Source organism: Mesorhizobium loti, assembly GCF_013170705.1.
In the GTDB taxonomy this organism is placed as follows: domain Bacteria; phylum Pseudomonadota; class Alphaproteobacteria; order Rhizobiales; family Rhizobiaceae; genus Mesorhizobium; species Mesorhizobium loti_D.
This window is the reverse complement of sequence record NZ_CP033334.1, coordinates 1,697,949-1,752,617: the sequence shown is the minus strand read 5'-3', so window position 1 is coordinate 1,752,617 and position 54,669 is coordinate 1,697,949. Positions and strand designations below refer to the sequence as shown.

The window sequence follows — 54,669 nt, the reverse complement described above, 5'->3', positions numbered from 1 at the left end:
CAGACGTTCAGGGCGACATGCTGGACGATCTCGATGATCTCTCCATCGTCGTAGCCTGCCAGCCTGACGGCGGAGAGATCCTCGTCGCCGATATGGCCGCGACTATGCGCAACCCTGGCGGCAAAACGCACCGCCGCGCCCGCCTTGGGGTCCGTGGAGCCACCGTGGCGGTTGGCGAGCATCTCGGCATCGTCGAGCCGGGCGAGGTTCTTGCCAAGGTAGGTGTGTGCGGACAGGCAGTAGCTGCAGCCATTGATCTCGGCGACCGCCAGCGCGATGCGCTCGCGTGTCGACGCAGGCAACCGGCCCTTGGCCAGCGCCCCCGACATGCCGAGATAGCCTTCGAGCGCGGCTGGACTGTTGGCAACCATTCGAAACAGGTTCGGCACGACGCCGAGTTGCTTCTCGACAGCCTGCAACATGGGTTGCGTTGCCGTGGGAGCGGCGGCGATGGACGATGGCGTGGTGATGCGCGGCATTGCGATATCCCTGTTGGTCACACCGCCTATTTGCGCTCTTCCACTTGCCGGATGTAGATGGCATATTTGCAATCAATCCTTCCAATTTCTGGTAGAAACGATGGATCGCCTCGAGGCCATGTCCCTTTTCGTCGCGACGGTGGAGGCCGGCAGCCTTTCGGCCGCCGCACGCCGTTCGGGCATTCCGCTTGCGACCGTCAGCCGCAAGGTCTCAGATCTGGAACGGCATCTCCAGACACGTCTGCTGAACCGCTCGACACGCCGGCTGACGCTGACCGACGCAGGCGACGCCTATCTTGCCGCCTGCCGCCGCATCCTCGACGAGGTCGGCGAGGCCGAACGCGTTGCCGGCGGCGAATACAGCGCCCCGACCGGCGAATTGATCATCACCGCGCCGATCGTCTTCGGCCGACTGCACGTGCTGCCGATCGTCACCGCGTTTCTCGCCGCGTACCCGCAAGTGGATATCCGCCTGACGCTTGGCGACAGGATAGTCCAGTTGGCCGAGGATCATATCGACCTCGCCATCCGCATCGGCCGGCTGCCGGACTCGCGCATGGTTGCCATCGGTGTCGGCTCGATCCGTCATGTTGTCTGTGCAAGTCCCGCCTATCTGTCCGAGCATGGCACGCCGAAGACTCCAGGAGATCTCGAGACGCACAGCTGCGTCACCTTCGAAGGCCTTGGCTCACTCGCCACCTGGACCTTCGCAGTGGAAAAGGCCGACGTTCCTGTCCTGGTCCGCTCAAGGCTGCGGGTCAATACAGCGGAGGCGGCGATCGATGCCGCTATTGCCGGTGTCGGGATGACGCGCGTGCTTTCCTACCAGATCGTCGCCGCTGTACGCTCAGGAACGTTGCGGCCCGTGCTCAGGGATTTCGAGCCCGAGCCGTGGCCGGTAAACCTGGTGCACGCCGGCCAGGGCCGGCTACCGGTGAAACTGCGCGCATTCCTCGACTTTGCCGCCCCACGCCTGAGGGAATGTCTGGCGCAGGCGACCTGGTAGTATGAGCCGCATCGCCCTGTTTCCTTTTTGCCGCTGCTTGGTGTAACCAACGCACACTTCCTCACCGGACCTCCCCCATGCTCTATGTCAGATCGCTGGCGTTCAACTTCGTCTTCTACGTCAATCTGATCGTCCAGATGATCCTCTGGACCCCATACTATTTCCTGTCGCCCCGCCACCGCGCCTGGTTCGTGCCGAAATTCTGGTCGCGCAGCTGCATGTGGCTCTATGACAAGATCGCCGGCACCAGAAACGACATCACCGGGCAGGAAAACCTGCCCGAAGGCTCCTTCATCCTGGCGCCGAAGCACCAGTCGTTCTGGGATGCCATCGCCTTCTTTCCTTTCCTCGAGGACCCGCTCTACATCCTCAAGCGCGAGTTGACCTGGATCCCGTTCTTCGGCTGGTACATCATGAAGATGCGCATGATCCCGGTCGATCGCGGCAGCCGCTCCAAGGCGCTGAAGGCGGTGGTCGCGGCGACCAAGGAAGAGATGGCGCGCAACCCACGCCAGCTGATCATCTATCCCGAGGGCACGCGCCGGGCGCCGGGCGACGAGCCCGCCTACAAATACGGCATCGTCGAAATCTACGCGCAGCTTGGTGTTCCGGTGGTGCCGGTCGCCCATGTCGCCGGCCTCTATTGGCCGCGCCGCAAGTTCCTGCGCTATCCCGGCACCATCAAGGCGCGGTTCCTGCCGCCGATTCCGCCGGGCCTCGGCAAGGACGAGTTCATGGCGCGGCTAATCGGCGAGACGGAAGCCGCCTGCGATCAGATTCTCATCGAGGCATCGCGCGCACCCAACCCGCCGGCCCTGCCGCCAGCGGCGGTGAAGCGGCTGCGGGAACTCGGCGCGAAGCCATGAAGGCCCTCCAGCCGGGCAATCAGCCGTAAACAGCCAGCACCGTGGTCAGCACCAGTGTCGCGGCAAAAACCAGGTTGATGATCCGGGAAGTGACAGGCCTGCGCAGGAAGCGCGCGAACGCCGCACCGGCGAGAAGCCACACTGCGTGGATGACAACGATCATCCCTGCCAGAACCGCCAGCTTCAGCCATGGGCCAAGCTCTGCCGCACCCTGCTTCGACGAGGCGCCGGCAAACACAGCGGCGATCGCCACATAGGCTTTCGGGTTGGCGACCGCCAGCAGAAACCCGGCCAGCCAGGTCGGTCGCGCGGCCTCGGCCGTGCGCGCCGCCAAGGGCGGTGCCGTAGCGATCTTGAAGGCGAGATAGAGGATGTAGGCGGCGGACGCGACAACCAGCACCGGCGCCAGCCTCGGCATCGACCCGAGCACCGCCACGATCCCTGTCGCCACAACGAGCAAGACGGCGGCCGTGCCAAGAACGATCCCGCAGGTGTAGCGTAGCGAATCGCGCAGGCCGAAGGCCGCGCCAACAGCCGTAACGCTTATCGTTGCCGGACCCGGACTGCCCATGACCACCGTGGCGGCCAAGACCAGAGCGAGCAGCGGACGCCAGAGTTGCGGTTGCGAGAGAAGCGGTTCAGTCATTGCGCCCCCTGTCTTGCCACGAGCGCAGGACGCTATGGCAAGACAGGGGCATGGTCTTGGACGTTCGTGCGTACAGCGACGACCGAAACCTCAGCCGCTCGCTCTGTCGAGTTCGGCCATGTCGTCGGCGGTCAATTTCAACGACGCCGCCTTGATCAGGCTGTCCATCTGACTGGGCTTGGTGGCGCTGGCAATCGGCGCGGTGACGCCTGGCCGCGCGATAACCCAGGCAAGGGCGACTTCCGCCTGCTTCGCCGAATGCTTGGCGGATATGGCATCGAGAGCGGCCAGAATGCGCATGCCGCGCGCATTGAGGTAGTCCTTGACCCCGCCGCCGCGCTCGCTTTGGCCAAGATCGGCCTCGCTGCGGTATTTGCCGCTCAGAAAACCCTTGGCCAGGCTGAAATAAGTGATGACGCCGATATCCTCGGCCACGCACAGATCGCGCAACGGCCCGTCGAAGGAGGAACGATCGTAGAGATTGTATTCCGGCTGCAGCACCTCGTAGCGCGGCAGGCTGCGCAGGCTCGCCACATCGAGTGCGGCGCGCAACTGGCCGGCGTCGAGGTTCGAGCAGCCGATATGGCGGACCTTACCCTTGGCAAGCAGCTTCTCGTAGGCGCCGAGGGTTTCCTCATAGGGCGTGGCCGGATCCGGCCAATGGGACAGATAGAGGTCGATGAAATCGGTTTGCAGCCGCTTCAGCGACGCTTCGACGGCCTTCTCGATATAGGCGGCGGACAGATCCTTGTGGCCCTGCCCCATATCCGAGCCGACCTTGGTGATCACCACGACCTTGTCGCGGTTGCCACGGTCCTTCATCCATTTGCCGATGATGGTTTCCGATTCACCCCCCTCGTTGCCCGGCACCCAGCGCGAATAGGCGTCCGCAGTATCGATCGCGTTGAGTCCGCCGCCGACGAAGCGATCAAGCAGGTCGAACGAGGTCTTCTCGTCGGCGGTCCAGCCGAAGACGTTGCCGCCCAGAACCAGCGGCGCGATGGAAAGGTCGGTGCGACCGAGACGGCGTTTCTGCAAGACGAATCTCCGTGATGATTGAGACCGGGCGGATGCCGCCCGCTGGCTGGGTTCGGACCCTAAGCTAGGTCGTGCCCCGTCGAGATCAAAGGCCTGGCCGCCTTTTTCCGCAGAGCCAGCGCTTCACAAAGGCGCTATCCCCCGCGCCACCTCCTCCAGCCAATGGTCGCGAATGCCGAGCGCTTCCAGATGCTTCAGCGTGCTGAGAACATAATCCTCATTGTTGCCGGACTGGCCGACCGCGCCGCGCACGACCGCCGCCGCCTCCGCCGCGTCCAGCGCGCCGGCATATTGCTCATGTTTGCGGTCGACGATGTAGGCCACGGCTTCGACCGTACCGCCGCCGTCGAGCCGGACCTTGAGGGTGCGCTCGAGATAGACCGATGTGACGAGTTCACGCTCGCGCAGATAGGCGATGACCTCGTCGCGCAATTCCCCGGGCACACGGAAAGCCAGGCCGACGCAGGAGCCGCCACGGTCGAGGCCGAGCACCAATCCGGGCCGCTGGCGCGTGCCGCGATGCACGAAGGAATAGACGCAGAGCGAGCGGCGGTAGCCGTGCAGCTGGGCGCGTCGTGTCTCGATATGCGCGAAACCCGGCCGCCAGATCAGCGAACCGTAGCCAAACACCCAAAAATCGCCCATATCGCCGCGCCTGATTGCAAAAAGAATGGCACCACCGCACCGGAAACCGGTGTTTTTTCCAACCGTCCCCGGCTACCTATTCGTCTCTGTCTGCCAAGTGTTGTCGGAATCGAAGGTCCGTCCGCCAATACCCATGCGTTAATGAGAGCCAAAGCATGACGTCAAGTGACGAACGCCAACCAAAGTCCCGTCGCGGCCTGTTCTGGCTTGTGACGTTCGTCGTCGTGCTGTTTGCCATCTACAGCGGCGGCTGGTTCTACCTGGCCGGCAGGGTGCGGGCTGAAGCCGACAAGGCGGTTGCCACGCTCAACAAGAGCGGCATCGAAGCCGGCTGCGCCAATCTCCAGGTCAGCGGCTATCCCCTGAGCTTTGCCGTCTCTTGCGACAATTTGGCGTATGAGGACGATGCCAAGAACATCGCGGCCTCGGCCGGCTCCTTCAATGCCGTCGCCCAGATCATCCAGCCTTTGTCGCCGGTCGCCGATCTGCGCGGCCCGCTCAGGACCTCCGTCCCCGGCATGGTGCCGCTGTGGATCGACTGGGACAATCTGCAGGCCAACGTGAAACTGTCATGGCCGCTGCCGCGGCGCATCGCGCTGCAGGCGGAGGGGCTGTCCGGCCAGACCGATCCGGCCGACGACACCGATCCGGTGGAATTGTTCAGCGCCGGCAGGGCGGCCGGCCAGTTGCAGCCGAACGGCGTGGATCTCGACTATGTCGGCAGCTTCACCGATCTGGAGATCGACCCGGATGCGATCGGCGGGCGCGTGCTGCCGGCGCTCGATGCCAGCGGCGATGCCACGCTGAAGAACGGCGTCGCATTGATCGGAACGCAGGTGAAGAGCCTGCGCGGCCAGAGGGTCGATATTCGCAACCTCGATTTGTCGTCGGGCACGGCGAAGGTTACCGTTTCCGGGCCGTTGTCGGTCGATGCCGAAGGCCTTGTCGACGCCGACCTGATGATCAGGATCAAGGATCCGAAGGCTGTCGCCTCCATCCTTGCCGGCGCCATGCCCGAGCAGAAGAACGCGATCGAACAGGGTTTTGCCGCTCTGGCGCTGCTCGGCAGCGAACCATCGATGCCGCTGAAGGTGGTCAAGGGCAAGGCCTCGCTCGGCTTCATCCCGCTCGGCAAGATCAAGCCGGTTCAATAGCGCTGCCATGGCAAGACCAGCGAGGCTCCTGAGTGTCGGCGCGCTGACGCTGGACACCATTCTGCGTGTCGAGACGCTGCCCGCGCATCAGGGAAAATTCATCGCCTCCGACGGCGTCCAGATCGCCTCTGGCATGGCCACCAGCGCGGCCTGCGCCGCGCATCGCCTGGGCGCCGACGTGTCGCTGTGGGCGAGTGCCGGCGATGATCCGGTCGGCGATCAACTGATTGCCGGGATCGAGGCCGAAGGCGTCGACTGCAGCTATGTGCGCCGCGTCAGCGGCGCCCGCTCGGCGCTGGCATCGATCCTGGTCGACGCCCATGGCGAACGCATCATCGTGCCTTTCTATGACAGTTTGGCCCAGACCGATCCCGATTCTTTGCCTTTCGCCGACATCGCGGCATTCGATGCCGTGCTGGCCGACGTGCGCTGGCCGGGTGCCGCGGCCCTTGCCCTGAAGGCGGCACGCGCCGCCGGCCGGCCGGCGATTCTCGACGCCGATACCGCGCCGCTGGCGGTGCTGGAGCAGCTGTTGCCGCTGGCTTCGCACATTGTCGCCTCGGAGCCGGCGGTCCGCATCATATGCGGCCAGGCGCTGGATCTGGAGACCGCCTGCACCGACATGGCCTCCCGCACCGATGCCCTTGTCGCGGTCACCGGCGGCGCGGCGGGCACCTGGTGGTTCGATCGCGCGGCGGGATCATCCCGCCATGTCGCGGCGCCAAGGATCAGGGCGGTCGACACGCTCGCCGCCGGCGACGTCTTTCACGGCGCCTTTGCCGTCGGGCTGGCGGAAGCCATGCCGGTCGAGCAGGCCATGCGCTTTGCCAGTGCCGCCGCCGCGCTCAAGTGCCTGCGCTTCGGCGGCAGGCTCGGCGCGCCGGACCGGGCCGAGACACTGGCGATGGTCGCGGCGACCTGGCCTGAAACAGCCTAAGCAATTCCAGGAAAAGTGTGAAACGGTTTTCCCGGGCAAAGCCCATAGCGCTTTGCCCTTCGGAATTGTGTTAAAACAAAAAGTTAGAGCGGTTCGCCGTTTCCGTGAAGCGGTGAACAGATCTAATTCTTCGACGGGTGCTCCACCGCCTGGCGGCCGAAATCGGGCACGTCGATGTCCTGGCCCGCCTCGATGATCGAACGACGCACGGCCCGGGTGCGGGTGAACAGGTCGAACAGCTTGTCGCCGTCGCCCCAGCGGATCGCCCGCTGCAGGAACGCCAGGTCTTCCGAGAACCGCGCCAGCATTTCGAGGATGGCATCCTTGTTGTGCAGACACACGTCCCGCCACATGGTCGGGTCGGAGGCGGCCAGGCGCGTGAAGTCGCGAAAGCCGGAGGCGGAATATTTGATCACTTCCGTCTTGGTCACCGATTCCAGATCGTCGGCGGTGCCGACGATGTTGTAGGCGATAATGTGCGGCAAATGCGAAACGATGGCGAGCGTCATGTCGTGATGCTGTGGGTCCATCGTGTCGATGTTGGCGCCGCAGCGGCGCCAGAATTCCGACAGCTTCTCCAGCGCGTCCGGATCGGTGCCCGGCAGCGGCGTGAAGATGCACCAGCGATTGTCGAACAGGTCGGCGAAACCGGCATCCGGTCCGGATTTCTCGGTACCCGCCAGCGGATGGCCGGGAATGAAATGGACGCCATCGGGCACGTGCGGCTGCATCTGCGCGATGACGGAGGCCTTGGTCGAGCCGACATCGGTGAGGATCGCGCCCTTCTTCAGCGCCGGCGCGATCTCCTGCGCTACCGCGCCGGACGAGCCGACCGGCACCGAGACGATGATCAGATCGGCGTCGCGGACCGCTTCCCTCGCATCGGTCGTATAGGAATCACCCAGCCCAAGCTCCCGCGCCCGCGCCAGCGTCGCCGCGCTGCGGGTCGAGATGGCAACGTGGCCGGCAAGGCCCTCGCGGCGGATGACGCGGGCCAGCGACGAGCCGATCAGGCCGATGCCGACCAGCGCGATCTTTTCAAACATCGGTGATGTCATGGCGTTAGAGCTTTCGGGCGTTCTAGCTTTTCAGGAATGTCGTGAGCGCGGCAACGACGCCGCGATTGGCCTCTTCGGTGCCAACGGTCATGCGCAGCGCGTTGGGGAAGCCGTAGCCGGAAACGCGCCGCAGTATGTAACCGCGCGCGGTCAGGTAATCGTCCGCCGCCGCCGCCGAATGCTTCTGGTCGTCGGGAAAATGAATGAGGAGGAAATTGCCGACGCTGGGCGTCACCCGCAACCCAAGCCCGGTCATCTCTGCGCCCAGCCAGGTGAGCCAGGTCTCGTTATGCGCCACGCTGCGCTCGACATGGGCGCGGTCGCGGATCGCGGCGATGCCGGCCTCGATCGCAGTCGCATTGACATTGAAGGGACCGCGCACGCGGTTGATGGCGTCGACGATGTGCATCGGCCCGTACATCCAGCCGATCCGCGCTCCGCCAAGGCCGATCTTGGAGAAGGTGCGCGTCATCACCACGTTCTCGGCGCTGCCGACCAGTTCGATGCCGGCTTCGTAGTCGTTGCGGCGGACATATTCGGCATAGGCCGCGTCGAGCACCAGCAGCACATGTTTGGGCAGGCCGGCATGCAGGCGGCGCACCTCCTGGAACGGCACATAGGTGCCGGTCGGATTGTTGGGATTGGCGAGGAACACGATCTTGGTTCTCGGCGTGACGGCGGCCAGCATTGCATCGATGTCGGCGCGCTCGTCGGTCTCCTTGACCGCGATCGGCGCGGCGCCGGCCGACTGGATGTAGATCTTGTAGACCATGAAGGCGTGTTCGGTGAATATGGCCTCATCGCCTGGCGCCAGATAGGTCTGTGCCAACAGGCCGAGGATCTCGTCGGAGCCGTTCGAGCAGATAATGTTCTGCGCGTTGAGGCCATGCACCTCGGCGATCGCCTCGCGCAGCCGCCTGGCGGTGCCGTCGGGATAGACGTCGAGCCTGGCGGCGACGTCGCGCGCGGCCTCGATCGCCTTCGGTGACGGACCGAGCGGGTTCTCGTTCGACGACAGCTTGTAGACCTTGGCGACACCGGCCGGCGCCGCGCTCTTGCCGGGCACATAGGCGTCTATGTCCATGATGCCCGCGCGCGGGGTTGGACGTGCCTGATCCGGTGTCTGGTTCATTTTTTGCAAAATCCGTCGAAAATGCCTCCATCCGGAGGCCGCAGCGGAAATACAAGTCATGGCCGGCAATGTCGAGAGGCGGCGGTGGGGCCAGCAGCCGGCCCGGTTTCCGGCCCGGGCTCCGGCATTGACGGCGAGGCGGGCGAGTTCTAGAAGGACAGTGACAGTTCCGTGGTGATTTGGCCGGTCGGCTTGCAGCCACGTTAAACAATTCGCTAAAGGGCCGTTTGCGTGACGTAACCGGCTTTGCGAAGGCAATGCCGGTTTTTTATTGTCCGCGGCCGGCCGGACAAAACGCATCGGCGGCGATTTTTCGTCGGCCATGATGCAGCAAGTGAGTACGTGAATGGCCGCTCCGCGTGCAGGAAAGACCAACAACGAGGCCGACCAACCGTCGAGCCCGGTGTTGCGCTTCGGGCCCGACCAGCCGCTCAAGCTCGACGCCGGCACGCTTTTGTCGCCGTTCCAGATCGCCTACCAGACCTATGGCACGCTGAACGATGCCCGCTCCAATGCCATTCTCGTCTGCCATGCGCTGACCGGCGACCAGCATGTCGCCAACACCAACCCGGTGACCGGCAAGCCGGGCTGGTGGGAAGTGCTGATCGGCCCCGGCAGGATCATCGACACCAACCGTTTCTTCGTCATCTGCTCCAACGTGATCGGTGGCTGCCTGGGCTCCACCGGTCCGGCCTCGACCAACCCCGTCACCGGCAAGCCCTATGGGCTCGACCTGCCTGTCATCACCATTCGCGACATGGTGCGTGCGCAGCAGATGCTGATCGATCATTTCGGCATCGAAAAGCTGTTTTGCGTGCTTGGCGGCTCGATGGGCGGCATGCAGGTGCTGGAATGGGCGTCGAGCTACCCCGAGCGCGTCTTTTCGGCGCTGCCGATCGCCACGGGTGCCCGCCATTCCTCGCAGAACATCGCCTTCCATGAAGTCGGCCGGCAGGCCGTCATGGCCGATCCGGACTGGCACGGCGGCAAATATTTCGAGCACGGCAAGCGCCCGGAAAAGGGCCTGGCGGTGGCGCGCATGGCGGCCCACATCACCTATCTGTCGGAAGCAGCTTTGCACCGTAAATTCGGCCGCAATCTGCAGGATCGCGACCACCTGACTTTCGGCTTCGACGCCGACTTCCAGATCGAAAGCTATCTGCGCCACCAAGGCATGACCTTCGTCGACCGCTTCGACGCAAACTCCTATCTCTACATGACGCGGTCGATGGATTATTTCGACCTCGCCGCCGATCATGGCGGCAGGCTGGCGGATGCCTTTGCCGGCACCAAGACCCGCTTCTGCCTGGTGTCGTTCACATCGGACTGGCTGTTTCCGACCGAGGAGAGCCGCTCCATCGTGCACGCGCTCAACGCCGCCGGCGCCTCGGTATCCTTCGTCGAGATCGAGACCGATCGCGGCCATGACGCCTTCCTGCTCGACGAGCCGGAACTGTTCGCCGCCATCAACGGCTTCATCGGCTCGGCGGCCCGCGCCAGAGGGCTGAGCGCATGACCCCGGAACGTCGCGGACTTTCAGGATCGGGATCATGCGCCACACAGGAGGCGATATCATGAGCGTCAACGGCAGCCAGCGCGTCGACCTCGAGGTCGTCGCCAACCTTATCCCGCCACAGTCGCGCGTGCTCGACGTGGGATCGGGCGACGGCTCCTTGCTTGAATTGCTGCAGGAAACCAAACAGGTCGACGGTCGCGGGCTTGAACTGTCGCAGCGCGGCGTCAACGAATGCGTGGCGCGCGGCCTCTCTGTCATCCAGGGCGATGCCGACAAGGATCTCGAATTCTATCCCGACAAGGGTTTTGACTTCGTCGTCCTGTCGCAGACCTTGCAGGCGACCCGCAACCCGAAACTGGTGCTCGACGAATTGCTCAGGATCGGCAACAGGGCGATCGTCTCTTTCCCCAATTTCGGCCATTGGCGGGTGCGCCTGTCGCTGTTCGTCAAGGGCCGCATGCCGGTGACCCAGGACCTGCCCTACTCCTGGTACGACACGCCCAACATCCATTTCTGCACCATCCGTGACTTCGTCAACCTGTGCGAGGAACTTGGCGCGACGGTGGAAAAGGCGACCGCGCTCGACGCCGCCGGCCAGAGGATCGGCCTGTCGATGCCCTGGTGGTTCTGGAATTTCTTCGGCCAGCAGGCGGTGTTCTTGCTGAAGCGGTAAGGCACGGAACGTCTAGCCCAGGACATCCGTGGCCTTGTGCGGATGGTCGACACCGTCGGCGAACACCACATCGGATTGGGAATTGTCCGTGCGCAGGGCCAGTATTGCCTGATAAGCGGGCGAATCATACCACCGGCGCATCTGCCGCCGGTCGGGAAACTCGATGATGATGAGGTTGCCCGGCCAATCGTTCTCGATCACCTCCAGATTGCCGCCATGGACCAGGAAGCGGCCGCTGAAAGTTCCAGCGTGGCATCGATCCTGTACAGATATTCGACGATCTGCGGACCCATACTGACCTGGCGCATATGGGCAACGGCGTAAGCGGCCATGACGTAACTCCCTTGTCGAGCGAGGCCGATTTGCCGACCTCGTGGCTGCAGATTGCCAAAGGGAGTGACGAGACTCGATTACGCCTGAGGTAATAGGCCGACATCGATCCACCGCGCACGAATCACCCTTGAGCGCGAGCGAAACCGCATCCCTATTGGGGCGTGGAGGCCCAAAATCGGCGTTTCACGGCGCCCGGCCGGCTCCGCCAGGCCTACCGGTCGAGTTCCGGGAAATAGGGATCCGACAGGAATCGCCTGTCCCGTTCGCCCTTCAGGCAGTCGATCGGCGCGTCCGCTTCGACGGGAATGATCTCGGCCTTGTCTTGAATGCCGCTCACTTCGAGGATCAGCTTGCGCCGGATGGCGGTGGAAAATTCGGCGGCCGCGTGGATCGGCAGCACGAAGGAGCCAGGCCCGCCGGTCACGCACTGCGCATAATACTGGTCGAGATGGCTGAAGGTCGGCGACGGGTTGATCAGGATCGGCAGGCCGTTGATGACGATGCCTTTGGCGATGGCCGCGTCGCGCGTGGCGGTGACCGGCGGCCCGATATTGTTGGGACCATCGCCCGATATATCGATGACGCTGCGTTCGCCGGCGAAGTTCGTCCTGTCGAAAAGCCCGGCACCGAAGGCAAGCGCGGTGGAAATCGAGGTGCCGCGAAAACTCCGGAACGGGCGCGCCGCCACCTTGTCGGCAAAGCTGTTGGCGCTTTGCGCGCTATCGATGATCTGCCAGCCGATGATCGCGTCATCGCGCACGGTGCCCGCCCATTCGAAATAGGCGAGCGCGATGCGGCCCGTATTGCCGGACCGGACGGCCTGGATGAAGTCGGGATGCCGCAGCGCCTCGACATAGCCGGCGCGTTGCAACGCGAACTCCTTCTCATCCATCGACAACGAGATGTCGACCGCCAGGACCAGTTCGACATCGACCGCCAGCGCCGGTGGCGAGGCAATGGGCGCAGCCTGCGCGCAGGTGAGACAGGCAATCAGAAGAGCATCAAACATGGCGGCGCCAGGGTTGTTTCCCCTGAAAATCTTCCGCCGCGATCACGGCAAAATAAGGTTTTGCGCAGGCAGCCGGAGAAACAGCCTACTTCTTGCGGCGAACGGCGGGTGGCGGATCGATGGCGCCGGCCCTGACACGGGCGGGTTTCAGCGCCGGCGCAGCGGAATCCTTCACGATCGTCAAACCGCGCGGAAAGAACTGATTGTTGTGCTGGCCGCGCCCGATATTGATGATCGTGGCTCCCGTCAGGTGCTTTTCCAGCATCGCCAGCACGCGTCGCAGCGCGGGTCCATCGAACGCATCCATCGCTTCGTCGATGATCACCCATTTCGGCTGCCGCAGGGCGAGCCTGGCCACGCCCAGCAAGCGCTGTTCGTCATCACCCAACTCATGGTCCCACCGCCCGACACGGTCGAGCGACGACGACAGCCGTTCAAGACCTACCTCGGCCAGCACCGCCGAAATGTCGGCATCGCTCGCGGGCGCATGCCCGTTGGCGTGATTGAGCACCTCGCGCAGGGTGCCCGCGGGCAAATACGGGACACGTGGCACGAAGATGAGGGTTTCTCCCGCCGGCAGGCCGATCTTTCCGCCGCCCCAGGGCCAAAGCCCGGCGATGGCGCGGAAGAACAGCGTCTTGCCGGCGCCCGGCTCGCCGGTGATCATGACGCGCTCGCCGGGGCGGATTTCGACATGTTCGTCGGAGAGTTTTGTGCAGCCCTCCGGCGAGGCCACTTCGAGCTTCTCGAAGGTCAGGCTGCCATTGGCATTTTGGTCGAAGGTGATGCGCTTTTCGGTGTCGTGCAGCACATCGGTTTCATTGAGCGCGATACGGAAATCGGCGACGCGCATCAGCGTGGCGCGCCAGTCGGCGATGCTGCCGATATTGTTGATGAACCAGCGCAACGACGAGTGGACCTGGTTGAAGGCGCCGACCGCCATCATCAGCCCGCCAAAGCTGATATCGCCCGAGAAATAGACCGGCGAAGCGACCAGGATCGGTGCCACGACGGTGATCCAGCCATAGGTATCGGTCACCCAGGAGAGGTTGATCTGGGCGGTATAGATGCGCCGCATGGCGCCCAGCACCGTGCCGAGGTCGAGTTCGAGCCGCCGCCTGGCATCGTCCTCGCCATGGTAGAGCGCGATGGCATCGACATTCTCGTTGACGCGCACCATCGAGGAGCGCAGCTCCGCTTCGCGCGTGTAGCGGTCGCTGTTCAGGCTGATGAGCGGGCGCCCGACCAGCCAGCTCAGCCAGGAGGCGGTGCCGGCGTAGAGAAACGCGGCCCAGACCATGTAGCCCGGTATGGCCAGCGACCAGCCGTTGACGTGGAAGACGAAACCCGAGGACAGTTCCCACAGCACACCGACGAAGGAGACGAGCAGGATGAGCGACTGCAGGAGCCCGACGCCGAGGTCCGTCGACAGGTCCGAAAGATGCGCCGCGTCCTGCTGCATGCGCTGATCGGGATTGACGCCGATGGCGCCGGCGTTGGCCAGCCGGAAGGCGCGCGCCGGCCGCATCCACTGGTCGATCAGGTCCAGCGTCAGCGCCTCGCGCAGCTTCAGCCGGATCATCTGGTTGAGCCAGGTCTGGCCGATATTGAGCACCAGCAGCCCACCGGCGATCATGGCAAAGACAAGGAGCTGGTGCAGGAAGGCCGCCATGTCACGGCGCGCCAGCGCATCGTAGAAGGGCTGGTTCCAGCGATTGAGCAGGACCTGGCCGATCGATGTCGCGACGATGACGGCCATGATGCCGACCGATGTCCACAGCAACCACCTGCGAACCGGCGATACCACCAGCGCTTGCTTGATCGTCGCGACCTGATCGCGCAGGCTGCTGGCCACGGCGACCGGCTGAACGGTGGCCTGATTGTCCAGTTGATCAGCCATATCAGAAGTCCTTGCGTTCAGGTGCGATGCTGAAACCGGATGAAGAGAGCCGACGGCCGCCGCCCGTGCACGACAGATAGGCCGGAAAAATGCCGCGCGAGGAAAGTTTCCGCGCTGATCACGAAGGTTTCACCTGGCGAGCCGACGTTGCCGCGCCTCCGGCCTCGGCCCGGCGGCCGAGCCGTGTCGCGCCATGCGGCGACAGCACCGGCACGAAGACGCGGCGAGACGCGCGCTGGACCACCGGCACGCCCTGGTAGAGCCGCTTCTGCGCCTCGACGACGATGACACCGGAAAAGATCGGCCACAGCCGCCGGCCGAAGCGCTCCAGCACGTTGTGGAAACGCATCATGAAGCGTCGCCGCGATGGCGGGAAGAACAGCGCATCCGACCACGCCGCGGGCGTGAAATTCGCCTCGCGCAGCAGTTCCGTCAGCTGCCCGCGCGAGAAAGGGCGGCCATTGCCGAACGGCGTGTGCTCGAAGCGCGCCCAGACCCCGCGCCGGTTCGGCACTACGATGACGACACGCCCGGCGGGCGACAGCACCCGCCAGATCTCGTTCAGCGTCTCGCGCGGGTTTTCGACATGTTCGAGCGAATGGACGAGCAACATGCGGTCGATGCAGGAATCGACCAGCGGCAGTTCCTCGTCGAAGACCAGCGCGGTCGCCGTCGGCCCTGTTGCCGGCCAGACCACGGCGCCCTGCGTCGCCGGCATGAAGGCGAAGACCCGCTCGGCATCGGAGCCGAAACGCTCCAGCCAGGGCAAGGTATAGCCGAGACCGACCAGGCGCTCGTTTGGCACGGCGGCCCATATCGAGGACAGAGCCATGGTGATCGAGCGTTCGGCGAACCGGCCGAGCGTTGTCGAGTAGAAGGAGCGAAGGTCGACGATGTCGGAATGCATGTCAGGGATGTAGCCGTGATATCGGCCGGATTCAACAAAGGGCCCTGAGGCGCCCGACATACTAGGATGAGATTCATCGTCCACGGGAATGACATTCGTCATCCCATGGATGACATCCGTCCTCTGGCGCCCTATGTCTGCGGCGACAAAAGGAGAGATGCGATGGCGGTCGAAATCGAGCAGTTCATGTGCCGCACGGACAATTTCGGCGTGCTGGTGCATGACCCCAGGAGCGGGCAGACCGCGATCATCGACGCGCCCGAGGAGGCGCCGATCCTGGCCGCGATCAAGCGCACCGGCTGGACGCCGACGATGATCCTGACCACGCATCATCATATGGATCACGTCGAGGCCAATCTGGCGCTGAAGGAGCGCTTCAAGCTGCGCATCGTCGGCCCGGAGGCGGAAAAGGCCAAAATCCCCGGCATCGACGAGACCGTCGAGGAAGGCTCAATCCTTCATCTCGGCGATGAGCGCATCGAGGTGATCGCCACCCCCGGCCATACCGCCGGGCACGTCTCCTATCATCTGCCGGCATCGCAGGTGGCGTTCACCGCCGATACGCTGTTCGCGCTCGGCTGCGGGCGGCTGTTCGAATGCAAACCGCCTGTGATGTATGATTCTCTGAAGAAACTGGCCGCGCTTCCCGCCGCGACGACAATCTATTGCGGCCACGAATATACGCTCGCCAACGCCCGTTTCGCGCTGACCGTCGACCCGACCAATTCGGCATTGAGGGAGCGCGCAGCCAGGATCGAGGCACTGCGGGTCGAGAACAAGCCGACACTGCCGACGACGATCGGCGAGGAACTGTCGACCAATCCCTTCCTGCGCTGGCACGATCCTGCGATCCGCAAGCATCTCGGCATGGAAAAGGCCGGGGATGCCGAGGTGTTCGCCGAAATCCGCAAGCGCAAGGACAATTTCTAAGCCTGGTGGTATCGTCGACCCCATGACGAGTTCCGCGGAAATCATCGCTTTGCTTGGGCTGAAACCGCATCCGGAAGGCGGCTGGTACGCGGAGACATTTCGCGACGAAGCCGGCGGTGCGCGTGGCCATTCGACCGCGATCTACTTCCTGCTGGAACAGCACCAGCTTTCGGCATGGCATCGGGTCAGGGACGCCGCCGAGGTCTGGCATTTCCACGCCGGCGCGCCCCTGGCGCTGTCGATGTGGGAAGTAGGCGCAGCCGTGATCGAGCAGGTGCTGGGCATCGAACTCGCGGCGGGCGAACGGCCGCAGATCGTCGTGCCGGCAGGCTGGTGGCAATCGGCGCGCAGCCTGGGCGACTGGACGCTGGTCGGCTGCACCGTCGCGCCGGGGTTTGATTTCGCCGCCTTCGAACTGGCGGCGCCGGGCTGGAATCCTAACCCAGCAGGAAACCCAGCGTAATCGCGACCTGGGCGGCATAGTACAAGACCCAGACGGCCAAACGCATCCAGCCGCGATGTGGCGAGATCGCCGCGACCAGGAATTTCTCCGTGGCCAGCAGCCCGTCCGATGCCATGAACAGCACCGCGCCGCCGATGACCCAGGCGCTGTTGGTGGTCAGTGCCGCCATGCCCATCGCCAAGATCGCCAGGACATAACAGGCGATCGGAACACGCAGGCTGGGGCCGACGCGGCGCCAGAGCGCGGCCAGCATGACGATCACGAATACCGCCAATGCCAGGGCAATCGCCCCACGCCAGGATTCTGCGCCAAGCAGTGCCAGCCCGCCACCGCTGCGCAGGAACAGCGCGATATAGACGATGTGGGCGACGAGAAAGCTGGCCAAACCGCCGAGAAACGCCTTCTCGCCGTCGCGCGACAGGAACGCGTCGCCAATGGCGCTGAGCGCAAGAGCGGCGACCAGCAGCAGCGGGCCACCTTGCAGCGCCGCCAGCACGGCAAGCATCGCGACCGCGAGCGTCTTTGCCGCCGAGCGGGCGAGCGTCGGCGCCATGCCTGAGGAGAAGGCGTAGATCACCGCCGCCACCAGCGAAAAGATAAGCGTTGCATTGGCGTTGGCGTCGATGCCGCCGGCAAACGGCATCGTCATGCCCCGGCTCCGCTTTCGGATGCGCCGGCCTCGCCCTCAATCGCCGCCGGCTTGCGCAGGAACAGCGACTTCGCCGCGAGTGCCGCGCCGCCGGTGATCAGCACGCAGGCGGCCAGGATGCGCAGCGATGGCTCGGCGACGCCGGCCGCGATCAGCACCAGTGTCGACAGCAGCGGCGCCGCATAGCTCGCCGCGCCCAGCACCTGGATATTGCCGCGCTTGACACCGATGTCCCAGGCATAGAAGGCAGCCCCCACCGGCATCAGGCCAAGGCCAAGCACCGCCAGCCACTGGCCGGCGCCGTCCGGCAGGATCGTTTGCTCCAACGCCAGATGGCAAACGAGCGACAGCACGGCGGTCGCCCCGCAGAACCAGGTGACGATGCTGGTCGGTACCGACGGAAAGCGCCGCGACAGGAGCGAATAGGACGACCACAGCAGGGCGCAGACGGCTGCCATGGTGTAGCCGAACGTGTAGCGCGCGTCGAAGGCCAACCCGCCACCCTTGGTCACGATGAGCACGGTGCCAGCGAGGCCGAGCAGCGTGCCGACGACATGGTTCCACGCCAGTTTTTCGCCCGGCATCAGCGCCGAGCCCAGCACGATCAGCAGCGGCCACAGATAGGCGATCAGGCTCGCCTCCACCGCCGGCGCGTTGCGCAAGGCGGTGAAATAGAAAAAGTGGTAGCCGAACAGGCCGGCAATACCGATGACCCAGACCTGGGGTGGTATCTTCTGGCTCCTGTCGGCGGTTGGCATCAGGAGACGCGCGACAAGACCGACCCCTGTACCGATCGAGAAGGTGATTGCCGACAAAAGGAACGGCGGCACCTTGCCGGATGCGTCGGTGAGCAGCGCCAAGAGCGCCCACATGGCGACCGCCGAAAAGCCGATCAGTGTTGCGCGCCCCATTTTTTCTCCCGTGGCGCGCCCTCTTCTGTTTCCGGTGGCGTGCCTATTGTACCGCTTCGAAACGCCCGGCGCTGATGGTCAAGGTGCCGATCTGCGTTCCGACCGTGGCGTGGATCGGCGCATATACTCCGGTTTGGCCGAGCGGCGCAAACGTCACCATCATGCGGCTTTTGTTCTTGAGATAGTTGAGCGCCTTGCGTCCCTTGCGATAGCCCGCCACCGGCTCGAAACCCATCTGGCAGGTGATGGTATCGCCCTTGTAGCCCGGCACCGAGATCTTGCCTTTCGAGGCGTAGGTCAGCGTCAGGTCGGCGCGCATCTCGCCATCATAGAACTTGACCTTGCGGCCGCAGACCTGGTCGAGACTGTCGGCATGGATGACGGTCGCCGCCATTGGATCGAGCACCGCGGCGAGGTCGCCGGCACCGATCGGCACCCAGGCATTGGGATCGCGCTTGCCGGGCGCTGGGATGACCTGCGTCGAGGTCACGTTGCCATTGGTAAAGCGGATGTCGATCGCGGACGCCTTCTTGCCGGAGGTGTAATCGGCACGAAATGCCTGCGGCACCATCTTCTGGCCCGAAATCGTGCCCTTGGACGAGATCGTACCCCGCGTGTCGTCGAACAGCTTGGCGAGGCCGGCCGCCGTCACGGTACCGTCGATCGCGTAGGCGCCGTTCTTATAATGGCTTGAGAAGGTCGATCTTGCGATCGTGAGGCCAAGGAACGAGACCGTATATTCTCCTTTGAAGGACTGCGGCGAGGCAGCGGACGCGGCCGACGGCAAGGCGATGACAAGCACGGAAACAAGTGCGTGAGACAAACGAGGCATGGCGGGATCGGATCCTTGATTTTCGGCCGGAGGCGGGCAACTCCGGTCTGGCATGTCCCTATAAGACCGCTTATAGGGTGAAATCCGGCCTTAATATGAAATGCCGGGCGCTTCCGTGGGGAAGCCGGAGCTTGACGCCCCGGTGAAATGCAACTATGGAACGCCAACTTTTTCCATAAGGCCGCCTGACCAGAACCGCGCGCCACCCGGCGTGGGCACAAGGGTTTGGCAGGTCCCGAGAGAACTGAAGGTTAGAATTATGTCCCGCACCTGCGAACTCACTGCCAAGGCAGTCCAGACCGGCAACAATGTGAGCCACGCCAACAACAAGACCAAGCGTCGCTTCCTGCCGAACCTCGTCAATGTGACGCTGATCTCGGAAGCGCTGAACCAGAATGTGCGCCTGCGCATCTCGGCCAACGCGCTGCGTTCGGTCGAACATCGCGGCGGCCTCGATGCCTTCCTGGCCAAGGCCGATGCCAAGGAATTGTCGCAGCGCGCGCGCCTGCTGAAGAAGCAGATCGCCAAGAAGCTTGCCGAGCAGGCTGCCGCGTAACGTCGGATAAAGGCGGGGGACGACCGCCCTGGCCGACCTCTTGTCGGCCTCTGGCCAACATTTCGTTGGCCGCGGGCATCGGATGGATCCGCAAGGTTCGACAATCCGATGCTCAGCTACGAAGCGAGCACCGCCCGATGGGCAGATGCTCCGCTGGTTCCATTACCCAGGATAAAAAAATGACTTCCTTCTCGCGATATTTGCCCTTCGTGGCCGCCATGGCGCTTGTCGTCGTGGCGTCGAACATTCTGGTGCAGTTCCCGATGCAGGGCCAGATCGGCGGCCTGTCGCTGGCGGACCTGCTTACCTGGGGCGCTTTCACCTATCCCTTCTCGTTCCTCGTCACCGACCTCGCCAACCGCCGCTACGGGCCTGCCGTGGCGCGCCGGATCGTCTTTGTCGGCTTCATGACGGCGGTGGTCTGCTCGATCCTCGTCCCGCCCTTCCTGTTCCGCCATGGCCTGATCGAATTCGAGACCGCCGCGGACCGGCTGGCGCGCATCGCCGCTGCTTCAGGCGCGGCGTTCCTGTCCGCGCAATTGCTTGACGTGACCGTGTTCAACCGGCTGCGCCGGCAAAGCTGGTGGCGGGCGCCGATCGTCGGCACGCTGGTCGGATCGGTGTTCGACACGATGGTCTTCTTCACCGTCGCTTTCTCGGCCGCCTTCGCCTTTGCTGGCCCGAACGATAGCTTTGCGCTCGAAACGGCGCCGCTGATGGGCGTCTTCCATATCGAGGCCATGCGCTGGGTTTCCTGGGCGCTGGGCGATCTCTCGGTGAAATTGATCATTGCCGTGGTCGCGCTTATCCCCTACCGGCTGCTCGCCACCCGCTGGAGCCAGCCGGCAGTGGCCGCCTAGACCATGATCCCGAAAAGTGGCTCCCGGTTTTCGGAAAAGATCATGGTCAGACAAAGCCCATGATCCCCTGGGTCCAGCTCGATTCGGCAAAGACCGGGGATGGTGCCCAAGAGCTTCGTCTCAAGCGGCGCGGCAGCGAATTCTCGATCATGCTCGGCACCAATGAGCTGATGAACAGCCGCCTCAGCGGCTCCGAGGAAGCGCTGGCGAGACTGTCATGCCAGAGGATTTCGGGCCATCGGCAGCCGAGGATCCTCATCGGCGGCCTTGGCATGGGTTTCACGCTGCGCGCTGCTCTTGCCGAACTCGGCAAGGATGCCAGCGTCACTGTCGCCGAACTGGTGCCGGCCGTGGTCGCCTGGGCGCGCGGCCCGATGGCGGACGTGTTTGGCGGTTGTCTCGACGATCCCCGCGTCACCATCCAGGAGACCGATGTCGGGCAATCGATACGGTCGGGGCCTGCGGCCTGGGACGCGATCCTGCTCGATGTCGACAATGGCCCCGAGGGTATCGTCCACAAGGGCAATGACGCCCTCTACAGCCTTGCGGGCCTTGGCGCCGCGCGCAGTGCCCTCAAACCCGGCGGCGTGTTGGCGGTGTGGTCGCAGGGGCCGGATACAGGCTTCACACGGCGGCTCAAGCAGGCGGGTTTCGCTGTCGAGGAGGTCAACACGCGCGCCAACGGCAAGCGCGGCGCGCGCCATGTCATCTGGATCGCCACCAACAGCCCACGGTCCTGACCAAGCCGTCGCTGGCGGCGTCGGGTTTATCTTGACCTCTGAAGTTCCGCGGCAAGGGCCTCCAGCAGCCCGCGCGTCCCCTCCTCCCGTCCCTTGGCGGAATCGACGCCATCGAAGAAGGCGCCCTGCTCGGTATAGGTCAGCCTTGTGCCATCGCCTACGGGCGTCAGTTCGACGGTGGTCAGCGACACCGACATAGGTTGCGGCCCGATCGCCATCCGGTAGGAAAACACGATGCGCTGGTCCGGAACGATGTCCTGGAACTGGGCGTCGAGCCTGACCTCCGGGCCGCCGCCATAACTGAAGCGCGACACCTCGCCACCGCCGACACGGAAGTCGAAGCTGAATTCGGCGATGGTAAAACCGTCGCCTTCGACCCGCCAGCGCCGCACCGTCGCCTTGTCGGCAAAAGCATGGAAGACTTTGGCCGGCGATTGCGGGTAGGTCCGCTCGATGGTGAATGTGGAGTGGATGACGGAATGCTCGTCCTTCACGGGGGCGATCTGGTTCATTGCTTCTCGTCCTTTTGCTGTTCCTGGTTTTTCGGAGGCGGTTGGTCCGTCTCGGCCAGAATTTCACCGAGCCGGTCGAGGTGGCGTTCCGCCGGTATGCGGCGTTCGGCAATCCAGTCGGCGAGCGGGGCAAGCCCACCCGGCTCGATGCGGCAGGTGCGCACCCGCCCGATCTTTTCGCTGCGGATCAGCCCGCAGGCCTCCAGCACCTGCAGATGCTGCAGCACGGCGGCAAACGTCATGCCGAACGGCTCCGCCAGCTGACTGACGGTGGCCGGTCCGCGGCTCAACCGTTCCAGGATCTGGCGACGGGTCGGCTCGACAAGAGCGCGAAGGATGCTGTCGATCTCGGAATGGTTAAGCATGGACTTGAGTATTGCGACCGCGGTGGCAATTGTCAAGTCTTGACTTAAGTATCGTGACAAAGCCTGACATCTCCCGCGCCAGGAAGCGGAAGGTCGCGGCGAAGACGCGAAGGAAGAACGAGCGGCAGCGGCCGCAGATCAGTATAGGCGAAAAGCCTGGGCCCGCCTCATCTGAGGGTGAGCGAAAAGCCGTGTATGGCCGGGCTCAATCCTGGTGGAGGACGAATTCCAGGTAGAGGTTGCGCTGCAGGATCGAGTGGTTGTCATCGGAGATCAGCGACACCATCAGCGCGCCGTCATCGCGGGTCCAGACGTCGAGACCTTCCATATTGTCGATCTGGTAGCCCATGTCGGCGTCCAGCAGCACCGGCCCGTCGGCGACGGCGCCCTTCTCGACGCTCTCGCCATGGATGCGCCTTAGCCGCATCTTGAGCCCGCCCGCCATAGTGAAACTGCGTTCCAGCAACAAGAGGTCGCCATCCGGCAGGAAGGCGCCATCGGTGATGTCGAAATCGTCGTTGCGCTTGACGGTGAAGACGCCCTTGCGCGGCCCTTCGATGATGGCGGCATAGATATTGCCAGCCTTGTCCAGGCTCTTTTCCGAGACCACGACCAGACCGCCCTCGTGCTGGCCATTGGCATTGGCATGGGTGACCGTCTCGAAGCCGCGGTTCTGGCGCAACTCCCGCGCCGGCACCAGGAAATCGAGTTGCCGGTATGGCGCCTTCATATTGGTCGGGTCGATCCTGAACTGGGAGACGCGGTGGTTGCGCTCGAAACCGACCGTGGCGATGCCATCCTTGACCGCAAGGCCCTCGGCGTCGACTTCCCATTTCTCGTCGATCGGCTGCCCATCCTGGTCGACCATCTGCTGCATGCGGAAGTTCTGGATGGCCACGGGCCGCCTGTCGGCATCACGGGCCACCGTGCCGAAGAACCAGTAGCCGGTGTCGGCCACGCCGATGAAATCGCTGCCCGCTTTCAGAAAGCGGAAGGCCGACAGCGCGCCGAAATCGCGCGATTTCGAGGTCATTTCCAGCCCGCCGACGAATTCGAGCGGACCGAACTGCCTGTCGGTCCGGCCAATGCGGAATTCGGTGATCGGGCGGGCTGAAATCTCGACGGGCTCAACCAGGGCCGGCCCGGCCGCACCGGCTGGTGCCGAAGCCACACCGGCAAGCAGGGCGATGGCGACGAAAAGCGTCTGCCGAAACCCGCCCCGCGAAAGGATCATCCGGCGCGCCGCATGCCGCCGCGCCGCGTGTCGCGTACGCTTTCTTCGGCAAACAGCGAGGCCAGCTGCTCGGTCATGGCGCCGGCCAGTTCCTCCGCATCGACGATGGTGACGGCGCGGCGGTAATAGCGCGTGACGTCATGGCCGATGCCGATGGCAAGCAATTCCACCGGCGAGCGCGTCTCGATCAGTTCGATGACGGCGCGCAGATGCCGCTCGAGGTAATTGCCCGGATTGACCGACAGGGTCGAATCGTCGACCGGCGCGCCGTCCGAGATCATCATCAGGATCTTGCGCTGTTCGGGCCGGGCGATCAGCCGGTTGTGCGCCCACAGCAGCGCCTCGCCGTCGATGTTTTCCTTGAGCAGGCCTTCGCGCATCATCAGGCCGAGATTACGCCGTGCCCGCCGCCACGGATGGTCGGCGGATTTGTAGATGATGTGGCGCAGATCGTTTAGGCGGCCGGGGTTCGGCGGCTTGCCGTCCTTCAGCCATTTCTCGCGCGCCTGCCCACCCTTCCACGCCCGGGTGGTGAAGCCGAGGATCTCGACCGAGACACCGCAGCGTTCCAGCGTGCGCGCCAATATGTCGGCGCAGGTGGCGGCAACCGTGATCGGCCGGCCGCGCATCGAGCCCGAATTGTCGAGCACCAGCGTCACCACCGTGTCGCGGAATTTGGTGTCGCGTTCCTGCTTGAAGGACAGCGGCTGCATCGGGTCGATGACGACGCGCACCAGCCGCGCCGGGTCGAGGTAACCCTCTTCCAGGTCGAAATCCCAGGAGCGGTTCTGCTGCGCCATCAGCCGGCGCTGCAGACGGTTGGCCAACCGCCCGACGACGCCCGACAGATTGGCCAGCTGCTTGTCGAGAAAGGCGCGCAGCCGGTCGAGCTCTTCCTCTTCGCAAAGCTCCTCGGCGCCGACCGTCTCGTCGAAAGCGGTGGTGTAGACCTTGTAGTCGATTTCCTTCGGCAGATTGGTGAAGGGATTGTCGTTGCGGCGCGCCTCGCCGGGCGTCTCCGCATCGGCATCGTCATCGTCGGACAAATCGTCGGCGGTGGCGTCGGAGGCTTCGGTTTCCGACGACTGCTCGTCATCGGCCGAAGCCTCGGCATCCTCGGACTGCGACTGCTCGGAGCCGGAATCCTCTTCGCCGCCCTCCTCGCTCTGCTCCTCGCCTTGCGGCTGGTTGTCGTCATTGTCCTCGGAGTCTTCCGTCTCCTGGTCGTCGCCGAGTTCCTCGGCCATTTCCATGGAGGCGAGCATTTCGCGCACGACGCGGGCGAAGGCCTGCTGGTCGTCGAGCTTGGCCGACAGCCCGTCGAGGTCGGCCTTGGCCTTCTCCTCGACCCAGGGCCGCCAGAGTTCGACCAGCCGCTCGCCGCTCTTCGGGACCGGCCGGCCGGTCAGCTTCTCGCGCACCATCAGCGCCAGCGCTTCCTCGATCGGCGCATCGGCCTTGTCCTTGACGTCGACGAGGTTGGCCTTGGCGTATTTATCCTCCAGCATCGAGCCGATATTGTCGGCGACGCCCTGCATGGCGCGGCTGCCGATCGCCTCGACGCGGGCCTGCTCGACCGCGTCATAGATGGCGCGCGCCGCCTTGCCTTCCGGCGCCAGCTTGGTGTGGATGCGCGCATCGTGGCAGGCGCGCTTCAGCGCCATGGAATCGCCGAGCCCGCGGGTGATCGCGATATCGGTCTTCGAGGCCTTTTTGGGCAGTTCCGGCAAACGCGCGCGGCTGCCGGCAAGCGCCGGCCGATCCTTAGCGAAGCCGACTTCCATGTCCTTGTCGCCGGCAATGGCGCGCATGCAGACGGTGACGGCGCGCTTGAAGCTGTCGGCTTCAGACCCCGTCTTGGACTTGTTGCGCGTGTTGTCGCCCGGACCCGCCATCGAGGCTCTGCTTAGCCCAGCACCACGTTGGCGGCACTCTCGGGCAGATCCTCGCCGAAGGCGCGCTGATAGAACTCAGCCACCACCGAGCGCTCGAGCTCGTCGCACTTGTTGAGGAAGGTCAGCCGGAACGCCATGCCTATATTGCCGAAGATCTCGGCGTTCTCGGCCCAGGTGATGACCGTACGCGGGCTCATCACGGTCGACAGATCGCCATTGATGAAGGCCGAGCGCGTCATGTCGGCGACGCGCACCATCTTGTTGACGATGTCCTTGCCCTTGCCGTCGCGATAGTGCTTGGCCTTTGCCAGCACGATGTTCACTTCATTGTCGTGCGGCAGGTAGTTCAGCGTGGTGACGATCGACCAGCGGTCCATCTGCGCCTGGTTGATCTGCTGCGTGCCGTGATAGAGGCCGGTGGTGTCGCCGAGGCCGACCGTGTTGGCGGTCGAGAACAGGCGGAACGCCGGATGCGGGCGGATGACCCGGCTCTGGTCGAGCAGCGTCAGCCGGCCCGAGGATTCCAGCACGCGCTGGATGACGAACATCACATCCGGGCGGCCGGCGTCATATTCGTCGAAGCAGAGCGCGACATTGTGCTGGTAGGCCCAGGGCAGGATGCCGTCGCGGAATTCGGTGACCTGCAGCCCGTCCTTGACGACGATCGCGTCCTTGCCGACGAGATCGATACGGCTGACATGGCTGTCGAGGTTGACGCGCACGCAGGGCCAGTTGAGGCGGGCCGCGACCTGTTCGATATGGGTCGACTTGCCGGTGCCGTGATAGCCCGACACCATGACGCGGCGGTTGTAGGCAAAGCCGGCGAGGATCGCCAGCGTCGTTGCCTTGTCGAACAGATAGTCGGGATCGACGTCAGGCACATGTTCTGATGTCACCGAATAGGCCGGCACCACCATCTTGGAGTCGAAGCCGAATTTCTCCTTAACCGACACCGTCGTGTCGGGCAGGTTGGCGATGTCGCGATCGACCTTGTTCATATCTCTCAACGTCTCCACGGGCGAAACGTCCCGTTTCGCCGGCAATCGATTTTGTTCGGGGGCGGTCTTAAAGCCTTTTCCAACCTTATGAAAGTTGGAAAACGACACAAACCATAGGGTCGCTCAGCACAGGCCCGCCTGTTTGAGCACGCGATAGGCTTGCAGCACATCGCGGAACCGGTCTTCCGAACCTCTGTCGCCACCATTCGCATCCGGATGGTGACGCTTCACCAGTTCCTTATAGCGCGCCTTGATATCCTTGCCAGTCGCCTTTGTATCAAGGCCAAGCGTTTCCAGCGCCTTGGCCTCAAGCGGCTTGGCCTTGCGCTCGCGCGCCTCGCGCGGATCCTTCGGTCCCTTGAACAGGTCGAACGGGTCGCGCATGCGGTTGTAGTAGCCGGCGCGGCCGGAGCGCATCTGCGCCATATCGGGCGACGCCATCCCGGGAGAGGTACGCGTCGAGGCGCCGTTGACGCCCATCTTCCAGGTCGGCCGGTGGCCGGTCATCGCTTCCTTCTGGAAGCGCGCCACCTCGGTATCCGGCACGCCGGAGAAATAGTTGAAGCCCTTGTTGTACTCGCGCACATGGTCGAAGCAGAAGCGGAAATACTCGCCCTCCTTCATGCGTCCGACCGGCGCGCGATGGGTGCCCGGCTCCTTGCAGCCGTCCCACTGGCAGATCGGCGAGTGCGACTTCAGCTCCGCGTCCTTGTCGGGGCGGACGCGAATCTTCTCGAAATATTTGGGATACGGCTTCATCTCACCCATTTATGGGGCGTTCGCAGATGCGAAACAAGAATTGACATTTTCGCGATCATCGCCCTAACCGCTGAATCGCGGCTTAATGCAGGCGAATGGCGGATTTAGTTGCGAAACAGCGGCCCCAGGGCTGGTACGCCAGCCATATGTGGTGAAGGGAGACGGCAATGTCCATACAGGCAACCATGGAAGACAAGCTCAACAAGGCATTTTCGCCGGACCGGCTGGTCATCATCAACGAAAGTCATCTCCACGCCGGCCACCACCACCACGGCTCCGACCATCATGGCACCTATGACGGCACCGGCGAGACGCATTTTCGCGTCCGCGTCGTCTCAACCGCCTTTACCGGCATGAGCCGCATCGACCGCCACCGCGCCGTCAACGAACTGCTGGCCGATGAACTGAAGGCCGGCGTGCACGCGCTGGCGATCGAACCGGCGGCGCCCGGTGAGAAGACGCGCTGGTAGGTCGGACCCGCCCGCCCATCGGTTGGACAATCAGATCACGGCTTCGATCAGGAACGGGCCGCGCCGCGACAGGGCACTGTCCAGAAGCGCGTCGAACCGCTCGCATGTGTCGGCGCGCGCCGCCTCCACCCCCATGCCCTTGGCTAGCGACACCCAGTCCAGCGCGGGATGGTCGAGGTCGAGCATGCGCCTGGCGTTCTCGCCGATCGCGTTGACGCCGACATTCTTCATCTCGCCATGCAGGATCGCGTAGGTGCGGTTGGAAAAGACGATCGTCACCACGTCGAGATTTTCCCGCGCCTGCGTCCACAGCCCCTGCACCGTGTACATGCCGCTGCCATCGGCCTCCAGGTTGATCACCTTGCGGTCGGGACAGGCGATGGCCGCTCCGGTCGCCATCGGAATGCCGCCGCCGATCGATCCGCCGGTGCCCATCATGTAGTCGTGCGGCGCGGCAAAGGCCGATAGCGCGAAGAAACGCCTGGCCGAAGTGACCGCCTCGTCGCAGACGATCGCATTGGCCGGAAGCTTGCGCGCTACCGACAGCGCGATGGCGTCTTCCGTGAGTTGGCCGCGCGGCGCTGCCTCGTCGGGAAAGGCGGTCGCGAACACCGTCTGCTGCGACGGCTTGACACTGAGTTCATCACGAAGCGCTCCGAGCGCCGCCTGCAGATCATCGCCATGGGCGGCCAGTGTCAGCACCTGGCAGTCGTCGCGAACTAGCCGCCCCGGTTTTCCCGGATAGGCGAAGAAGGCGACCGGCTCGCTGCCGCCGACCAGCACCAGGACATCGATATCCATCAGCAACGTCGTCGCCGCATCGATCGGATAGGGAATGCGGGTCGGTGCCACGCGCCCTCGACCGCGCTGCATGCGCGCGATCAGCACCTCACTGAACAGGCGGACATCGCAGGCTGTCGAGATCTGGCCGGCGATCTCGAGCGCATCGGCCCGCGCCGCACGCCCGCGGACGATCATGCCGACCCGCCCCGGCGCGGCACGGATCGCGGCGGCAGCCTCGCGCACGGCATCCATGTCGACCGCCGGCGGAGAAAGCACGACCTTGCCCGGCGAGGCAGGGTTGGCGTCGCCCCAGGCAGCATCAGCCGGCAGGATCAGCGTGGTGACCCCTGGCGGCGTCAGCGAGGCGCGGAAGGCGGCTTCCGTGGCCGGCTGGACATCCGCTGGTCCTTCGATCCGGCGCACCCAGTTGGACATCGGCGCCGCAAGGCCTTCAATGTCACTGGTGAGCGGCGCGTCGAGGGGCAGGTGGTAGGAAGCATGGTCGCCGACGATGTTAATCATTGGCGTCCTGGCACGGCGCGCATTGTGCATGTTGGCCAGCCCATTGGCCAGGCCCGGACCAGTATGCAGCAGAGTCGCGGCCGGACGGTCGGTCATGCGCGCATAGCCGTCGGCCGCCCCCGTCACGACGCCCTCGAACAGGCCAAGCACGCAACGCATCTGCGGCTTGCGGTCGAGCGCGGCAACGAAATGCATCTCGGAGGTGCCCGGATTGGCGAAGCAGACCGTCACATCATTGGCCAGCAGCACGTCGCACAGCACATCGGCACCATTCATGCAATTTTCTCCCATTCGCGGTCAGGAGCAATCCCGGGAAAGGCGCGTAGCGCTGCGGATTGCGTCAAACAGATGGAGCAATTGCACCCGTGGATGTCCGCGCGGCAATATCCCGCCGCCGCTTTTGGCATGATCCAGTTGCCGGAGTGGACGAGCGGAAGTCGCCGGCGATCAGCCGGCCGCGGATTTCAGGAATGCCAGGGCGGCGGCGGTCAGCGCGTCACCATCCTCGCCGAAATCGCGGTTGATCGACATATGCGTATAGGCACTGCCGTCGAACAGCGTCACCTCGGTACCCGTGGCGCGCAGGCGCTCGGCAAAGGCCTTGGACTCCTCGCCACGGCCCTCGGCGCGCGAATAGGCGATGAAGGTCGGCGGATGCTTGCGGCCGTCGACATAGCTGGCCGGCGAGAGTGCCGCCCATTGCGAGCGATCGGAAAAGACCCGCGCATAGGCCCGCACCATGCCGCCATTTTTCTCGAGCGCCGCCAGGTCATAGGCCCTGGTGTCGTCAAGGAGCAGGCCGGCGACGCCGGGCAGCCCGCCGCGCATGCCGGTCAAGGCAATCAGATGGCAACCCGCCGAATGGCCCATGCCGACAATGCGCTTGGGATCGCCGCCATGCCCGGCGATGTTGGCCCTGACATAGGCATAGGCCTTTTCCACATCGGCGGCCTGGGTGGCGACATCGGCCTCGGGCAGCATGCGGTAGTCGATCGAAACGAAGCAGAAACCGTTGGCGAGCAGGAATGCCGGCTTGGCGCCCACCTGGCTGCGTTTGCCGAATTCCCAGGCGCCGCCGTGGACGAAAAAGACGACTGGCAGTCCGTTCGCGCCGTCGGGCGCGTAGATGTCGAGCTTGGCCGGCCCGTAATCGAAGGTTTTGGGAGAGAGCGAGGATTGGCGCGCGAATGCCGTGGCCGGCAGAAAAGCCGCCATCGAGGCCAAAAACAGGGTTCGCCGATCGATCATCATCTTCTCCTGACCGCCCGGCGCAAAATGCACCGGGACGACGCGAAGTTCCAATGAAGGATCGGTAACGTGGCCTGCCGCGGTGCTATGCGACCGGCCTGATCCTGATCCTGGCGATCCGGTTCTTGTCGCGCTTCATGACGATGAAGCGCTTGCCGTGAAAGGTGAAGGCCTGCTTCTCCTCTGGTATCGACTGTGTCTCATGGATGACGAGGCCGGCGATGGTGGTCGCCTCCTCGTCTGGCAGGTTCCAGTCGAGCGCCCGGTTCAGGTCGCGGATCGGCACCGTGCCGTCGACGACAACGGAGCCGTCCGCCTCCTGCTTGACGCCCTGTATGTCGACATCGTGCTCGTCGGCGATTTCGCCAACGATCTCCTCGATGATGTCCTCCAGGGTCACCAGTCCCTCGACCTCGCCATATTCGTCGACGACGATGGCGAAATGCGCCTTGCGGCGCAGAAAGGCGTTGAGCTGCTCCTGCAGCGTCGTGGTGTCGGGCACGAACCAGGGTTTCGAGGCGATCTTCATCACGTCGATCCTGGAAAAATCATTGCCGACTTCGTTCAGCGCGCGCAACAGATCCTTGGCGTGCAGCACGCCGACGATATTGTCGAGCGAGCCCTTCCACAACGGCATGCGCGTGTGTGGGCTCTGCAGGATCTCGCGCACCACGGCTTCCGGCGCATTGTCGGCATTCACCGATCGCATGTTGGTGCGGTGCACCATGATATCGGAGACTTCGAGCTCTTCGAGATCGAACAGGCCGCCGACGCGGTCGCGGTCCTCGCGCACCACCTGGCCGTCGCGGCGGAAATCGTCCACCGCGCCACGCAATTCGTCCTGGCTCGACCGCTGCGGCTCGATTCGCGACAGCTCATAGCCGAACATTGCGAGAAGACGCGTGCGCACGGCAACCACCAGCAGGACGATGATGGCAAGGACGGCGACGACGATCCAGCCCGTCTCGTTGTCCATCTCAGCCGGCTTTCCGGCTGGTGGGATGGTTTTCCCTCAGGAAGGACAGCACTTCCGAAGCGGGCACGTCCTTGGCGATAAAGGCCTGGCCGACGCCGCGCGTCAGGATGAAGGTCAGCGCACCGCGCGATACCTTCTTGTCCTGGCCGATGAAGGAAAGCAGCGCCTCGGCATCGGGCAAGTCACCTGGAATATCGGACATCCGCCACGGCAGGCCGACGGCGCGCAGATGCGTCTCGACGCGCGCCGCGTCGTCGGGACTGGCCAGATTGAGCCGCGAGGAGAACCGATGCGCCAGCGCCATGCCGATGGCGACCCCTTCGCCATGGACGAGGCGGGCTCCGTCATACTGCGTGGCGGCTTCGAGCGCGTGACCGAACGTGTGCCCGAGATTGAGCAGCGCGCGGTCGCCGGTCTCGAACTCGTCGCGCGCGACGACATCGGCCTTGGCCCGGCAGGCCTCGGCAATCGCCTGTGCCCTCTGCGGCCCGCCGGCGAAAACTTGTCTCCAGTTCGCTTCCAGCCAGGCGAAAAATTCCGGCCGGTCGATCAGCCCGTATTTGGCGAGTTCGGCATAGCCGGCGCGGAATTCGCGGATCGACAGCGTGTCGAGCACTTCAGTGTCGGCCAGCACCAGCTTGGGCTGCAGGAAGACGCCGACAAGGTTCTTGCCACGCGGGCTGTTGATGCCGGTCTTGCCGCCGACCGAGGAATCGACCTGCGCCAGCAGCGAGGTCGGGATCTGCACGAAATTCATGCCGCGCCGCACGATGCCGGCGGCAAAACCGGTGAGATCGCCGATCACGCCGCCGCCAAGCGCGATGACGACGTCGCCGCGCTCCAGCCTGGCTGCCAGAACGCCATCGACCACCTCTTCGAGATGGGCGAAGCTCTTGGTTTTCTCGCCGGGTGGCATTGTGATGACGGTGGGCTGGATGCCGCCCTTCTCAAGCCCTGCCTTCAGCGTATCGAGATGCGCGGCGGCGACATTCTCGTCGGTGACGACTGCGGCGCGCGTGCCCGGCAGCCGGCGAGAAATCTCCTCACCGGCGCGCGACAGAAGACCGGAACCGATCAATATGTCGTAGGCCCGGTCGCCAAGTCCGACTTCGACGGTGACGGGCACGCTCACGATTCGACCTCGCCCGTCGCTGCGATTTCCTCGATGCCGAAATGCCGGCACAGCGCGGCCAGCACCTCGGCGGCGATGATCTCCTTGCGGTCGTCGCGGGTCGGCACGGTGACATCAGCGGTCGCATAAACCGGATAGCGCTCCCCCATCAGCCGCTCCAGCACGGCGCGGGGATCGGCGCTCTTCAGCAGGGGCCGGTTCTGCTTCTTGGAGACCCGTTCCATCAGAAGGTCGAGTTCGGCCTTCAGCCACACCGACACGCCATGGGCCGCGATGGCCTCGCGCGTCTGCGCGTTCATGAAGGCGCCACCGCCGGTCGATAGAACCTGCGGGCCATTTTCCAGCACGCGCAGGATGACACGCTGCTCCAACGCCCGGAACTCGGTCTCGCCATAGCGCTCGAACAGCTCCGGCACCGTCATGCGCGAAACGCTTTCAATCTCCTGGTCGCTATCGATGAAGGGCAGCGAAAGCATGGTCGACACCTTGCGGCCGATCGCCGTCTTGCCGGCGCCCATCAGGCCGACAAAGACAATGGACCTGCCGCCCAGCCGGCCAAGCAGCGCGGCGTGGGTCTCGCCTGGAGGATTTGCCTGGTGCGCGTTCATCGGCTGTTTCTTGGGCCCTCTTTGCCGGCGTATCGACATGAAAAGCCGGTTTGCGTCAAGCGTGCCGAGTGCCCGGAGCCCGATATGGGCGGATGGGCGCCTGCATCAGAAGTTGCTAACAGGCCTCCGCTTCTTCCTTGAATTGGCCGGATTGGCGTCCCATAAGGGCACAGGGTTTGGAAACGCAGAACAAGAAGACGAGCGAAAATTGATGCCGACACTGTTTCGCTTTGTCGTGACCCTCGCGATTCTGGCCGGCATTGCCTATGGTACGATGTTCGCATTGGTGATGTTCGTCGAGCCGAAAAAGGCGGAGATGAGCGTGCGCATCCCCCCGGACAAGCTGAATCCCAAGAAGAATTGACCCGAAGAAACTGATCCCTAGGATGAACAGCGCCGCCCGCATCGAGGCCTTCCTGGAAATGATGAGCGCCGAGCGGGGCGCTGCCGAAAACACGCTTTCCTCCTACCGGCGCGACCTCGAAGACGCTTCGGGCGAGATCGATGGCGGGCTTGCCGGTGCGACAGTCGCCGATATCCGCGCCTATCTCGACGACATCGCCGCGCGCGGCTTCGCGCCGACCTCGCAAGCGCGCAAACTGTCGGCGATCCGCCAGTTCTTCAAATTCCTTTATGCCGAGGGTCTGCGCGGCGACGACCCGACCGGCACGCTGGACAGCCCGAAAAAGGGTCGGCCGCTGCCCAAGACGATGAGCGAGGCCGAGACCGGCCGGCTGATCGACCGCGCCGCGACCGAAGCCGGCGATGCCGCGCTGGGCTATAGCGACAGGCTGGCGGCGCTTCGCCTGCATGCGCTGGTCGAAGTGCTTTACGCGACGGGCCTGCGCGTGTCCGAGCTGGTCGGCCTGCCCGTGACGGTGGCGCAGCGCGACGACCGTTTCTTCATCGTGCGCGGCAAGGGCGACAAGGAGCGCATGGTGCCGCTGTCGGCCAAGGCTCGCGCGGCGATGCGGACCTGGCTGGCCGCCCGGGCCGGGGTGCCGGCCTTCGCCGACAGTCCGTTCCTGTTTCCGGCCGCATCGGACAGCGGCTACCTCTCGCGCCAGGTCTTTGCCCGCGACCTCAAAGGACTGGCGGCGCGGGCCGGCATCGCTTCGGGCAAGATATCGCCGCATGTGCTGCGCCATGCTTTCGCCAGCCATCTCCTGCAGAATGGCGCCGATCTCAGGGCGGTGCAGCAGCTGCTCGGTCATGCCGACATATCGACGACACAGATTTACACCCATGTGCTGGAGGAGCGGCTGGTGCGGCTGGTCAACGATCATCATCCGCTTGCCGACTAGGCCTCATATCGCTATGTGAGGACGACATTTCACCGCCCGGGACCCTGGTTTCAAGGGTTCCGCGGTCCTTGCCTTCCGACGTATCGGTCCGCTCAAGCATGTACAATTACCTCGATTTCGAAAAGCCGGTGCAGGATCTTGAACTCAAGATCCTTGAGCTCAAGAAGCTTGCCGAGAACGGCGAGGCGGTCGATGTCGCCGATGAGATCACCAGGCTCGAGAAGCGATCGCGCGACGCGCTGCGCGATCTCTACAAGGCGCTCACGCCATGGCAGAAGGTGCAGGTGGCGCGCCATTCCGACAGGCCGCACTGCGTCGACTACATCAAGGGCCTGTTCAGCGACTTCACACCGCTCGCCGGCGACCGCAATTTCGGCGAGGACCAGGCGATTGTCGGCGGCTTTGCCCGCTTCCGCGGCGAGCCTGTCGCGATCATCGGCCAGGAAAAGGGCTCCGACACGACAAGCCGCCTGAAGCACAATTTCGGCTCGGTACGTCCCGAGGGCTACCGCAAGGCCGTGCGGCTGATGGAGCTCGCCGACCGCTTCAAGATTCCGCTCCTGACGCTGGTCGACACGGCAGGGGCCTATCCCGGCGTCGGTGCCGAGGAGCGTGGCCAGGCCGAAGCCATTGCCCGCTCGACCTCGGCCTGCCTTGCGCTGAAAGTACCGTCGATCTCGGTGGTCATCGGCGAAGGCGGTTCGGGCGGCGCCATCGCCATCGCCACCGCCAACCGTGTCTACATGCTCGAGCACGCCATCTATTCGGTGATTTCGCCGGAGGGGGCCGCCTCGATCCTGTGGCGCGACACCACGCGCTCCAAGGACGCGGCGACCAACATGAAGATCACCGCGCAGGATCTTCTGGAACTGAAGATCATCGACGCCATCATCCCCGAGCCGATGGGTGGCGCCCAGCGCGCCCCCGAAACAGTGATTGCCGCCACCGGCGACCTCATCGCCAAGACGATGAAGGAATTCGCCGGCGCCAACACCGACTTCCGCGAACAGCGCCGCGAGAAATACCTGGCCATGGGCCGCAGCCTCTAGGGACTGGGTCACGATGGACACCCTGCTTTAACGGCTGCTAATTAAGCTTGTCGTCTTACGGGGGATCCGGGATGAAAAAATACGGGAAACCGACGCTTGTCAAAGCGGCCCGCCTGCAAGCCCTAACGGCTCAACAGGCCAGTTCCCGGCCGCCAGTGGACAATGGCAATAACGAAGGCGGCAATAACGAAGGTGGCACCATTACCTAGTTCTCGCCAAATCCGGATCCGTCAAAACGTGTGATCGCCTTGGGATTGCCCCGGCCACCACACGGCAAAGTGGCGGTAAGGCACGATTCCGCCACAAAAATGCCGTCGCATTCGGCTCAATGAAATTGCTGCGAGGCGTTGGCCGAGGCTTGCGGTAAGGAATTTTCAAGGTTAACGGGCTTACGGTCCGTGGGTGTTCAGCATGAGGGCCCGGCATTTTGAAGCCATTGGCCCGAGGGAAAAGACATAGCCGTATCCATGTTTGCCAAGCTCGCCCTCACCGGAGTCCTCATCACCTCGATAGCCGTCGCCGGCTGCAATGATTCGTCGATGAAGGACTTTGCCCCGGAAGCCAACAAGCCGCTGCCGGACAAGATCCTGGCCGACATGAGGGCCAAAGGGATGGTGCGCACCTCTTCGGTGATGGCGCGCATCTTCAAGGAAGAGGGCAAGCTGGAGATTTGGAAGGCCAAGACCGACGGCCGCTACGGTCTCGTCGCCTCCTATGACATCTGCAAATGGTCGGGCAAGCTCGGGCCCAAATACACCGAGGGCGACCGCCAGGCGCCGGAGGGCTTCTACACGGTGCGTCCGTCGCAGATGAATCCCAGGTCGAACTATCACCTGTCCTTCAACATCGGCTTTCCCAACGCCTATGACCGTGCCAACGGTCGCACGGGTCAGAACCTGATGGTGCACGGCGCCTGCTCGTCGTCGGGCTGCTACTCGATGACCGACGCGCAGATCGAGCAGATCTATGCCTTCGGCCGCGACGCCTTCCAGGGCGGCCAGACCGAATTCCAGATCCAGGCCTTCCCGTTCCGCATGACCGCCGCCAATATGGCGCGTTATCGCAACGACCCGAACTATGAATTCTGGAAGATGCTGAAAGTCGGCTACGACAATTTCGAGATCACCAAGGTGCCCCCGAAGGTCGACGTCTGCGAAAAGCGCTATGTCTTCAACCAGGTCGCCGCCGACGGCCAGACATTCGATCCGACCGGACCGTGCCCGGCGACCACCCAGCCGGATTCGCTGAAGAGCGCCTACAACGCCTACCAGAGCACCTACGACGCTGCCTTCAACGGCGCGCTCAAGGCAAGCGTGCCGCCGCCCAAGCCGACCATTGCCGGCATCAAGGAAGCCAGCATCGTCTCCGACTGGTCGAAGCGACGGGCGCGCGGCGAGCGCGTACCGATCGATCCGCCGTCGCTCAATTCCGACGGCTCGGTAACCGAGACGGCGCGCATGGGTCGTATCGATTCGCCGGCCGGCCGCAAGATGGCGGCATTGGATGCCGAGAAAGCAGCCAAGCAGAAGGCCGAGGAGCAGCGGCTGGCCGCCATAGAGGCAGCCAAGCAAGCCAAGGAAGCCGCCAAGGCGCAAGCGTTGGCCGAAAAGGAAGCGGCCAAGGCGCAAGCCGTTGCTGCAAAGGAAGCTGCCAAGGCCGCCAAGGAGGCTCCCGTCGCCACCGCCACCATCGCGGCCCCCACGGATGCCGCGCCGGTCGCCGAAACGCAGGCCGCAAGCGCTGATGAAAGCCGGGTGACAAAGCTGAAGAACAAGCTGCTCGGCATGTTCGGCGGCTGAGCTTGATCTTGGCAGCGGATACCGCCATCTATGACCTCAAGGGCCTGAGCTGCCCGCTTCCCGTGCTCAAGGCGAAAAAGCGCCTGGCCGGGATGGAGCCAGGCAGTCGACTCTGGCTCGAGACCACCGATCCGCTGGCCGTCATCGACATACCGGCATTCTGTGCCGACAGCGGCCATCATCTGGTGGAAACGTCGGCCGTTTCCGGCGGTCATCGCTTCCTGGTCGAGCGCGGCGAACAGCGATCGTAGAAATTCAAAGTCCGGCGATCGCCAGCGGGTTGTTTTCCAGCGCCGCCCGATCCGGCGTGTCGATCGACGGCCGGTTGGTGAAGGCGGCGAACAGCCGGCGCACATAGTCTTCCGGCATATCGAGCGTGATCAGTACGAGCCGTGTGCCGCGCTGGCCGTCGGGCCAGGCCGGCAGCCGCGCCGGCGGATGCAGGATCTTCTGCACGCCGTGGATGACCAGCGGGCGTGACGGATCTTCCCTGAGCTCGATCACGCCCTTCATGCGCAGCAGCTTCTCGCCATGCGTCGAACGCAAGAGATCGAGGAACATTTCTATGGCCGAAAACGGCACCGGACCGTCATGGACGAGCGAGTAGCAGCGCACGCGCTGATCGTGGCGATGGCCATGATCGTGATTATGCCGGTGGTCATGACCGTCATGGTGATGGCCGTGGGCGTGGTCATGCGCCGCTTCCTCGCCGAGCCAGCGCCGCACGTCGGCGGATTTGGTGGCGGGATTGTAGAGGCCGCAATCAAACAGCGCCGCCACGCCTGTTGCTGAAGTGCCGGCATCAAGCAGTTCGGCGCCCGGATTCATCTGCCGCAGGCGCGTCCGCAGCGTGTCGAGGTCGCCGGCATCGGTCGCCAGGTCGACCTTGCTGAGCACGATGCGGTCGGCGACGGCGACCTGCTTGACCGCCTCGACATGGGCATCGAGCGTGGCATCGCCGTTGATCGCGTCGACCAGCGTGATGACGCCGTCGAGCCTGAAGGCCTGGACCAGTGCTGGATGCGCCATGATCGACTGCAGCACCGGCGCCGGGTCGGCAAGGCCCGTGGTCTCGACGATGACGCGGGCAAGCCGGGCGATGCGGCCGGTCTGCAGCTGGTCGACGAGGTCGGCCAGCGTGTCGACCAGTTCGCCGCGCACGGTGCAGCACAGGCAGCCGTCCGAAAGCTGGATGATGCCGTCTGAAGCCTGCTCGACCAGCAGATGGTCGATCGCCACCTCGCCATACTCGTTGATGATGACCGCCGTGTCGGCCAGCGCCGGGTCCTTCAGGAGCCGGTTGAGCAGCGTTGTCTTGCCCGCTCCGAGGAAGCCGGTCAGCACCGAGACAGGGATCGGGAATCCGCTCATCAGGTTAGTTCGCGACCTTGGCCGGCTGATCGCCTTGCGCGGCGGAACCGGCAACGGCCGGACCGGCGCCGGTTGGCGCCGGCCGATCCGGCCGCCAGCTCGGAATCGGCACGTCGGCATATTCCTTGCCGCCCTGGTCGAGCATCGCCTTCGGCGCCGGACCTGTAGCGCCGCCGAGGCCGACGGCGACCAGCGTCGGCACGTGGTCGAGCTTCTTCTGGTAGGGCGATTTCGGCACGTCCTTGGCGGCGGCGGCCGGCGGCGCCTCGGACTGCTCCTCCGGCGTCTTTTTCTTGCAGACCTCGTCATGCATGTCGTTGGGCGAGACCGTGTCACCGTAGGGCGCCAGGGTGGCGACAGTGGCCGAGCCGGCGGCTTGCGTGTCAAATCCCTGGTCGAGCAGTCTTGCCGCGGCCTCGGCACGGCTGACCGCCGATTTCTCGCCAAGCACAACCGCGACCAGCGTACGCCCGTTGCGCGTCGCCGAACCGATCATGTTGAAGCCGGAAGGGCAGACGAAGCCCGTCTTCATGCCGTCGGCGCCGGGATAGCGGCCGATCAGGAGGTTGTAGTTCGGGATCGCCTTCTTGCCGACCGCCAGCCCTTCGATGGAGAACCACGGCGCATATTGCGGGAACTCGCGGCGGATCGCCATCACCAGCACCGAAAGGTCGCGCGCCGTGGTGTATTGGTCGGGCGAGTAGAGGCCGTTCGGATTGACGAAATGGGTGCCGTTCATGCCGAGCCGGGCCGCCTCGGCATTCATCCTCTCGGCGAAGGCGGCCTGCGAGCCGCCGACATTCTCGCCGACCGCCATGGCGATGTCGTTGGCCGATTTGACCAGCATCATCTTCAGCGCATTGTCCAGCCGCATCACCGAGCCCGGCTTGAAACCCATCTTGCTCGGCGGCTCGCCGGCGGAATGCTTGGTCACCTTGATCGGCGAATCAAGCTGGACTTCGCCGGCCGCGATCGCCCGGAACGTCACATAGGCGGTCATCAGCTTGCTGAGCGAGGCCGGATACCAGCGCTTGAACGCATCCTGATGCTGCAGGATCTGGCCGTTCTTCAGGTCGAAGACAACCACCGGATTGGCCAGCCCCGGCCCGGCCAGGACCGGGAGCACGATTGCGCCAGCCGAGAATAGTTTGAGGAAATGCCTGTGCCGCATGATCGAATCCGAAATCGCCTCTTGCCCTGATCGCCCCTGGCTCCGTAAGATTTCGTTACGTGACCGCCAGCATAAGGAGTCCGTCCCTCAAAAACGGACCGCATTGTTGCGGTGCTATTTACCCTATGTGACGCCAACATGGCAAAGCACCTGACAATCACAATTGCAAAACACCCGGCACAATTGCAAAACGGGCACAATTGCAGAACACTGGGCCCAGTTGCAAACACCAGGCTGAAGCCGGCTGCTCCAACCACGAAATGGAATCATCATGCCAATCCTGAACCGCGCCGCTGAAATGCAGGACGAAGTTGCCGGCTGGCGTCGGCATCTGCACCAGACGCCGGAGCTCAATTTCGACGTCTTCAAGACGGCCGCCTTCGTCACTGAAAAGCTGAAGGAGTTCGGTTGTGACGATGTGGTCACCGGCCTCGGCAAGACCGGCGTCGTTGGCATCATCCGCGGCCGCCAGGGCGAAGGCGCCACCATCGGCCTGCGCGCCGACATGGACGCGCTGCCGCTCAACGAGATATCAGGCAAGGCCTATGCATCGACCGTTCCCGGCAAGATGCACGCCTGCGGCCATGACGGCCACACGGCGATGCTGCTGGGCGCCGCCAAATATCTCGCCGAGACACGCAATTTCGCCGGCTCCGTGGCGGTGATCTTCCAGCCGGCGGAGGAAGGCGGCGGCGGTGGCAACGAGATGGTCAAGGACGGCATGATGGAGCGCTTCGACATCGCAAAAGTGTTCGGCATGCACAACATGCCGGGCCTGCCTGTCGGCCAGTTCGCCATCCGGCCGGGCCCGATCATGGCGGCGACGGCCGAATTTACCATCACCGTGAAAGGCCGCGGCGGCCACGCCGCGATGCCGCATGGCACGATCGACCCGATCGTCATCGCCAGCCAACTGGTCGGCGCGCTGCAGACGATCGCCTCGCGCAGTACCGATCCGGTCGAGGCCGTAGTGGTATCGGTGACCAAATTCCATGCCGGCGACGCCTACAACATCATTCCCGAATCAGCCGAGATCGCCGGCACCGTGCGCACCTTGCGCAAGGAGATCGCCAAGAAGTCCGAAGAGCGCATCCGCGCGATCTGCGACGGACTGGCGACCGCTTTCGGCGCCAGGATCGAAGTGGACTACCAGGCAAATTATCCCGTCACCTTCAACCACGCTGAAGAGACGGTGTTTGCCAGCGACGTGGCGGCCGATGTCGCGGGCGACAGCCATGTCCACCGCGGCATCCAACCGGTGATGGGCGGCGAGGATTTCTCCTACATGCTGGAAGCCCGCCCTGGCGCCTTCATCTTCATCGGCAATGGCGACACCGCCGGTCTTCACAACCCAGCCTATGATTTCAACGACGAAGCCATCCCGCACGGCATGAGCTACTGGGTGAAACTGGCGGAAACCGCGCTGGCCGCCTGAGGCCCGCCGCGCAAGGAGCCGGCCGAATTGCATGCGGCCGGCCCCTTGGCGAAACGATCCGAAGCGGCTATGTGTCTGGCCGCGTGGTCCCGTAGCTCAGTAGGATAGAGCGGCAGATTCCTAATCTGTAGGTCACAGGTTCGATTCCTGTCGGGATCACCACGAAAAACACAGGAAATTCAGCCGGTTAGACGATCTAATCCAAAGGTTGGTTGTCATTCGATCGGCAAGGAAGTCATTTGAAGGGCTTCAAAATCCATCGACGGTGGTTGCCACTACCTGCAAATCAATAGGCGATGCGCAGGTTGGCATTGAAGGTCCAATCGCCGATAACGCACATCAGATCGGCATTGTGCGCCTTCCCGGCGTATCCGGGTTTCGTTCCCTCTTTTCGGGCGGTCCGCTCTTTCTGCTCATCGTACGCAACCTGTCGACGCCGGCCAAAGCCACCACGATAGCGGATTTGGCCCCTGCCTTCGGTCTGACACCCGCCGAACAGAGGCTGTGCGAAGTGCTCTTGCTTGGCCATCCACCAAAGGAAGCCGCCGATATGCTGGGGATCGCCTCCGAAACGGCCAGGCATAGGCTGAAGGCAATCTTTCAGAAGACCGACACCCATAAGCAGAGTGAGCTGATCGCCCTCCTGGGACGGCTACTCTGAGATTGGGCGCGCACCCTCCGGCCAGCTCGAACTGAACGGCAGTAACCAGGCCCGGCTTCAAGACCTGTTTGTCGCCCGTGGCGACTGTCGAGCCAAATGTGGTTGCCTGGACCGCACAATTTGGCGTCAGCCGGTATCCGCGTCTATTTCGTCACGACCCAAATACGGGATCGCGCGGATGGCGCATTCTCGAAGGCGATGATTGCTCCTTCAGCGCACCAATGGGCAGACAGCTGCCGCTCCACGTCACCGCGCCATAACCCTCTTTGACCAAGGACCGGAAGCCTACTGAGGCTTGTCGCTCGGCGCCCATTTGAAGTGATCGCCGTCTTTCTCGATATAGCCGACACCCGGGAAGGGGAAATGTGGCGCAAAGATCATTTCGTGGTCCTTGGCCAGTGTCGCCAAAGTCTTGGCCCGGTTGTGTTCCGCCTCCGGCTTGTCGCCGTCGAAGGCCACCGCCCAGTCGGGCCTGGCGAGCGAGAGGATCGAACTGTGCACGGTATCACCGATATCAAAAAGCCGTTCTTTTCCGGATTTGATCTGATAGCCGACATGGCCTGGCGTATGGCCCTTGAGCGCTACCGAGGTGATGCCGGGGGCCACCTGGGCGCCGGCCTTGAACGGTTTCACGTGATCGGCGATCACGTTGACGATATCGGCCACTGCCTTGTTGGACTTGGCAAAATTCCACTCCACGTCCGACATCCGTATCGTGGCGTTGGGGAAAGCGAGTTGCCCATCCTTGACCAGTCCTCCGATATGATCGGGGTGAGAATGGGTGATCAATATTTCACTGACGTCACCTGCTTTCACCCCGGCCTTGGACAGGCTGTCCTGCAGCGCGCCGCCGACTCCGGTGTCGATCAGCACAACGCTGTCCTTTGATTTCACCAGCAAGGCATCGACGCTCAGCGTGATGGTGTCAGTCGGAGCCCCCGCGGCCTTGAGCAATTCGCCGACCTCCGCGGGGCTGTGATCGAGGCCGAAGGTCGTGCCATCGTTTGGCTTCACGAACTGGGCGTCGTGCAAGGCTGTAATGTCAAGCTCGCCAAGCTTGAACGACTTGGCGTCCGGCTGCTGCGCAGGCATCTGCGCCATTGCCAACCCCTGATGCAGAACCATCAAGGCCGTCACGGCCATCAGCCTGACCGTGGAATTGAACCTCGTCATATGGGTATCCTCTCGCTGCGGGCGGCGCGACCGTAACGGATTGCCTCCACCGCGACAGGCAGTTTGGGGTCCCGTTCGATCACAAATGCGCTAGCGGATATAGGTCTCGAGCATGCTCCGGCAACGGCAGTCCGGTGCCGATGTCGGTTTCCTGGGACAACTTACGAGCTGGCAAACAAGCATTCTCCAACGCTCGGCCTGCCTGTGACGTAGTCGAAGTAGGCATCGTCCTCTTCTGTACGGACCGTACGATGACGAGGCGCGTCATGAGAGGCACAAGCGTCCGCATGTCCAAGCGAGGCAACCCGTCAAGCCGGCAAGGAAAAGCCCGCCATGGTTCGCCATGGCGGGCCTCTCATGCTGCGACTTCGATCAGGCTGGTTCAGCCAACCCTGACCACGAAATGCTTGGTCACCGGCTCGATGATCTTCCAGGTTCCCTTGAAATCGGCTTCCACGACGAAAGCATCGCCGGGGCCCACTTCGACAGGCGTGCCGCCATCCGGCGTGATGATGATGCGACCGGCGATCATGTGCACGAACTCGTAATCGGTGTAGGTCGCGTGATAGGTGCCGGGTGACGCCCGCCAGGTTCCCGATATCACCTTGCCGTCCGCTGTCGTGTGCTGGACGGCGGTCTGCATGGTCGGCTGGCCCTCGACCGCGATCCAGCCAGGCAGGTCGCCGGCTTCCGCGTGTTCGACGGGGCCGAATTTCAGGATCGTCTTGTTCGTCATGCCTGGCTCCTTTTGCTTCATCTGTCCGAGAGGTCGGATAGCCGATGCGCATGACGGGAGCAATGCAAATACCAGGAGAACCAGCGGCGTTTCCGCATCGGTAACCCAGCTTGGAACGCCCTGTTGCCCGCTACCGCGCTACGGCTTGTGCCGGGCCGAGACGAGTTCGGCCTTGCGGTGCGCCGTTTCCAGCCCGAGACCGATGAAGGCGCGCGCGTGCTTGGCGAGCGCCATGTTGTCGGTCCACAGATTGCGCCAGATCGCGGTTTTCTTCGACAGGTTCTCATCGACGATCTCCGAGGAGAAGGATTCGAAGCTGAGATCGTCGGCGTAGCCGATTGCGGTCAGCGCATCGAAAATCCCTGCGAAGTCGATGTTGCCGGTGCCCAGGAAACCGCGATGGCTTTCGCCGATATGGACATACCCGATCTTGGCTGCGGCATGGCGGATGGCCAGCCCGACATCGGCCTCCTCGATGTTCATGTGGAACGTGTCGAGATGCAGGAAGATGTTGTCCGACCCGGTATCCTCGATGAAGGCCAACCCTTGCGCGGCGGTGTTGAGCAGATTGCTTTCGAAGCGATTGACGATCTCGAGATTGAGCGTGACGCCGGCCGCCTTCGCCGTCTCGGCGACCTTGGCCAGTGTTCCGGCGCTGCGGTTCCATTGGTCGCGCGTCGGCGCTTCGACCTGCAGGCCGTGGCTGGTCGAGAGGATCCCGGCGACCTTGCGGCCACCAAGGTCGCGCGTCAGCGCGATGGTGTCGTTGAGGATATCGACGCCTCGCGCGGCTGCCGCCTTGTCGGCGCTCGATATGTCGCCGTCGCCAGGCAATCCTATGCTGATCGCCACGCCGAGGCCGAGATCGGCGATACGTTTGGCAAGCCCGCCAATGTCGACGTCGGCGGGATCGAGATAGGAGAATTCGATCAGGTCGAAGCCAGCCTCCCTGGTGTTGGCCAGCGTGCGTTCGAGCTCGCTCTGCGCCGAGCTTGCCGACCAGACGAAAGAATGGATTCCGATGCGCGACATGATCGTCTCCGGGTTAGCGGCGATGAGGAAGGCGCGGCCGGATCAATCCGGCCGCGCTTGTGTCGGACTGATCAGCGGGCCGCGGTCCAGCCCTTGTAGTCCTTCAGGTTCTCGGCGGTGATCAGCTTGGGATCGAGCAGCACGGTTGCCTCCGCCGGCTTCTTGCCGGCGAGCAACTCCGCCGCCATCGTCAGCGACTGGCCGGCCATCACATAGGGGTCCTGCGAGGCCGAGGCCTTGATCATCGAGGTGCCGGAAGAGAGTTCCTTCTCGATATCGGGCGCGCCGTCGACCGCGGTGATGATGAACTCGGAGCGGTTGAGCTGCTTGGCGGCGAGCTGCGCGCCGATCGCGGTCGGATCGTTGATGGCGAACACCGCGTCGATCTTGTCGAAACGGGTGAGCAGCGACTGGAATACCTTCAGGCCGCCATCGCGCGAACCTTCGGCGTTCTGGTCGTCCGAGAGGATCTTGATGTCGGGATGCTGAGAAAGCACGTTCTTGCAGCCCTTGACCCGTTCCAGGATCGACGACGACGCCGGGCCGTTGAGGATGACGTAGTCACCCTTGCCGCCGGTGTGGTCGACCAGGTACTGGCAGGCTTCCTCGCCGGCCTTGACGTTGTTGGTCATCACGGTGACGTCGGCCCCCGGCGCCGAAACGTCGAAGGCGGCAACGATGATGCCGGCGGCCTGTGCCTTCTTCACCGCCGGTGCGATCGCCTTGGCGTCGACAGCGTTGAGCATGATCACGTCGACGCCGGCGGCGATGAAGGAATCCACCTGCGAGACCTGCTTGTTGAGGTCGTAGTCGGCCGACACCGACGTCACCTCGACCTTCGGGTTGATCTTCTTGGCCGCGTCCTCGATGCCCTTGATGGTGGCGACGAAGAAGGGGTTGCCGAGCAGGCCGACCGAGATGCCGACCTTGTTGAGGTCCTTGGCCGATGCCGGCGCGATGGCGGCGGCCGCGAATGCGGCGCCGCAGAGCAGTTTGGCGATGGTTTTCATTACGCTTACTTCCTCCGATTGCCCCGCGCCTCTCACGGTGCGTTACACAAGCCTGCCTTTGAAGCCGGCGACCAGGTCACTCACGTTCTCGCCCCTGCCTGGAGCCGGTAGCGGTCGAGGGCGACCGCCACGATGATGACCAATCCCTTGATGATGTACTGCCAGATGTCCGAGACGCCGGCCAAGATGAGCCCGTTTGAGAGCACCGCGATGATCAGGCCGCCGATCAGCGTGCCCCAGATCGAGCCGACGCCGCCAACGAAGCTGGTGCCGCCCAGGATGACCGCGGCGATGGCGTCGAGTTCGTAGGACTGGCCGAGCTGCAGGCCGTTGGCGGCGTAGAGCCTTGCCGCCGACATCGCGCCGCCGAGCCCGGCGAGCAGGCCGGAAACGCCATAGACGAAGAGCAGCACCAGCGGCACCTTGATGCCGGTCAGCCGCGCCGCCTCGGCATTGCCGCCGACGGCATAAATCCATGTGCCAAGCACCGTTCGCTTGAGCACCAGCCAGGACAGCACGACGACCGACAGTGCGATGATGACCAGCCACGGAATGCCGAACAGCGAGCCGTTGCCGATGAATTCGAACGGCAGGTCGGAGTTGAACACGGTCGTGTCCTGCCCGAGCAGGCGGGCGATGCCGCGCACGGCCGTCAGCGAACCCAGCGTGACGATGAAGGGTGGCAGCCTGACATAGGCGACGAGCAGCCCGTTGACGAGGCCAAAGCCGAGGCCGGCCAGGATGGCCGCCGGCACGCCGAGGAGACCCCAGTCAGGCACCAATGACACCAGCACCGCCACCATCGCCGCGGCGGCGAGGATGGAGCCGACCGACAGGTCGATGCCGCCGGTGAGGATGACGAAGGTCATTCCGGCCGCCAGCACGATGTTGATCGACGATTGCTGTGTGACGATGAGCAGGTTGGTTTGGGTAAGGAAGCGCGGATTGATGAACTGGAAGCCGGCCGCCAGCAGCACCAGCACCGGCAGCATGCCAAGTGCGGCAAAGGCGGTGCGCAGCCGGCGGCTTCTGACCGCGGCCTGATCCACGCTCGTCGTCGTTCTGTCGGTCATTCCTGGGCCGCTCCCGTCGCAAGTTCCATGATCGCTTCCTGACGAAGCGGCTCGCCCCCGGATGCAGTCACCTCGCCCGCTATGGTGCCGTCGCGCATCACCAGCACGCGGTCGGCGACGCCGATCACCTCGGGCAATTCGCTGGAGATCATCACGATGGCGATGCCTTTGTTGGCGAGATTGTCGATCAGCCGGTAGATTTCCGACTTGGCGCCGACATCGACGCCCCGGGTTGGCTCGTCGAGGATGACGACCTTCGGCTCGGTCTCCAGCAGCCGGGCGAGCAGCACCTTCTGCTGGTTGCCGCCCGACAGCGAGCCCGCATTGGCCTGCGCCGAACGGGTTCGGATCGACAGGTCGGTAATCGCTTTTGCCGCACGCCTGTCGGCGGCGCTGAAATCACGGAATCCGGCGGCCCGCGCGTCCCTGGCCAGCACGCCCATGTTGATGTTGTCGGAAATCGACATGTCGAGGAACAAGCCAAGTTCCTTGCGGTCCTCGGTGAGGTAGGCGATGCCGGCCTCGAGCGCCTCGCGCGGCGAGCCGATGGAGATCGGTTTGCCCTCGAGCTCCACCGTGCCCGATATGCGTTTGTCGGCGCCGAAGATCAGCCGGGCGAGTTCGGTGCGGCCGGAACCGACAAGACCCGCCAGGGCCAGAACCTCGCCCTTGTGGAGGTCGAACGAACAGTTCTTCAACAGCCACCCGTCGGACATGCCGCGCACCGAGAGCGCGACCGGGCGCTTCTCGTCCGGTGGGCGATGATCCTTCTTGTAGAAGGCGGAGAGATCGCGTCCGACCATCATCGACACCAGCCGCGAAGCGTTGAGGTCGGCGCGCTCCAGCGTGCCGACATAGCCGCTGTCGCGCAGCACGCTGACGCGATCGGCGAGCTGGTAGACCTCTTCCATGCGATGGCTGATGTAGATGATGGCGATGCCTTGCGATTTCAGCGTCGCGATCACCTCGAACAGCCGGTCGGTCTCGCGCGAGGTCAGCGACGTGGTCGGCTCGTCCATGACGATGATGCGCGCATTGGTCGATAGCGCACGCGCGATCTCGACCATCTGGCGCTCGCCGAGCGACAGGCTGGAGACCAGGGCACGCGCAGAGAAGGAAACGCCGAGCCGCGCGATGATTTCGTTCGCGCGCCGGCCGCACTGGTCACGGTCGACGATGCCGAAGCGCCGCGGCTCGTTGCCGAGGAAGATGTTCTGGGCCACCGTCAGGTTGGGCGCCAGCGACAGCTCCTGGTAGATCACCGCGATACCCGCGGCTCGCGCCTTGATCGGATCGCCGGTCGCGGCGGGCGCGCCATCGATCAGGATCTCGCCGCCGGGATCCGGCCGATAGGCGCCCGACAGCACTTTCATCAGCGTCGACTTGCCGGCGCCGTTTTCGCCCATCAGCGCGTGCAGCTCGCCGGCATGGACGGTGAGCGAGACATCGTGCAGGGCGCGGATCGCGCCGAAGGTCTTGGAGATGTGGCGCATCTCCAGCACTGGATGACTGCTTGCGTGTTTCTGCGCCGGCACGCTCATCGTACACCGCCCGCAGCCTTGACGGCGGCGCCCCGCGCGGCAATGCGATCGCGCCAGGCGTCGCGATAGCCGGCGAGGCCGCCGAAGCCCGCCGCATACACCGCCTCTGGCGCCTCGGCGGCGAATTCGCGCCCAACGCTCTCGAAGGCGAGCGCCGCGGCCCCCGTGGCACTGCCTTCCAGCGAGGCGCCCTGCAGGAAGGCCTGGCCGGGGCGCAATTGCGCAATGAGCCCCGCAAGCAGGCCGCCGGCGTTCAGCCCGCCATCGACAATGACGGTGTTTTGCGAATGGATGAGGTCAAGGCAGAGATCGACCATCAGCGCCACATAGAGCAGAGCCGCCGCGGCGCGTTCTCCGGCATCGGGCGTGCGCCCGACCAGCCGGCCGGCACTGTCCGGCATCGGCCCGCCCGGCGCGAAGCTCGGCAGCGCCATGATGCCGGCGTCGATCGCTTGCTGGATCGAGCCATGCGGAATCGCGCCTTGCCAGCCGTCGCTGATGACGGCGAATTCGCGCCCGCCCATGAAGCGGATGGTCGGCACCGGACCGCCGTCGACATCGACATTGACCAGCATGTCGCGCTCACGGTCGAGCACTTCCAGCGGACAGTCGGGATTGAGCACGATGACCCAGGTGCCGGTCGACACGACGGTCAGCGGGCCAAGGTCCTGCCGGCGATAGGCATGCAGCGCCGCATTCGAGTCGTGGACGCCATTGTGGATGGCGATCGGCCGCGCCGCGCCTGCGAGGCGCCGTTCGCCGATGACCGTGCCGGCGCGCTCGAAGGCCGGCATCCGCCCGCGCCATCCCTGGGCATCGACCAGTGAGGAGAAATCGCGTTTGCGCGGCGCCCACAAATGCGAATGGCAACCGAGATAGGACACTTCGCATGCTGCCCGGCCGCCCAGGCGCCAGCTCCAATATTGCGGATAGCCGAGGATCGATTTCGCCGCCGCGAACGCATCGGGATCGACCTCCTGCAGCCACAGCATGTGACGGCCATAGTTGAAGCCGAGCGGCAGGCGAGGCGAGAACGTCTCGGCAAAATCCGGAATGCTGCGATCGATCCGCGCGGCGATTTCGGCCGGCGGCTCCTGCTCGTAGTCGAGGATCGGATGCGTCAGCGCCGCGTCATCGACGAGAGCAAAGGTGCAGCCATGGCCCGACACCATCACCCCTTCCACGCCATGGTTTTCGACGGCGTCCGTGACGGCACCGAGTGCCCAGTCATGGAGCTCGGCCTCGTCGAGCACGCTGAACCCGTCCTTGCGCGCCCATTTCGGCTGGGTTCGGCGCTCGTCGAGAATGCGCCCGTCCTGGCTGAAGACGAACAGCTTCGAATTGGTCTTGCCGAAATCGAGCACCGCCAGCCTCATGGGATCGCCCCCGAAGTGGACGCAATCCGCACCATGACGCCGGCATCTTCCAGCATGCGCGCGTCGGCATCGGACAGCCCGTCATCGGTGACCAGCGTACCGATGCGCGACAGCGGCAGCGCGACATTGCGCGCGTGGATCGACAGCTTGCGACTGTCGGCCAGCACCACGATCTGATCGGAACAGAGGCTGAGGTCGGCGATGGAGCGCACCAGCAGGGGGTGCGATTCCAGCACCCCTTCCTGGTTGAGACCTTGCGCGCCGAGAAAGAATTTCGATGCGTAGAAGGGCGCTGCCTGGGTCAGGGAATGGATGATGCCGGGCTCGCGATGCAGCTCACCACCCGCAACAGTGAGGCTGCAATGGCCATGGTCGCTGAGATAGGCGGCCAGCGGCATCGAATTGGTGTAGAGGCGGATGTTGCGGTCGGCGAGCTTGACTCCGAGGTGGAAGCAGGTCGAACCGCCATGGACGATCACGGCGTCGCCGTCGCGCACCATGGTCGCCGCTACGGCCGCGATCTGCCGCTTGGCCTCGACGGCGAGGTCGCGGTTTTCGTCATAGGGCCGGGCATAGGCAATGCCCGCCTGCGAGGCGCCGTCGAGCGCCGAGATGCCGCCATAGACCTTGCGCGCCTCACCGGCCTCGTCGATCCGGTCGATGTCGCGCCTGACCGTTGCAGCCGAAACGCCAAGCCGCTCCTGCAGCTCGCGCACCGAGGCAAACGGGCGATCCCGCAGCAGTTCGACGATCTGACGCTGGCGGCCGGAGTCGCTCAACTTCTTCCTCCCAATGCCATTTTCTCACGGCAATTGGCGCAACTTACTCAACATTAGTGAGATTGCAAGCCAGTTTTGATGATAGTAGATCACTGTTGACGCAAGTCGCTCGCATCTGCGATATCAGCGCCGACAGCGGCCCGAGCGGCCGGATTTCGTGCAGCGTGGAAGGAAAGGCGCCATGGCAACCGAAGCTGACGCGCAGGAACTGGCGGCCCTGCGGGCACTTTCAGCCGGCATTGGGCTGGACGCGCATATGACCCAGGCGGCGGGCGGCAACACCTCGCTCAAGGCCGGCGACACGCTTTGGATCAAGGCGTCCGGCACCTGGCTGAAGGATGCGCTCACCGACGACATCATGGTGCCGGTGGCGATGGCGCCGCTGCTCAAGGCGGTCGAGGAGCGCGACCCGGCCGCCGACAAGCCGCAGGGCTTCGCCATTGCGGCGCTTAATCCGCGCGGCCTGCGCCCATCGATCGAGACCACGGTGCACGCCTTGATGCCGCAACGCGTGGTTTTGCATGTCCACTGCGTCGACACGATTTCGCTTGCCGTGCAGGCCGATGGCGAAGCCCAGGTCGCCAAGCGGCTGGGGGGCATCGAATGGGCCTACGTACCGTATTTCCGGCCGGGCCTGCCGCTTGCCCGCGGCATTGCCGAGAAGCTGCGGCCTGGCGTCGACGTACTGATCCTCGGCAATCACGGGCTGGTCGTCGCCGCCGAAACCGTCGCCGAGGCGGAGCGTCTGCTCGGCCGCGTCCGGTCGCTGCTGGCGCGCCCGGCGCGCGCGACCATCGCGCCCGACATCGCGGCCCTGACGGCGCTTGCCGGCGAAGGCGTCTACCGATTGCCGGCGGATGTCGAAGCCCATGCCGTCGCGCTCGATCCGGAAAGCCGCCGCATGGCCGGGGCCGGCAGCCTCTATCCCGACCACGTCATCTTCCTCGGCCAGGGCTCGGTCGTGGCGAGGCCCGGCGAAGATGCCGCGGGAGTCACCGCGCGGCTTGGCGCGGCACCCGTTGCGATCCTGTTTCCCGACGCCGGTGTGCTGATGCGCGGCGACGCCAGCGCCGGCGCAGACGCCATGCAGCGCTGCCTGGCCGACGTGACGGCACGCGTCGATGTCGCGGCCCGATTGAGCTATCTCACCGCGGCCGAGAATGACGAACTGGTCAATTGGGACGCCGAGCAGTATCGCCAGAAGCTGAACGCCGCCGGCTAGCAAAGGACGGAAGACATGATGCCACTTGTCATCGGCATCGACATCGGCACATCGGGCGCGCGCGCTGTCGCGATGCGCCCGGACTTTTCGATTGCCGGGCAGTCCACCGTCCGGCTCGACAGATTCGGCGAGGATCCCCGCGCCCCCTCGGCATGGTGGCAAGCGGTCCAGACGGCTCTGACGGAACTGCTTTCGGGCATCGACCGCGCCTCCGTCCGCGCCATCGCCATTGACGGCACGTCGGGCACGCTGCTGCCGGTCGACGCTACCGGGCGGCCGCTGGCGGAGCCGCTGATGTACAACGACAAGGTCGCCGAAGGGGATATACTGGCCGCGATCGCCCGCGAGGCGCCGGACGCAAGCGCCGCCCACGGCGCGACCTCCGGCCTCGCCAAGGCGTTGCGGTTCCAGCATCTGCCCGATATCGCGGCCGTGCTGCACCAGGCCGACTGGATTGCCGGAAATCTTTCCGGCCACTTCGATGTCAGCGACGAGAACAATGCCCTGAAGACAGGCTATGACGTCGAGGCCCGCCGTTGGCCGGACTGGATCGCGGCCACCGGCATGCGCATGGACTTGCTGCCTGATGTCGTCGAGCCTGGCGACGTCACCGGCTCGCTCACCGCGGCTGCCGCGGAGCTGTTCGGTCTTCCGCGCAATGTTGTCGTGGTCGCCGGCACCACGGATGGCTGCGCCTCGTTCCTGGCGACGGGCGCCACGGCGGCCGGCGACGGCGTCACGGCCCTGGGATCCTCGTTGACCATCAAGATCCTGTCCGACCGGCCGATCTCGGCGCCACGCTTCGGCATCTACAGCCATCGCCTCGGCGACGCCTGGCTGGCCGGCGGTGCGTCGAATTCCGGCGGCAAGGTGCTGGCGGAGCATTTTCCACTGGCGCGGATCATCGAGCTTAGCGCGGCAATCGATCCCACGACCGAGACCGGCCTCGACTATTACCCGCTCAGTACACCAGGCGAGCGGTTCCCGATCGCCGATCCGACCCTGCGGCCACGCCTTGCCCCAAGGCCGGCTGACGACACCGATTATCTCAAGGCGATGTTGGAAGGCATGGCCGCGATCGAGGCACTCGGCTATCGCAGATTGGCCGAACTTGGCGCGCCGGCGCTGACATCGGTCCGGAGCGTGGGAGGCGGCGCCGCAAATCCGGCCTGGACTGATATCCGGCGGCGCAAGCTCGGCGTCGACTTCCTGCCCGCACTTTCCGACGAGGCCGCCGCCGGCACCGCGCGGCTGGCGCTGAGGGGCGCAAGCAAGGCAGGACTCCCATGAGCGCGAAAACAATCGAACGACTCGACGGTATCGGACCGCTGGCTCAGCGCTACCAGGTCTTCCTGCTCGACCAGTTCGGCGTGCTGCATGACGGCCGGGCTCCCTATCCAGGCGCTGTGGAGGCAGTGTCGGCGCTGAAGCGCGCAGGCAAGACGGTGGTGCTGATTTCCAACTCCGGCAAGCGCGCCAGGCCCAATGAAGATCGCCTGCTGAAGCTCGGCTTCGCCGCCGGAAGCTGGGACCATTTTGTCTCCTCCGGCGAGGTGGCGTGGCGCTCCTTCAATGACATGGCGGCATCGGGAAGACTGCGCCCGGGGACAAAGTGCCTGCTGATCAGCCGCGACGACGACCGCACCGCGGTCGACGGCCTGCCCTTTGTGCTGACACAGGCTGGCGAAGACGCCGAACTGGTGCTGATCTCGGCCAGCGAGGGCGACCGCCATGACCTCGACCACTATCGCCGGCTGCTTGCCCCGGCGGCGGCGCGTCAGGTGCCGTGCTTCTGCACCAACCCCGACCGGATCATGCTGACAGCGGTCGGACCCCGTTTCGGCGCGGGCGAGATCGCAGATCTCTACGAAGACCTCGGCGGCAGCGTTATCCGCATCGGCAAGCCCTATCCGGCGATTTTCGAGGCGGCACTGGCACTGGCCGGCGAGCCCGATCGCGCCAGTGTGGTCTGCGTTGGCGACAGCGTCGAGCATGACATTGCGGGCGGAAACGGTTCCGGCATCGCCACGGCACTGGTTCTCAGCGGGATACTGGCGGACACACCGGATCTTGCCGCCGTTTTCGACGAGCAGCAGGCCTGGCCCGATTACATTACGGGGTCCTTCAGCCTGCGCTGACCGCCTCGAGCATGCGCCTCGCGCTCTCCTCGTCGGTGATCAGGATCGTCGGCGCGATCAAGTTCATGGCGCCGAGCAGGGCCTCGATCTTCTCCTCGCCGCCGGAGGTCAGGATGCGGATCGGCGCCTTGCGCAGGCGGTCGACATCCACCGACATCACGAGGCTGTTGATCGGATGGTCGACCAGATCGCCATTGCGGTCGAAGAAATGGAACAGAAGGTCTCCGACCGCGCCGCGCGACACCAGCGCCTCGCGCTCCGCCTCCTTGAGGAAGCCGCCCCGATAGAAGGTCGTCGCCGAGGCGATGCCGCCGATCGACAGCAGCACGGCGTCAAGCGTGTCGGCCATCTCGAAGATTTCCTGCAGGCCGCAGCGCTCCACCAGCGCTATCTTGGTCTCGACGCTGTCGACAACGGCCGGTGTCGGAATGAGATAGCCGTCACCCTGGAAAACCTGGGCGAACCGCCAGGCGAACTCCGCCGGATTGTAGCGACGCGCGACGCCAACGCCGCCCAGCAGCGAGATGACCTTGAACTCGGAGAGCGACTTGGCGCTGATGAACGGCAGGCTCGAGAACAACGTCCGGCCCCAGCCGACGCCGACGCGCATGCCGGATTTCATCGTATCGGACAGGAAGATCCCGGTCTTGGCGCTGATCGCGGGGATCGGGTCGGCATTCGGCGCGGTGAGCGGTGCCACCAGCGCCTGCTGCAGGCCGAACGTCCGCTCCAGCGCGCGCTCCAGCCGCACGATCTCCGACAATTCGCTCTCGATGGTGATCTTGACCTCGTTGCGCGAACGAGCTTCCGCCAGCATGCGCACAATGGTGACGCGGCCGACGCCAAGCACGTCGGCGATCTCGTTCTGCGTCATCTGCTCGACGAAATACATCCAGGCGGCCCGAATCCTCAGACGATCCGTCCGGCTTTCGCTGACGACCTGTTCGGTCGCTTCGGCACCCGCCCGACCTTCGTCGATTTGTCGTCGCCTGGCCAAATCATCCCTCCCCCGCGGTGACGAACGCGCGCGCCGTCACCGATTCTGCGTGCTGGTCTA

Annotated in this window: 56 protein-coding genes, 1 tRNA gene, 1 pseudogene and 1 riboswitch (1 of these 59 cut by a window edge); of the genes and pseudogenes, 23 read left to right on the top strand and 35 right to left on the bottom strand. The window is 64.3% G+C overall.

Annotation, left to right across the window (positions count from 1 at the left end):
• Nucleotides 1–479, bottom strand: the 5' portion of a protein-coding gene (locus EB815_RS08570; protein WP_056576068.1) for a carboxymuconolactone decarboxylase family protein. It extends 73 nt beyond the left edge of the window; only the first 479 of its 552 coding nucleotides appear in the window; the start codon lies at nt 477–479; its stop codon lies off the left edge, out of view.
• A gap of 100 nt (nt 480–579) precedes the next feature.
• Here EB815_RS08570 and EB815_RS08565 point away from each other — a divergent pair, with 100 nt between their 5' ends.
• Together EB815_RS08565 and EB815_RS08560 are read left to right on the top strand one after the other, a co-directional pair.
• Nucleotides 580–1,485, top strand: a complete 906-nt coding sequence (locus EB815_RS08565) for a LysR family transcriptional regulator (RefSeq protein ID WP_056576066.1) — start codon at nt 580–582, stop codon at nt 1,483–1,485.
• 77 nt (nt 1,486–1,562) lie between these two features.
• On the top strand, nt 1,563–2,351 hold the full coding sequence (locus EB815_RS08560; RefSeq protein WP_056576063.1) for a lysophospholipid acyltransferase family protein: 789 nt from the start codon (nt 1,563–1,565) through the stop codon (nt 2,349–2,351).
• Nucleotides 2,352–2,370: 19 nt separating this feature from the next.
• Here EB815_RS08560 and EB815_RS08555 read toward each other — a convergent pair whose 3' ends face one another.
• From EB815_RS08555 to EB815_RS08545, 3 genes are all read right to left on the bottom strand, one after another.
• Nucleotides 2,371–2,997, bottom strand: coding sequence for a LysE family translocator (locus EB815_RS08555; protein ID WP_056576061.1), 627 nt, complete (start codon nt 2,995–2,997; stop codon nt 2,371–2,373).
• 90 nt (nt 2,998–3,087) lie between these two features.
• Entirely contained in the window at nt 3,088–4,035 is a 948-nt protein-coding gene (locus tag EB815_RS08550; protein ID WP_056576058.1) for an aldo/keto reductase, read from the bottom strand.
• A gap of 123 nt (nt 4,036–4,158) precedes the next feature.
• The gene (locus EB815_RS08545; RefSeq protein WP_056576055.1) at nt 4,159–4,680 is read right to left on the bottom strand and encodes a gamma-glutamylcyclotransferase; all 522 of its coding nucleotides are present in this window, start codon (nt 4,678–4,680) and stop codon (nt 4,159–4,161) included.
• A gap of 155 nt (nt 4,681–4,835) precedes the next feature.
• On the opposite strand from EB815_RS08545, the gene EB815_RS08540 reads away from it, so the two are divergent.
• The gene (locus EB815_RS08540) at nt 4,836–5,834 is read left to right on the top strand and encodes a DUF2125 domain-containing protein (RefSeq protein ID WP_056576052.1); all 999 of its coding nucleotides are present in this window, start codon (nt 4,836–4,838) and stop codon (nt 5,832–5,834) included.
• 7 nt (nt 5,835–5,841) lie between these two features.
• Entirely contained in the window at nt 5,842–6,771 is a 930-nt protein-coding gene (locus EB815_RS08535) for a sugar kinase (RefSeq protein ID WP_056576050.1), read from the top strand.
• 122 nt (nt 6,772–6,893) lie between these two features.
• Here the strand turns inward: EB815_RS08535 and EB815_RS08530 are convergent, their stop codons facing one another.
• The gene (locus tag EB815_RS08530) at nt 6,894–7,829 is read right to left on the bottom strand and encodes a prephenate/arogenate dehydrogenase family protein (protein ID WP_171883278.1); all 936 of its coding nucleotides are present in this window, start codon (nt 7,827–7,829) and stop codon (nt 6,894–6,896) included.
• A gap of 22 nt (nt 7,830–7,851) precedes the next feature.
• Nucleotides 7,852–8,961: a histidinol-phosphate transaminase gene (gene hisC, locus EB815_RS08525; RefSeq protein WP_056576045.1), complete on the bottom strand. Its 1,110-nt coding sequence runs from the start codon at nt 8,959–8,961 to the stop codon at nt 7,852–7,854.
• A gap of 161 nt (nt 8,962–9,122) precedes the next feature.
• Nucleotides 9,123–9,200: riboswitch (SAM riboswitch) on the top strand.
• Between the two features lie 107 nt (nt 9,201–9,307).
• Between hisC and metX the strand changes: the two genes are divergently transcribed.
• Entirely contained in the window at nt 9,308–10,477 is a 1,170-nt protein-coding gene (gene metX / locus EB815_RS08520) for a homoserine O-acetyltransferase MetX (RefSeq protein ID WP_056576042.1), read from the top strand.
• A 58-nt stretch (nt 10,478–10,535) separates the two neighbouring features.
• Nucleotides 10,536–11,150 carry a methionine biosynthesis protein MetW gene (gene metW, locus EB815_RS08515; RefSeq protein WP_056576582.1) on the top strand — a complete coding sequence of 205 codons (615 nt, stop codon included), beginning with the start codon at nt 10,536–10,538 and terminating at the stop codon, nt 11,148–11,150.
• A gap of 12 nt (nt 11,151–11,162) precedes the next feature.
• Here the strand turns inward: metW and EB815_RS08510 are convergent.
• From EB815_RS08510 to EB815_RS08495, 4 genes and pseudogenes are all read right to left on the bottom strand, one after another.
• Nucleotides 11,163–11,482, bottom strand: a pseudogene (locus tag EB815_RS08510) (DUF1330 domain-containing protein).
• A gap of 212 nt (nt 11,483–11,694) precedes the next feature.
• Nucleotides 11,695–12,492: a DUF1194 domain-containing protein gene (locus EB815_RS08505; RefSeq protein ID WP_056576036.1), complete on the bottom strand. Its 798-nt coding sequence runs from the start codon at nt 12,490–12,492 to the stop codon at nt 11,695–11,697.
• 85 nt (nt 12,493–12,577) lie between these two features.
• On the bottom strand, nt 12,578–14,392 hold the full coding sequence (locus EB815_RS08500) for an ABC transporter ATP-binding protein/permease (protein ID WP_056576033.1): 1,815 nt from the start codon (nt 14,390–14,392) through the stop codon (nt 12,578–12,580).
• 118 nt (nt 14,393–14,510) lie between these two features.
• A complete protein-coding gene (locus EB815_RS08495; protein WP_056576031.1) occupies nt 14,511–15,299 on the bottom strand; it encodes a class I SAM-dependent methyltransferase in 789 nt (262 codons plus the stop codon).
• 162 nt (nt 15,300–15,461) lie between these two features.
• Between EB815_RS08495 and gloB the strand changes: the two genes are divergently transcribed.
• Nucleotides 15,462–16,229, top strand: a complete 768-nt coding sequence (gene gloB / locus EB815_RS08490; RefSeq protein WP_056576579.1) for a hydroxyacylglutathione hydrolase — start codon at nt 15,462–15,464, stop codon at nt 16,227–16,229.
• Nucleotides 16,230–16,251: 22 nt separating this feature from the next.
• Nucleotides 16,252–16,692: a cupin domain-containing protein gene (locus tag EB815_RS08485; RefSeq protein WP_056576028.1), complete on the top strand. Its 441-nt coding sequence runs from the start codon at nt 16,252–16,254 to the stop codon at nt 16,690–16,692.
• Here EB815_RS08485 and EB815_RS08480 read toward each other — a convergent pair.
• Genes EB815_RS08480 through EB815_RS08470 form a run of 3 tightly spaced genes read right to left on the bottom strand, consistent with a single transcriptional unit; the run spans nt 16,667 to nt 19,084 of the window.
• Nucleotides 16,667–17,341: a lysoplasmalogenase gene (locus EB815_RS08480; RefSeq protein WP_056576024.1), complete on the bottom strand. Its 675-nt coding sequence runs from the start codon at nt 17,339–17,341 to the stop codon at nt 16,667–16,669. The genes EB815_RS08485 and EB815_RS08480 overlap by 26 nt on opposite strands.
• Complete coding sequence (gene yddG / locus EB815_RS08475) at nt 17,338–18,252, bottom strand: aromatic amino acid exporter YddG (RefSeq protein WP_056576021.1); 915 nt, start codon at nt 18,250–18,252, stop codon at nt 17,338–17,340. The genes EB815_RS08480 and yddG overlap by 4 nt, the downstream gene beginning before the upstream one ends.
• A gap of 43 nt (nt 18,253–18,295) precedes the next feature.
• Nucleotides 18,296–19,084: a DUF3108 domain-containing protein gene (locus EB815_RS08470; protein ID WP_056576018.1), complete on the bottom strand. Its 789-nt coding sequence runs from the start codon at nt 19,082–19,084 to the stop codon at nt 18,296–18,298.
• Between the two features lie 259 nt (nt 19,085–19,343).
• Between EB815_RS08470 and rpmB the strand changes: the two genes are divergently transcribed.
• The 3 genes from rpmB (at nt 19,344) to EB815_RS08455 (ending at nt 21,240) form a co-directional block, all read left to right on the top strand.
• A complete protein-coding gene (rpmB, locus tag EB815_RS08465; RefSeq protein ID WP_056576014.1) occupies nt 19,344–19,640 on the top strand; it encodes a 50S ribosomal protein L28 in 297 nt (98 codons plus the stop codon).
• A 179-nt stretch (nt 19,641–19,819) separates the two neighbouring features.
• A complete protein-coding gene (locus EB815_RS08460) occupies nt 19,820–20,500 on the top strand; it encodes a queuosine precursor transporter (protein ID WP_056576011.1) in 681 nt (226 codons plus the stop codon).
• A 59-nt stretch (nt 20,501–20,559) separates the two neighbouring features.
• The gene (locus EB815_RS08455) at nt 20,560–21,240 is read left to right on the top strand and encodes a spermidine synthase (RefSeq protein ID WP_056576009.1); all 681 of its coding nucleotides are present in this window, start codon (nt 20,560–20,562) and stop codon (nt 21,238–21,240) included.
• A 26-nt stretch (nt 21,241–21,266) separates the two neighbouring features.
• Here EB815_RS08455 and EB815_RS08450 read toward each other — a convergent pair whose 3' ends face one another.
• The 6 genes from EB815_RS08450 to EB815_RS08425 all read right to left on the bottom strand — a co-directional run bounded on the left by EB815_RS08450 (nt 21,267) and on the right by EB815_RS08425 (nt 27,012).
• Nucleotides 21,267–21,752, bottom strand: a complete 486-nt coding sequence (locus tag EB815_RS08450; protein WP_056576008.1) for an SRPBCC family protein — start codon at nt 21,750–21,752, stop codon at nt 21,267–21,269.
• A complete protein-coding gene (locus tag EB815_RS08445) occupies nt 21,749–22,117 on the bottom strand; it encodes an ArsR/SmtB family transcription factor (protein ID WP_056576575.1) in 369 nt (122 codons plus the stop codon). The genes EB815_RS08450 and EB815_RS08445 overlap by 4 nt, the downstream gene beginning before the upstream one ends.
• A 205-nt stretch (nt 22,118–22,322) precedes the next feature.
• Nucleotides 22,323–23,351, bottom strand: a complete 1,029-nt coding sequence (locus EB815_RS08440; RefSeq protein WP_056576006.1) for an esterase-like activity of phytase family protein — start codon at nt 23,349–23,351, stop codon at nt 22,323–22,325.
• A complete protein-coding gene (gene cobT / locus EB815_RS08435) occupies nt 23,348–25,246 on the bottom strand; it encodes a cobaltochelatase subunit CobT (RefSeq protein WP_056576004.1) in 1,899 nt (632 codons plus the stop codon). The genes EB815_RS08440 and cobT overlap by 4 nt, the downstream gene beginning before the upstream one ends.
• Before the next feature lie 11 nt (nt 25,247–25,257).
• A complete protein-coding gene (gene cobS / locus EB815_RS08430) occupies nt 25,258–26,244 on the bottom strand; it encodes a cobaltochelatase subunit CobS (RefSeq protein WP_056576002.1) in 987 nt (328 codons plus the stop codon).
• Nucleotides 26,245–26,367: 123 nt separating this feature from the next.
• A complete protein-coding gene (locus tag EB815_RS08425; protein WP_056576000.1) occupies nt 26,368–27,012 on the bottom strand; it encodes a J domain-containing protein in 645 nt (214 codons plus the stop codon).
• A 158-nt stretch (nt 27,013–27,170) separates the two neighbouring features.
• On the opposite strand from EB815_RS08425, the gene EB815_RS08420 reads away from it, so the two are divergent.
• A complete protein-coding gene (locus EB815_RS08420; protein WP_056575999.1) occupies nt 27,171–27,473 on the top strand; it encodes a BolA family protein in 303 nt (100 codons plus the stop codon).
• 30 nt (nt 27,474–27,503) lie between these two features.
• Here the strand turns inward: EB815_RS08420 and EB815_RS08415 are convergent, their stop codons facing one another.
• From EB815_RS08415 to EB815_RS08395, 5 genes are all read right to left on the bottom strand, one after another.
• A complete protein-coding gene (locus tag EB815_RS08415) occupies nt 27,504–29,054 on the bottom strand; it encodes an acetolactate synthase large subunit (RefSeq protein WP_056575998.1) in 1,551 nt (516 codons plus the stop codon).
• 171 nt (nt 29,055–29,225) lie between these two features.
• Entirely contained in the window at nt 29,226–30,026 is an 801-nt protein-coding gene (locus tag EB815_RS08410; RefSeq protein WP_056576572.1) for an alpha/beta hydrolase, read from the bottom strand.
• An 85-nt stretch (nt 30,027–30,111) separates the two neighbouring features.
• Nucleotides 30,112–31,002 (bottom strand): HlyC/CorC family transporter, encoded by an 891-nt coding sequence (locus EB815_RS08405; protein WP_056575996.1) that lies wholly within the window; start codon nt 31,000–31,002, stop codon nt 30,112–30,114.
• A gap of 1 nt (nt 31,003) precedes the next feature.
• The gene (gene aroB / locus EB815_RS08400; RefSeq protein WP_244494127.1) at nt 31,004–32,134 is read right to left on the bottom strand and encodes a 3-dehydroquinate synthase; all 1,131 of its coding nucleotides are present in this window, start codon (nt 32,132–32,134) and stop codon (nt 31,004–31,006) included.
• Nucleotides 32,131–32,742 carry a shikimate kinase gene (locus EB815_RS08395; protein WP_056576565.1) on the bottom strand — a complete coding sequence of 204 codons (612 nt, stop codon included), beginning with the start codon at nt 32,740–32,742 and terminating at the stop codon, nt 32,131–32,133. Before EB815_RS08395 ends, aroB begins: the two co-directional genes overlap by 4 nt.
• Nucleotides 32,743–32,953: 211 nt before the next feature.
• Between EB815_RS08395 and EB815_RS08390 the strand changes: the two genes are divergently transcribed.
• The 5 genes from EB815_RS08390 (at nt 32,954) to EB815_RS08370 (ending at nt 37,145) form a co-directional block, all read left to right on the top strand.
• Nucleotides 32,954–33,106, top strand: coding sequence for a hypothetical protein (locus EB815_RS08390; protein WP_056575994.1), 153 nt, complete (start codon nt 32,954–32,956; stop codon nt 33,104–33,106).
• 22 nt (nt 33,107–33,128) lie between these two features.
• Complete coding sequence (locus tag EB815_RS08385) at nt 33,129–34,046, top strand: site-specific tyrosine recombinase XerD (RefSeq protein WP_056575992.1); 918 nt, start codon at nt 33,129–33,131, stop codon at nt 34,044–34,046.
• Between the two features lie 98 nt (nt 34,047–34,144).
• Nucleotides 34,145–35,095 carry an acetyl-CoA carboxylase carboxyltransferase subunit alpha gene (locus tag EB815_RS08380; RefSeq protein ID WP_056575990.1) on the top strand — a complete coding sequence of 317 codons (951 nt, stop codon included), beginning with the start codon at nt 34,145–34,147 and terminating at the stop codon, nt 35,093–35,095.
• Between the two features lie 467 nt (nt 35,096–35,562).
• A complete protein-coding gene (locus EB815_RS08375; protein ID WP_056575988.1) occupies nt 35,563–36,894 on the top strand; it encodes a L,D-transpeptidase family protein in 1,332 nt (443 codons plus the stop codon).
• Nucleotides 36,895–36,902: 8 nt separating this feature from the next.
• Nucleotides 36,903–37,145 (top strand): sulfurtransferase TusA family protein, encoded by a 243-nt coding sequence (locus tag EB815_RS08370; RefSeq protein ID WP_056576562.1) that lies wholly within the window; start codon nt 36,903–36,905, stop codon nt 37,143–37,145.
• A gap of 4 nt (nt 37,146–37,149) precedes the next feature.
• Here the strand turns inward: EB815_RS08370 and EB815_RS08365 are convergent, their stop codons facing one another.
• Both EB815_RS08365 and EB815_RS08360 read right to left on the bottom strand, forming a co-directional pair.
• Nucleotides 37,150–38,265: a CobW family GTP-binding protein gene (locus tag EB815_RS08365; RefSeq protein WP_056575986.1), complete on the bottom strand. Its 1,116-nt coding sequence runs from the start codon at nt 38,263–38,265 to the stop codon at nt 37,150–37,152.
• 4 nt (nt 38,266–38,269) lie between these two features.
• On the bottom strand, nt 38,270–39,436 hold the full coding sequence (locus tag EB815_RS08360) for a D-alanyl-D-alanine carboxypeptidase family protein (RefSeq protein ID WP_056575984.1): 1,167 nt from the start codon (nt 39,434–39,436) through the stop codon (nt 38,270–38,272).
• Between the two features lie 271 nt (nt 39,437–39,707).
• On the opposite strand from EB815_RS08360, the gene EB815_RS08355 reads away from it, so the two are divergent.
• The 3 genes from EB815_RS08355 (at nt 39,708) to EB815_RS08345 (ending at nt 41,532) form a co-directional block, all read left to right on the top strand.
• Nucleotides 39,708–40,871, top strand: coding sequence for a M20 aminoacylase family protein (locus EB815_RS08355; protein ID WP_056575983.1), 1,164 nt, complete (start codon nt 39,708–39,710; stop codon nt 40,869–40,871).
• Between the two features lie 85 nt (nt 40,872–40,956).
• Nucleotides 40,957–41,033, top strand: a tRNA-Arg gene (locus tag EB815_RS08350).
• Between the two features lie 46 nt (nt 41,034–41,079).
• Complete coding sequence (locus EB815_RS08345; RefSeq protein ID WP_155772506.1) at nt 41,080–41,532, top strand: helix-turn-helix transcriptional regulator; 453 nt, start codon at nt 41,080–41,082, stop codon at nt 41,530–41,532.
• 285 nt (nt 41,533–41,817) lie between these two features.
• On the opposite strand, the gene EB815_RS08340 is transcribed toward EB815_RS08345, so the two are convergent.
• From EB815_RS08340 to EB815_RS08305, 8 genes are all read right to left on the bottom strand, one after another.
• Nucleotides 41,818–42,675, bottom strand: coding sequence for an MBL fold metallo-hydrolase (locus EB815_RS08340; protein WP_056575979.1), 858 nt, complete (start codon nt 42,673–42,675; stop codon nt 41,818–41,820).
• 412 nt (nt 42,676–43,087) lie between these two features.
• Nucleotides 43,088–43,441, bottom strand: a complete 354-nt coding sequence (locus EB815_RS08335; RefSeq protein ID WP_056576558.1) for a cupin domain-containing protein — start codon at nt 43,439–43,441, stop codon at nt 43,088–43,090.
• Between the two features lie 138 nt (nt 43,442–43,579).
• Nucleotides 43,580–44,473 carry a sugar phosphate isomerase/epimerase family protein gene (locus EB815_RS08330; RefSeq protein ID WP_056575977.1) on the bottom strand — a complete coding sequence of 298 codons (894 nt, stop codon included), beginning with the start codon at nt 44,471–44,473 and terminating at the stop codon, nt 43,580–43,582.
• Nucleotides 44,474–44,544: 71 nt separating this feature from the next.
• A complete protein-coding gene (locus tag EB815_RS08325; RefSeq protein WP_056575975.1) occupies nt 44,545–45,483 on the bottom strand; it encodes an ABC transporter substrate-binding protein in 939 nt (312 codons plus the stop codon).
• 80 nt (nt 45,484–45,563) lie between these two features.
• Nucleotides 45,564–46,556 carry an ABC transporter permease subunit gene (locus EB815_RS08320; protein ID WP_056575973.1) on the bottom strand — a complete coding sequence of 331 codons (993 nt, stop codon included), beginning with the start codon at nt 46,554–46,556 and terminating at the stop codon, nt 45,564–45,566.
• The gene (locus tag EB815_RS08315) at nt 46,553–48,097 is read right to left on the bottom strand and encodes a sugar ABC transporter ATP-binding protein (RefSeq protein WP_056575971.1); all 1,545 of its coding nucleotides are present in this window, start codon (nt 48,095–48,097) and stop codon (nt 46,553–46,555) included. The genes EB815_RS08320 and EB815_RS08315 overlap by 4 nt, the downstream gene beginning before the upstream one ends.
• Nucleotides 48,094–49,473, bottom strand: a complete 1,380-nt coding sequence (locus tag EB815_RS08310; protein ID WP_056575969.1) for an FGGY-family carbohydrate kinase — start codon at nt 49,471–49,473, stop codon at nt 48,094–48,096. The genes EB815_RS08315 and EB815_RS08310 overlap by 4 nt, the downstream gene beginning before the upstream one ends.
• Entirely contained in the window at nt 49,470–50,252 is a 783-nt protein-coding gene (locus EB815_RS08305; protein ID WP_056575967.1) for a DeoR/GlpR family DNA-binding transcription regulator, read from the bottom strand. Before EB815_RS08305 ends, EB815_RS08310 begins: the two co-directional genes overlap by 4 nt.
• A 181-nt stretch (nt 50,253–50,433) precedes the next feature.
• On the opposite strand from EB815_RS08305, the gene EB815_RS08300 reads away from it, so the two are divergent.
• From EB815_RS08300 to EB815_RS08290, 3 genes are read left to right on the top strand one after another with little or no spacing between them, the layout of a single operon-like run.
• On the top strand, nt 50,434–51,474 hold the full coding sequence (locus EB815_RS08300; protein WP_056575965.1) for a class II aldolase/adducin family protein: 1,041 nt from the start codon (nt 50,434–50,436) through the stop codon (nt 51,472–51,474).
• Nucleotides 51,475–51,489: 15 nt separating this feature from the next.
• On the top strand, nt 51,490–52,764 hold the full coding sequence (locus EB815_RS08295; RefSeq protein WP_056575963.1) for an FGGY-family carbohydrate kinase: 1,275 nt from the start codon (nt 51,490–51,492) through the stop codon (nt 52,762–52,764).
• The gene (locus EB815_RS08290; RefSeq protein ID WP_056575961.1) at nt 52,761–53,612 is read left to right on the top strand and encodes a TIGR01459 family HAD-type hydrolase; all 852 of its coding nucleotides are present in this window, start codon (nt 52,761–52,763) and stop codon (nt 53,610–53,612) included. The genes EB815_RS08295 and EB815_RS08290 overlap by 4 nt, the downstream gene beginning before the upstream one ends.
• Here the strand turns inward: EB815_RS08290 and EB815_RS08285 are convergent.
• On the bottom strand, nt 53,599–54,609 hold the full coding sequence (locus EB815_RS08285) for a sugar-binding transcriptional regulator (protein WP_056575959.1): 1,011 nt from the start codon (nt 54,607–54,609) through the stop codon (nt 53,599–53,601). The two genes, EB815_RS08290 and EB815_RS08285, sit on opposite strands and share 14 nt — an antisense overlap.
• Nucleotides 54,610–54,669: the final 60 nt, after the last annotated feature.

Excerpts from the sequence above, each read along its gene's own strand:
- EB815_RS08565 (WP_056576066.1), top strand. The coding sequence starts at position 580 with ATGGATCGCCTCGAGGCCATGTCCCTTTTCGTCGCGACGGTGGAGGCC.
- EB815_RS08560 (WP_056576063.1), top strand. The coding sequence starts at position 1,563 with ATGCTCTATGTCAGATCGCTGGCGTTCAACTTCGTCTTCTACGTCAAT.
- EB815_RS08555 (WP_056576061.1), bottom strand. The coding sequence starts at position 2,997 with ATGACTGAACCGCTTCTCTCGCAACCGCAACTCTGGCGTCCGCTGCTC.
- EB815_RS08545 (WP_056576055.1), bottom strand. The coding sequence starts at position 4,680 with ATGGGCGATTTTTGGGTGTTTGGCTACGGTTCGCTGATCTGGCGGCCG.
- EB815_RS08540 (WP_056576052.1), top strand. The coding sequence starts at position 4,836 with ATGACGTCAAGTGACGAACGCCAACCAAAGTCCCGTCGCGGCCTGTTC.
- EB815_RS08535 (WP_056576050.1), top strand. The coding sequence starts at position 5,842 with ATGGCAAGACCAGCGAGGCTCCTGAGTGTCGGCGCGCTGACGCTGGAC.
- EB815_RS08530 (WP_171883278.1), bottom strand. The coding sequence starts at position 7,829 with ATGACATCACCGATGTTTGAAAAGATCGCGCTGGTCGGCATCGGCCTG.
- hisC (WP_056576045.1), bottom strand. The coding sequence starts at position 8,961 with ATGAACCAGACACCGGATCAGGCACGTCCAACCCCGCGCGCGGGCATC.
- metX (WP_056576042.1), top strand. The coding sequence starts at position 9,308 with ATGGCCGCTCCGCGTGCAGGAAAGACCAACAACGAGGCCGACCAACCG.
- metW (WP_056576582.1), top strand. The coding sequence starts at position 10,536 with ATGAGCGTCAACGGCAGCCAGCGCGTCGACCTCGAGGTCGTCGCCAAC.
- EB815_RS08505 (WP_056576036.1), bottom strand. The coding sequence starts at position 12,492 with ATGTTTGATGCTCTTCTGATTGCCTGTCTCACCTGCGCGCAGGCTGCG.
- EB815_RS08500 (WP_056576033.1), bottom strand. The coding sequence starts at position 14,392 with ATGGCTGATCAACTGGACAATCAGGCCACCGTTCAGCCGGTCGCCGTG.
- EB815_RS08495 (WP_056576031.1), bottom strand. The coding sequence starts at position 15,299 with ATGCATTCCGACATCGTCGACCTTCGCTCCTTCTACTCGACAACGCTC.
- gloB (WP_056576579.1), top strand. The coding sequence starts at position 15,462 with ATGGCGGTCGAAATCGAGCAGTTCATGTGCCGCACGGACAATTTCGGC.
- EB815_RS08485 (WP_056576028.1), top strand. The coding sequence starts at position 16,252 with ATGACGAGTTCCGCGGAAATCATCGCTTTGCTTGGGCTGAAACCGCAT.
- EB815_RS08480 (WP_056576024.1), bottom strand. The coding sequence starts at position 17,341 with ATGACGATGCCGTTTGCCGGCGGCATCGACGCCAACGCCAATGCAACG.
- yddG (WP_056576021.1), bottom strand. The coding sequence starts at position 18,252 with ATGGGGCGCGCAACACTGATCGGCTTTTCGGCGGTCGCCATGTGGGCG.
- EB815_RS08470 (WP_056576018.1), bottom strand. The coding sequence starts at position 19,084 with ATGCCTCGTTTGTCTCACGCACTTGTTTCCGTGCTTGTCATCGCCTTG.
- rpmB (WP_056576014.1), top strand. The coding sequence starts at position 19,344 with ATGTCCCGCACCTGCGAACTCACTGCCAAGGCAGTCCAGACCGGCAAC.
- EB815_RS08460 (WP_056576011.1), top strand. The coding sequence starts at position 19,820 with ATGACTTCCTTCTCGCGATATTTGCCCTTCGTGGCCGCCATGGCGCTT.
- EB815_RS08455 (WP_056576009.1), top strand. The coding sequence starts at position 20,560 with ATGATCCCCTGGGTCCAGCTCGATTCGGCAAAGACCGGGGATGGTGCC.
- EB815_RS08450 (WP_056576008.1), bottom strand. The coding sequence starts at position 21,752 with ATGAACCAGATCGCCCCCGTGAAGGACGAGCATTCCGTCATCCACTCC.
- EB815_RS08445 (WP_056576575.1), bottom strand. The coding sequence starts at position 22,117 with ATGCTTAACCATTCCGAGATCGACAGCATCCTTCGCGCTCTTGTCGAG.
- EB815_RS08440 (WP_056576006.1), bottom strand. The coding sequence starts at position 23,351 with ATGATCCTTTCGCGGGGCGGGTTTCGGCAGACGCTTTTCGTCGCCATC.
- cobT (WP_056576004.1), bottom strand. The coding sequence starts at position 25,246 with ATGGCGGGTCCGGGCGACAACACGCGCAACAAGTCCAAGACGGGGTCT.
- cobS (WP_056576002.1), bottom strand. The coding sequence starts at position 26,244 with ATGAACAAGGTCGATCGCGACATCGCCAACCTGCCCGACACGACGGTG.
- EB815_RS08425 (WP_056576000.1), bottom strand. The coding sequence starts at position 27,012 with ATGGGTGAGATGAAGCCGTATCCCAAATATTTCGAGAAGATTCGCGTC.
- EB815_RS08420 (WP_056575999.1), top strand. The coding sequence starts at position 27,171 with ATGTCCATACAGGCAACCATGGAAGACAAGCTCAACAAGGCATTTTCG.
- EB815_RS08415 (WP_056575998.1), bottom strand. The coding sequence starts at position 29,054 with ATGAATGGTGCCGATGTGCTGTGCGACGTGCTGCTGGCCAATGATGTG.
- EB815_RS08410 (WP_056576572.1), bottom strand. The coding sequence starts at position 30,026 with ATGATCGATCGGCGAACCCTGTTTTTGGCCTCGATGGCGGCTTTTCTG.
- EB815_RS08405 (WP_056575996.1), bottom strand. The coding sequence starts at position 31,002 with ATGGACAACGAGACGGGCTGGATCGTCGTCGCCGTCCTTGCCATCATC.
- EB815_RS08395 (WP_056576565.1), bottom strand. The coding sequence starts at position 32,742 with ATGAACGCGCACCAGGCAAATCCTCCAGGCGAGACCCACGCCGCGCTG.
- EB815_RS08390 (WP_056575994.1), top strand. The coding sequence starts at position 32,954 with ATGCCGACACTGTTTCGCTTTGTCGTGACCCTCGCGATTCTGGCCGGC.
- EB815_RS08385 (WP_056575992.1), top strand. The coding sequence starts at position 33,129 with ATGAACAGCGCCGCCCGCATCGAGGCCTTCCTGGAAATGATGAGCGCC.
- EB815_RS08380 (WP_056575990.1), top strand. The coding sequence starts at position 34,145 with ATGTACAATTACCTCGATTTCGAAAAGCCGGTGCAGGATCTTGAACTC.
- EB815_RS08375 (WP_056575988.1), top strand. The coding sequence starts at position 35,563 with ATGTTTGCCAAGCTCGCCCTCACCGGAGTCCTCATCACCTCGATAGCC.
- EB815_RS08365 (WP_056575986.1), bottom strand. The coding sequence starts at position 38,265 with ATGAGCGGATTCCCGATCCCTGTCTCGGTGCTGACCGGCTTCCTCGGA.
- EB815_RS08360 (WP_056575984.1), bottom strand. The coding sequence starts at position 39,436 with ATGCGGCACAGGCATTTCCTCAAACTATTCTCGGCTGGCGCAATCGTG.
- EB815_RS08355 (WP_056575983.1), top strand. The coding sequence starts at position 39,708 with ATGCCAATCCTGAACCGCGCCGCTGAAATGCAGGACGAAGTTGCCGGC.
- EB815_RS08340 (WP_056575979.1), bottom strand. The coding sequence starts at position 42,675 with ATGGCCGTGACGGCCTTGATGGTTCTGCATCAGGGGTTGGCAATGGCG.
- EB815_RS08335 (WP_056576558.1), bottom strand. The coding sequence starts at position 43,441 with ATGACGAACAAGACGATCCTGAAATTCGGCCCCGTCGAACACGCGGAA.
- EB815_RS08330 (WP_056575977.1), bottom strand. The coding sequence starts at position 44,473 with ATGTCGCGCATCGGAATCCATTCTTTCGTCTGGTCGGCAAGCTCGGCG.
- EB815_RS08325 (WP_056575975.1), bottom strand. The coding sequence starts at position 45,483 with ATGAAAACCATCGCCAAACTGCTCTGCGGCGCCGCATTCGCGGCCGCC.
- EB815_RS08320 (WP_056575973.1), bottom strand. The coding sequence starts at position 46,556 with ATGACCGACAGAACGACGACGAGCGTGGATCAGGCCGCGGTCAGAAGC.
- EB815_RS08315 (WP_056575971.1), bottom strand. The coding sequence starts at position 48,097 with ATGAGCGTGCCGGCGCAGAAACACGCAAGCAGTCATCCAGTGCTGGAG.
- EB815_RS08310 (WP_056575969.1), bottom strand. The coding sequence starts at position 49,473 with ATGAGGCTGGCGGTGCTCGATTTCGGCAAGACCAATTCGAAGCTGTTC.
- EB815_RS08300 (WP_056575965.1), top strand. The coding sequence starts at position 50,434 with ATGGCAACCGAAGCTGACGCGCAGGAACTGGCGGCCCTGCGGGCACTT.
- EB815_RS08295 (WP_056575963.1), top strand. The coding sequence starts at position 51,490 with ATGATGCCACTTGTCATCGGCATCGACATCGGCACATCGGGCGCGCGC.
- EB815_RS08290 (WP_056575961.1), top strand. The coding sequence starts at position 52,761 with ATGAGCGCGAAAACAATCGAACGACTCGACGGTATCGGACCGCTGGCT.